The organism is Kaistella pullorum, assembly GCF_014837035.1.
Lineage (GTDB): Bacteria > Bacteroidota > Bacteroidia > Flavobacteriales > Weeksellaceae > Kaistella > Kaistella rhinocerotis.
The window spans coordinates 1-57,444 of the sequence record NZ_JACSPS010000003.1 but is presented as its reverse complement, the minus strand read 5'-3'; the positions used below and the strand labels follow the sequence as shown (position 1 = coordinate 57,444).

The following is a 57,444-nucleotide window of genomic DNA, read 5'->3' as shown; positions in this document are numbered from 1 at the left end:
AACCCAAAACTTTCTGGGCAAAACCGTTTAGCGCTTCACGTTCCGGAACACCGTTTTTCACATTTTGGTGCACCTCCAGCGCGCCACAGATGTTGGTGATCAGCTCGCCGGTAACATTCAACTCCTCCTCACTTACCCCACGCATTTCTGAAAAAGTTTCGAGCACTTCAAGTGTTTTCTCGAGGTTTTCAGCAGTTTGCGATTGGTAAAATTGTCTGATAATCGGTAATTTCATGTTACTTCAGTTCATTAAAAAGGTTAGTGAGATTCTCAGCCTGGTTGGTTTGAACCTGATTCAGCAATTCACCGTTTTTGAAGACCGCAAAAGTTGGCAGGTTGTCTACTTTGGCCAGTTTTCGGCTTTCTGGAAGTTTCTCAGCATCTACATAATAGAACGGAATATCATCGTTCTCGGCAGCTAATTTTTTAAATTTCGGCTTCATGATCCGGCAGTTACCGCACCAGGTAGCCCCATACTGTACCACAACTTTTTCATGGTCTGCAACGATCTGCTGCAATGTATCTTCTGCTAATTCTGTGTACATTTTTTCTTAATTTTAAAAATTAAACATTAAAGTCAAAAAACCCTGACTTTTCTTAGTTCTGAGACGCCAGATACTCAGCTGTAGATTTTCTGTCAGCTTTCATGGCTTCTTTGCCTTCTTCCCAGTTTGCCGGGCATACTTCACCGTTTTTCTGAACGTGAGTGTAAGCGTCGATCATTCTTAAGAATTCTTTCACGTTACGGCCAAGTGGCATGTCGTTTACAGACTCGTGGAAGATTTTTCCGGTCTCATCGATTAGGTAAGTGGCGCGGTAGGTCACATTTGAACCTGTGAAAAACTCATTTCCTTCTTCATCAAACTCGAAATCCTGATCCACAATTCCAAGTTGGTTAGCCAATTGACGGTGTGTGTCCGCAAGGATCGGATAAGTAATACCTTCGATTCCGCCGTTGTCTTTTGGTGTGTTCAGCCATGCGAAGTGTACTTCATTTGTATCGCAAGAAGCGCCAATTACCTTAGTGTTTCTTTTTTCAAACTCGCCCAAAGCATCCTGAAAAGCGTGAAGTTCCGTAGGGCAAACGAAAGTAAAGTCTTTCGGGTACCAGAACAAAAGCACTTTTTGTTGGTTTTCAGCTGCTTCCTGGAATACGTTGATCTTCAAATCATCACCCATTTCACTCATTGCATCGATCGCGATGTTTGGGAATTTCTTTCCTACTAATGACATATTATATTGTTTTAAATTTTCGTAGTGCAAAGATAACAAGTATTTGTCAATCGGAAAATAATTTTTGATTTATAAAATCTATTGAGGTGAATTTCGCGGTAGAGCATATTTATTATTAAATCCGTATTTTCACACAAAGTAAACCACCATGAAAGTTCTTGTAGCCATTTTGTTTTTCGGCATGATTTTGATTCAGTTTTTCCCAATTAATAAAGAAAACCCGAAGCCCACACCTGAGATGGATTTCCTGAATATTAAAAGCACGCCCTCCAAAACTGCAAATATCATTCGCGAAAGCTGCTACGGCTGTCACAGTAATGAAACCAACTATCCATGGTACTCGAACGTGCAGCCTATCGGCTGGTTTTTAAAAGATCATATCGATGAGGGCAGAATGAAACTCAATTTCTCCACCTTCGCTACGTACGAGCCTAAACGTCAGGCACATAAGTTGGCAGAATCACGCGAAATGGTTGAAAAACGTGAGATGCCGCTGAACTCCTTTGTTTTAGGACATCCTGAGGCAGAATTAACAGATGCGGAACGCGCTGAAATCATTAGATATTTCAAATTCATTGAAGATGATACGAGGCTTCTGAATGATCTTCCGCCGGAAAAATAAAATTTTAAATGACAGACCCGAACAAATATTATCTATTTTATGACGGAGACTGCGGTTTCTGCAACCATTGGGTGCAATGGATCCTTGAAAATGACAAACAGGAGCGTTTTCTTTTCGCTGCCCTGCAATCAGATTTTGGACAGCGTTTTCTGAATGAACGAAATCTACCAACTGCCGAACTTAGCACCGTTTATCTGTGGAAACCAGGTGGTTTTTATCTTACCAAATCGAAAGCTGCGTTTGCAATTGCTGGTCTGCTGGGCGGTAAATTTAAACTCTTAAGCTACCTGCGCTTTCTACCGTCTTTCATTACCGATTATTTTTACTCGATTGTTGCGAAATACCGCCAGGAACTCGCTTCACAAAAATGCTTTCTGCCCAGCCCCGAAGAACGCAAACGGTTTGTAGATCACTAATAGCGGCTTTTTATATTTAAATTTATGGAAGTCTGCATCACTTTGCTTGTTAGCTAGTGAGCGACAAATCGCGCGCATTATTCTGCCAAACTAATTCTTATATTTGCAGCCATGGAATACAACACCTCCCGACCCCAACTTCACATGCCGGAATACGGCCGTATCATTCAGCAACTCGTGGAGCGCTGCAAAGAGCTTTCTACGAAGGAAGAGCGAAATGAGATGGCAGTGGCGATCGTGGATTTTATGGGACAGCGGAACCCGCAACTTCGCGATGAAGAAAACTATAAACATAAGTTGTGGGATCACCTTTTCATTTTATCGAACTACGATCTGGATGTAGATTCGCCTTATCAGTTCCCAACAGTGGAGGAGATGCAGGTGAAGCCGAAACGTATGGAATATCCCAAACTGCAGGGTGATTTCAAGTTTTATGGTAAAAGTATACTGCAACTGATAGACAAAGCAATCGAACTTGAAGCCGGCGACGAGAAAGACGCGCTGATACAGGTGATCGCAAACAACATGAAGAAATCTTACAATGTTTACAATAAGGAACATGTACAGGATGAGGTTATCTTCAGGCATCTGAAAGACCTTTCGAATGACAGGCTTGATCTTACGTCACTTGATTCCCTCGAAAAAAACAAAATTTATTACGCAACCAACCGCAATAATAAATCAAACGGTAAGAACCAAAACCAGCAGCAAAACCACCAAAATAAAAAACGGAATTTTCAAAATAAAAACAGGAAGTAGGGTATGAGCGGAACATTCAAGATTAAGGGTGGGAAAAGATTACAGGGTGAGATAACGCCGCAGGGCGCGAAAAACGAGGCACTTCAGATATTGTGCGCGATTCTGCTCACAGATGAGGAGATACGAATAAAAAACATCCCTGATATACATGATGTAAACAGGTTAATCGAGATTCTTGGCGATTTTGGTGTGAAAATCACCAAAAACGGTCACGGAGACTATACGTTTAAGGCCGATGCGGTGAATTTTGGCTACGTAAAATCAGACGGTTTCCGGGAAGACGGGTCAAAACTTCGCGGATCCATCATGCTTTTAGGTCCAATGTTAGCGCGTTTCGGTGAGGCGTACATGCCCACACCGGGCGGCGACAAAATTGGACGCAGACGTTTAGACACGCATTTCCAGGGCTTTGTGGAGTTGGGTGCGGAATTCAATTATGACGATTCACATTACTTATATTCTTTAAAAGCAAAAGAACTTCAGGGTAAATTTATTCTGCTCGAGGAAGCATCGGTTACCGGAACGGCAAATATTGTGATGGCTGCAGTTTTGGCAAAAGGACGCACCAGTATTTACAATGCCGCTTGCGAGCCGTACCTGCAACAGCTTTGCAAGATGCTGAACCGAATGGGCGCACAAATTTCGGGCATTGGCTCAAACCTGCTCATAATAGACGGAGTGCAAAAACTCGGCGGTACAGAGCATACGATGTTGCCGGATATGGTCGAAATCGGCTCTTGGATTGGCCTTGCAGCTATGACGAAATCGGAAATTACAATCAAAAACGTCAACTGGGATGAGCTTGGCGTTATACCGAACACATTCCGCAAGCTCGGCATCATGCTTGAACGCCGGGGCGATGACATCTACATTCCCGCGCAGGACAATTACAAAATACAGAAGTTCATTGACGGTTCTATCCTCACGGTGTCAGACGCGCCGTGGCCGGGTTTCACACCGGATTTGCTGTCGATCATCCTCGTGGTTGCAACGCAGGCGCAGGGCACCGTTTTGGTTCATCAGAAAATGTTCGAATCCAGATTGTTTTTCGTAGATAAACTTATCGATATGGGAGCTCAGATAATACTTTGCGATCCGCACCGCGCCACAGTTGTCGGTCTCAATCATGAGTCGCCGCTGCGTGGAACCACGCTTGTGTCCCCGGATATCAGGGCCGGAAACGCTTTGTTGATCGCTGCACTTTCTGCGCAGGGCGATTCGTTGATTCACAATATCGAACAAATCGACCGTGGCTACGAAAATATCGATGGCAGGCTAAGGGCCATTGGAGCAGAAATCACGCGGGTCTAACTGTCAATAAATATTAAAAATAAAAGGCATTTCATTTCTGAGATGGCTTTTTTTATTTGTAGCAACAGTATTTTTGGCACTTCCGGAGACCCGTCCCGCTCTTCATTGCAATCCCGCCGCGGCGGGGATTTCCATTGCGATCGGGGCTAGAACCTCAGGCGGGTGCCCTTCCGAAAAAGAGCCGATCTGTGATGCAAATAGGATTATGGATTTCATAAAAAGAATAACATTTCGCTAACAAAATTGAAAACGCTACCTTTGCAAAAATTTTTGGGCTTCAATGGTTGGAGTAACCCATTAATAATTAAATTATTAAACAAAATTTGAATGAGCAATATTGTTGCAATCGTTGGGCGTCCCAACGTAGGAAAATCAACCCTTTTTAACCGGTTTCTGGAGCGGAGAGAAGCTATCGTAGATTCTACTTCAGGCGTTACGCGGGACCGTCATTACGGAAAATCTGACTGGAATGGTGTAGAATTCACGGTGATCGACACCGGAGGTTACGAAGTAAACACCGAAGATGTTTTCCAGGAAGAAATTTCAAAGCAGGTTCAGTTGGCTATCGATGAAGCCACTTCGATCATTTTCATGCTGAATGTGGAGGAAGGACTTACAGATACCGACCAGGAAATCTTTGAGATGCTCCGCAGATCAAACAAACCGGTTTATGTTACTGTAAACAAGGTAGATTCGGCCACAGAGGAGCTGGCTGCTACCGAATTTTACCAGCTTGGAATCGAAAAATACTATACTTTATCTTCTGCGACAGGTTCCGGAACAGGCGAGCTCCTCGATGATATCGTAAAAGAATTCCCAACTACAGATTACAAAGATCCTTTTGAAGGACTGCCTAAAATCACCATTGCAGGTCGTCCAAACGTGGGTAAATCTACCCTTACAAATGCGCTTCTCGACGTTGAAAGAAACATCGTCACCGATATCGCCGGAACAACGCGCGACTCGATTGAGACGCTGTATAATAAATTCGGGCACGAATTTGTGCTGGTAGATACCGCTGGTATGCGGCGGAAAGCCAAAGTGAAAGAAGACCTTGAATTTTATTCCGTGATGCGTTCTATCCGTTCAATTGAGTATTCAGACGTCGTAATCATCATGGTGGATGCTACTTTGGGTTGGGAATCGCAGGATATGAATATTTTCGGCCTTGCGCAGAAAAACCGCAAAGGAATCGTGATCGTGGTAAACAAATGGGACCTTGTAGAAAACAAACATACCAACACGACGCGTGATTTTGAAAATCAGATCAAAGAAAAGATTGGTCAGTTTACCGATATTCCAATTCTGTTTGTGTCAGCACTATCTAAACAGAGAATCCTGAAAACGGTGGAAGTGGCAATGGAAGTGTATGAAAACCGTGCGAAAAAAATCAAGACTTCAAAACTTAACGAGGTGATGCTGCCAATTTTCGAGCAAACGCCACCGCCGGCACTGAAAGGAAAGTATGTGAAAATCAAATATTGTGTGCAGTTGCCAACGCCGAGTCCGCAGTTTGTGTTTTTCTGTAATCTGCCGCAATATGTGAAGGAACCGTACAAAAGATTCACCGAGAATCAGCTCCGGAAACAGTTTGGCTTTACCGGTGTGCCGATTGAAGTGTATTTCAGACAGAAATAATACGTATTTAAGCCTTTCAGATTGTATTTGAAGGGCTTTTTTGTCACCTATAATTTAACGAACTTTGCACCCTAACTACCGACTATGACTAATGTTTTATCAACGCAGTTCTCACTCGTGAATACCTGGATCAACGAACTTCGTAATACCGAAATCCAGAATGACCGCATGCGTTTCCGCAGGAATATGGAGCGCATTGGTGAAATTGCCGCCTTTGAGATCAGCAAAGGTCTCGAGCAGAAAAAAATTGAGATTACCACGCCTTTAGCCAAAATTGAATCCCGTGAAATTGCCGTACAGCCGGTGATCACTACTATTTTACGTGCGGGTGTTCCCTTGTTCCAGGGACTTTTGAACTATCTTGACAAAGCAGACTGTGGTTTCGTAGCCGCATACCGAAAACACGATGCAAACGACTATTTTTCGATAAAACAGGATTACCTTACGTGCCCAAATATTGATGGCCGACCATTGATCGTTGCGGATCCTATGCTTGCAACAGGCGCAAGTCTCATTGAAGCAATCAAAGATTTACTGAATCACGGGAAACCGTCGCAGTTGCATATTGTGGCCGCCATCGCTTCAAAACAGGGCGTTGAAACCATTCAAAAGGAATATCCGGAAGCTATGATTTGGGTGGGTGTAATTGATGATGAACTTACGTCTAAAGGTTACATAACTCCAGGTTTAGGCGATGCCGGAGATTTAAGTTACGGTGAAAAACTTCAGCGGTAGAACTTTCAATTCTAATAATCTTCAGCCATCACAAGTACAGAAATCCGGTTATTGCCGGATTTTAGTATTTCCCATGCCACGGAACTCATGGTATTTCCAGTTGTAAAAACGTCATCGACGAGCAAAATGTGCTTATCAGTCACCTCATGCGTGCAGGTGAACAGCGAGTCGGTTTCAGCCCGGTGAACCCGGTCTTTTTTTGCCTGTGCACGTCTGTTGGCATTTCGCTTGAGCAGATTGTGGTCACACGGTATACCATAATGTTTACTTAATGTGTCAGCGAAAAGATGCAGTTGATTATACCCGCGTTTTCGGAGTTTCTTTGCGTGCAGCGGCACCGTGATAAAGAAGTCGGGAGGGTCATTGCCGAAATCTACGCGCTCTGTGACCCACTCGGCCAGTGTTTTCCCGATCTTTTCGCGGCGGCCGTACTTCAGTTGGTGCACAATTTCCCGGCTCAGACTTTCTTCTTCAAACTGCATCAGCGCATAAGCGTTTTCTACCGGAAACAGAAGCCGACATTTTTCTTTAAGCAGGTTGTTTGCGTTAAACAGATAATGTGTGAAATGAATCTGGTCAAAACACAATTCGCAGACAATCTCTTTAGAAGTGATAATCCGGTTGCAGCGCAGGCAGCGGTTCGGGAAAAGTAAATTTAAAATCACATCCGTGTTTTGTCATTTTAAAGTTACAAATTATGCGCGTGTCACATCTCTTTTTTGATCATCTGAATGGCTTTCTTCATATTTTCATTCAAAAGTTCTTTTTCCAGACGCAGCGCTGGCGCCTGCCTCACTTCGCAGTTTGGGATACTGCAAAATTCGCAGGTTACGCCTACATTCACAGTTCTTATTTGGTCACTTTTAGCGAAATTTATTTTCTTTAAAGAGTTTGAATTCAGCAGGATGCCGAGGCAATAACTCCTGTTAGTTCCGTCTGAGAACGGATTTTTTTGCGAGGTAGATATCACAAGATAGGTTAGACCACTGTCTTTGTAATGAGAAATCTGGGCTGCGGTTAACGTTTCGTTTTCCTGCAGATTCATCAGGTTTTTCACGGCAATCCATCTTCTGCAATAATGTTCGTTGGTGGCGTTGGCGTGCGGTGCCTGTTGGCGGTTCAGATGAAGTTCCTTTAAAATCTCAAGGTTGTCTGAAAATTTCTTCTTCGTAAAACACAGATAAAAAAGGTCCTTGATGCCGAATTCCTGCGGCAAAATGTTGGTCAGGCGATAGTAAAACGTTTCCGGTGAATTGGTAAATTCTTCGATGAGATTCTCAAAATTCTGTGGCTCCCACTCATTTGAACTAAAAAACGCCGATATTTTTTCGGTCAAAATTCCCTTGTGAATCAGCAGACAACCGGCGAAATAGGATGCGTAATAATTGCTGAGCAACTCCTCGAAACTGGTGAAATCAAGCCAGGAATACGTGTTCGGTCTGATGCGCAGATTCAGGACATTGAAACCTACTTCCTTTGCAAAAATGAAGGTTTTCTGGTCTTCATCGAGAAGTTCATTCAGTAAAAGCAGCTTCTTTTCCGGGATAAAAAGCGACCGAAGTTTTCCGGTGGCGCCATATTTTTCGAAATCCAGAGTTCTGATCTCGTAATTAAATTCTTCACGCAGAATTTTTTCTAATTCTACAGAATTAGGTTTATGAGGAATTTTATTTTGAAAAGAATAAGCGGTTGCCTTTTCCTCGATTTCCGGAAAATAATTATCGTAGAGCTCCTGAAAACTCCTGAGCACGGCAAAGTAGAACCGTTCCTTACTCAGATTGTAATTTTTTGAAATTTCTATCAGCGTGGTGATGAATGCTGTCACTTTTTTTGGAGCGTCACTTATAAGGCTGATGAGGTTGTTTTTATTAATCCCAAAAAGATCCAGCGGAATTTCCTTAAAAAAATCCGACTGAATAATTTCAACAATCGGCGAGAGACTTTTGTCGAGTTTCGTGGACACCAAATCATTATAAGTGCAGTGAAGAGCCGTGGCGAGCTGGCCGATTTTGTCGTGTTTCGGGTATTTTTTGCCGTTTTCAATCTCGTTAAGATATGATTTTGACAATCCGGTTTGATTTGAAAGTTCCTGCAGCGAAATGTTTCTTTTCTGGCGGAACTGTTTCATTTTCAGTCCGAATACGGTTTTGATGAATTCGCCGTCGTGCGTCATAAGTCGGTTTTAAATTTTTAATACTTGCAGATAATCCCGGAAGTCCGATGGACACAAAGTTAATTTAAAAAGAACTGTTTTTCGCATAATTATTATTTTTAAAAGTTAGCGAACGTTCGCTGGAAGTGAAAATATTTTTATAGTTTTGATGTATCACAATCTCAAAAATTTAATGAAATGGAAACGGCGACGAAATTTAAGGTCTTGGCAACCAGACCTTACCACGAGATTTTCTCTGCAGATATGATTGATTTTCTGACCGAACTTCACGTACGGTTCAATGCTAAACGACTGGAACTGATTCAGACAAGAAAAGCGCAACAAAACGAGTTCGATAAGGGAAACCTGCCCATTTTCCTGCCTGAAACGAAAGAAATCAGGGAAAGCAATTGGGTTTGCGGTGTACTGCCTGAGGATTTGCTCGACAGAAGAGTGGAAATTACCGGTCCGGTGGAACGCAAAATGATTATCAATGCCCTTAATTCGGGCGCTTCCACCTTCATGGCAGATTTTGAGGACAGCAATTCGCCGACCTGGGAAAACTGCATGGAAGGACAAATCAATCTTTCCGATGCTGTAAACTACATCATCAGCTTTGAAAATGAAAACGGCAAAACCTATCAACTCAATGATCAGACTGCGGTTCTGCTGGTTCGTCCTCGAGGTCTGCATTTGGAAGAAAAAAATATCGAGATAGACGGAGAAAAAGCTTCGGGTTCTTTAATTGATTTTGGAATCTACTTTTTCAGAAATGCAAAAAAACTGATCCAAAATGGTAGCGGACCATATTTTTATCTTCCAAAACTCGAACATTACAAGGAAGCCCGCTGGTGGAATGACGTTTTTAAATTTTCTCAGGATTATCTGCAAATTCCGCAGGGTACTATCAAAGCAACTGTTTTAATTGAAACCATTACGGCGGCCTTTCAGCTCGATGAGATTCTGTATGAATTGAAAGAGCACAGTTCCGGACTGAACTGCGGAAGATGGGATTATATTTTTTCCTATATCAAAAAGTTCAGGAACAGACCCGAATTTCTCGTGCCGGACAGAGACCAGGTGACCATGACTTCACCTTTTATGAGTGCCTATTCAAAACGCGTGATTCAGGTTTGCCACAAAAGAAATGTGCACGCGATGGGTGGAATGGCGGCGCAGATTCCTGTGAAAAATAACGAAGAGAAGAATGAAATAGCCTATGCAAAAGTGCGTGCAGATAAGGAACGAGAGGTGAAAAACGGACACGACGGGACCTGGGTTGCACATCCGGGATTGGTTCCTGTTGCGAAGAAAATCTTCGATGACCTGATGCCTGAAAAAAACCAGATTCACAAAAAATTCGAAGAATATCAGATTTCAGAAAGCGATTTACTCGAAATTCCAAAAGGGACAATCACTGAAAATGGCGTAAGAAAAAATATCAATGTCGGAATCCTTTACATCGAATCCTGGCTGATGGGTGTGGGGGCAGCGGCGCTTTACAATTTAATGGAAGATGCTGCGACCGCAGAAATTTCGCGCACGCAGGTCTGGCAATGGCTGAAAAATGAAGCCCAACTCGATGACGGCAGAATTTTAACCAATGAGATGGTGTTGAAATGGCAGGAAGAGGAACTTCAAAACATTAAAAATTATGTGGGCGAAGAACGTTACAAAAACGGAAAGTTTGCTTTAGCCACGGAGATTTTCGATGATCTGATTCTGAACGACCAATTTGAAGAATTCTTAACGCTGAAAGCTTACCAGTTTATTTAAATCCAATCATTAACCAAATCCAAAATACAATGAAAAACCAGGAACAAATTCGCCAGCTTGAACAGGACTGGCTCGAAAACCCAAGATGGAAAGGTGTAGAAAGACCATATTCCGCAGAAGAAGTATTGAAACTGAGAGGTTCTTACCAACTCGATTACACCATTGCAAAATTGATGTCTGAAAAATTATGGGAAAAACTCAACACTCAGGATTTTGTGGCCGGATTGGGCGCACTTACAGGAAATCAGGCCGTACAGGAAGTGGATGCCGGTTTGGAAGCCATTTATCTTTCCGGTTGGCAGGTTGCGGCAGATGCCAATCTTTCCGGAGAAATGTACCCTGACCAAAGTTTATATCCCGCGAATTCCGTTCCTTCAGTAGTGAAAAGAATCAATAACGCTTTATTAAGAGCGGATCAAATTCAAACAGTAAATAATATTGACGAAGAAAATCGTAAAGAATATCTAGTTCCAATTGTAGCCGATGCCGAAGCAGGTTTTGGTGGGAATTTAAATGCATTTGAGTTGATGAAACAAATGATAGAAGCCGGTGCAGCCGGAGTTCATTTCGAGGATCAATTGTCTTCCGCAAAAAAATGTGGACATTTAGGGGGAAAAGTTTTGGTTCCAACTCAGGAAGCAATCAATAAATTAATTGCAGCGCGTTTGGCAGCCGATGTTTGCGGAGTTCCAACAATTTTGCTTGCAAGAACAGATGCCGATGCGGCAGATCTATTAACTTCAGATATTGACGAAAGAGACCATAAATTCGTGACCGGAAAAAGAACTTCTGAAGGTTTTTACGAAGTGAAAAATGGAGTGGAGCAGGGAATCGACAGAGGTTTGGCTTATGCACCTTACGCCGATTTAATTTGGATGGAAACATCGAATCCTGATTTGGATTATGCGAGAAAGTTTGCGGAAGGAATCCATGCGAAATTCCCCGGAAAAATGTTGGCTTACAACTGTTCACCTTCGTTCAATTGGGCAGCAAAACTGTCTGTTGAGGAAATGGCAACTTTCCGCGAAGATTTGGCGGCGATGGGTTACAAATTCCAGTTCATTACCCTTGCAGGCTTCCACGCGCTGAATACATCGATGTTCGAATTGGCTTTGGCGTACAAAAAACGCGGCATGGCAGGTTACAGCGAGCTTCAGGAAAGGGAGTTCGCGCTGCAGAAAGAAGGTTTCCGCGCCGTGAAGCACCAGAATTTTGTAGGAACTTCTTATTTTGATGAAGTTCAAACCGTAGTAACCGATGGAAATTCATCCACAACCGCTTTGGCTGGCTCAACTGAAGCCAATCAGTTTCATTGAAAATCTTCTAAAAAGTAATTTGAAAAAAGTCTTTCTGCGTGAAAGACTTTTTTTTATGAAAGGTCATGAGATTTGCTGAAGCATAAATGTTCAGTTTCGCAATTTCCCCCAATGTCAGTGGATTTCCGCGTAGATTTTTCCTATTATTGCAAAAAAAAATGAAAATACTTTACAAACTGTTTTTTACCGGTCTTCTTTTAATGTCAATGGCGGTTTCCGCAATGCAAATTTTCGTTAAAGCGCCGGATGGTTACACGATTGCGTTAGAGGTAGAAGCCAATGACACGATTGAAAACTTAAAAGCGAAAATTTCTGACAAAATGGATATTCCTGTTGAAATAATTCAGTTATATTTTGGGCAGATATTTCTAGAAGAAGGAAGAACCCTCGCTGATTATAACATCCCGAAGGAAACTGTTCTGACCATGACTTATGCTACTCTCAACAGCACAGAAAATACGATCTCAACCATTAAAATTTATCCTAATCCAGCTACTGAAATACTCTATATTAACAGTCAGAAGCAAGATCAGTTTTATCTGTTCGACAGCAGCGGCCGAAAAATTATGGAAGGTAAACTTAAAACCGGTCAAAACAAAATTGACTTAGTAAAAGTGATGCGCGGAAATTATATCATTAAAACCAATCATTCTTCGCAAAAAGTTATCGTTCAATAGAATTCAAAATTCGACTTCAAAAATCTTAACTTTGCAACATGATACGCATCACCAAGATTTTCACTTTCGAAACCGCGCACGTACTTTATAATTACGATGGCAAGTGCAAAAATATGCACGGACATTCCTACAAACTTTTCGTAACGGTGAAGGGGACGCCAATCGATGATCTGGACCATCCAAAAAACGGTATGGTGGTAGATTTTGGCGATATCAAAAAGATTGTAAAATCTGAAATCATCGATGTCTGGGATCATGCGGTTTTGGTAAATGGAGCTTCGCCACATAAAGATTTAGGTTCAGATCTGGAAACGAAAGGCCATAAAGTGATTTTCTGTGATTATCAGCCGACGTGCGAAAACATGCTTTATGATATCGCCGAAAAAATTAAAAAAAGCCTTACGGGTGACGTGAGTTTGGCTTACTTAAAACTACACGAAACCGAAAACAGCTACGGTGAATGGTTTGCCGAAGATCAGGTAGGTTTCAGATAAGACAGCAGCCGCATGAAGATTAATTTACAGCCCGGAAAAAAAATCTATTTCGCTTCCGATCAGCACTTTGGCGCGCCCGATGCAAAGGCGAGCAAATTTCGCGAGGAGAAATTTATCCGCTGGCTCGACCAGATAAAAGGTGATGCGCAAGTCCTTTTCCTGATGGGCGACCTTTTCGATTTCTGGCATGAATGGAACCATGTAATTCCCAAAGGTTACGTGCGTGTTTTAGGTAAACTTGCGGAGCTTAAAGATGCCGGAATCGAACTTTTTATGTTTGTTGGCAACCACGATCTGTGGATGAAAAACTATTTTGAAGACGAGATTGGCTGCAAAGTTTTTTTTGAAAAGCAATATTTCGAAATCAATGGCCGAAACTTTCTTTTGGCGCACGGCGACGGTTTGGGACCCGGTGATAAAGGCTACAAAAGGATGAAAAAACTTTTCACGAATCCTTTGGCACAATGGGCTTTCCGCTGGCTGCATCCCGACATCGCGATGAAAGTCGCGATCTATTTCTCTACCAAAAACAAAATGATTTCGGGCGAGGAAGACAAAGAATTTTTGGGCGAAGACAAGGAATTTTTGATCATCTATTCGAAGGAGAAACTTAAGACAGAACAGATCGATTACTTCATTTACGGACACCGGCACCTGCCGATGGTTTTAGATTTAGAAGGCGGAAAGGCCAAATATATCAACCTTGGCGACTGGATTTCCTATTTTACCTTTGGGGTTTTTGATGGCATCGATTTTCTTTTGAATACTTTCGATAATAACCACCATGGTAAAAAGGATTTACACTAAGGCCACAATGATCGGTTATGAATGAAAATGAGATTTCGCGCGTAATATTTGATGCAGGTCTCAAAGTACACAGGATTTTAGGTCCCGGACTCCTGGAATCAGCGTATGAAGAATGCCTCTATTTTGAGCTTCTTAAATCTGGACTTTTTATTGAAAAACAGAAACCAATGCCGCTCATTTAGGAGGAAGTAAAGTTGGATGTAGGATACAGAGTAGACCTAATGGTTGAAAGAAAAGTGGTGATTGAAGTAAAATCTGTTGATGCGCTTAACGATATTCATTTAGCGCAGGTATTAACTTATCTGAAATTAAGCCATTGCAAATTAGGTTTGCTAATTAATTTTAACATGTTGTTGTTTAAAAACGGAATAAAACGGGTGATCAACGGAAATATATAGTTCATTGTGTACTTAGTTAAAATCATTGTGAACTTAGTGGTAAAAAGAGATGCAAGATATTTTTAACATACAAACCGAATCAGACTTTCAGCAAAGTTGTCTCGAAACCTTTCGCTATCAATACGAAAATGTGGAGGTTTACAGAAAGTTTGTAGCTTATCTGAACATTAATCCGGCGGAAATTAATGCGGTGGAAAAGATTCCGTTTCTGCCCATTGAGATGTTTAAGAATCACACGGTTTTAGACCAAAATAGCACTGCAGACCGCTATTTTCAGAGCTCCGGAACCACGCAAATGACGCGTTCGCGGCATTTTATCGCTGATTTTGGACTTTACGAACAAAGTATTTACAAAAGTTTCGCGCAATTCATCGGGAAACCTGAAGACTATATTTTCCTGGGTCTTCTGCCGAATTATTCCGAAAATCCGCATTCTTCTTTAATTTACATGGTCAATTTTCTGATGAAGCAATCAGCTAAGCCTGAAAACGGTTATTTCCTGTATAATCACCGCGAACTTTTTAGCTTGCTACAAACTTTACGGGACAAAAAGGTGCTTCTTTTCGGAGTTTCGTTTGCACTGCTGGATTTTCTTGATTATTTAAACGAGAATCAGCTGCAACTAAACTCTTCATCAAATCTCACTGTGATAGAAACTGGCGGAATGAAAGGCCGCAAGGAAGAAATGACTAAGGATCAGTTGCTTAAAACTGTGCAGCAAGGCTTCGGAACAGAGCAGATTTATTCAGAATATTCGATGACCGAATTGCTTTCGCAGGCATATTCATTAGGCCAGAATATTTATGAATGTCCGCCCTGGATGCGCGTGCTGATCCGCAATACTGAAGATCCGTTTTCTTACATTGAAGCCGGGCGAACCGGCGCGGTGAATATTATCGATCTGGCCAACCGACATTCGTGCAGTTTCATTGCGACGCAGGATCTGGGTAAAACCCTAAATGATGTTGAGATTGCTTCATGTGCTCCGGTTCTTCGCCGTGACAAATTCCAGATCTTGGGCAGGATTGACCATTCCGATATCCGCGGCTGCAGTCTTTTGGTTTCTTAAAGTGTTTTATTTAAATGATTAAAGTAGAAGAACTTACCTATAATTTCATTTCCCGATTCTGCGATTTCGAAAAAGATCTGGTGCTCACCAATCATTTCCATTCAGACTGGGAAGCCGATATTCTTGTGGTAAATACTGAAGGTTTCAGCCATGAGTTTGAGATTAAACTTTCGCGCAGCGACTTCAAAAACGACTTTAAAAAGAAATATCAAAACGCTAAAACGACCGAGAAATTCCTCAAACACGACAAAATTTCCTGCGGCGATTACATCTGCAACAAATTCAGTTTTTTACTGCCAATGGGTATGATAAAACCTGAGGAAATACCGCCACACTGCGGCATCGTAGAATTTGATCATAATCCTGACAACTGGCAAACGATTTTTCACGAGGTAAGAAAACCCGGCCTGGTCCACACTGAAAACTTCTGGAACCTGGTAGATAAAGATCTGATGCTGAAAACAATGGCGCGCAATTTCTACTATAAAAAACTCGAAGTAAAAGGTAAATTTGAGGAACTCATCCTTCCTCCGAAGTTTTCGGGCGGTAAATAGATCGCCTGGCTGAATCTTTTGCACTTATTTTGCTTAGAAATCGGGTGCGGCAACTTGAGGCCAATCCATCAGCCATGAAAATCAACAAATTAAAGGTCACGATCATTTCTGTTACGGCAGTTTTAGCCCTGTTTCTGGTGTTTTTATTTTATCAGATGGCTCAAAGTTCATCCACCAGTTCGCTCACCACACTTTTGATGTTGATCATCGGTCTTGCGCTGGGCGGTGCTATCGCTTTTTTGGCTACCAGAAACAGTAGTTCGGCGGCGCCTGTGGTAACGGAAAGTTCGCACACTATTGCTGAAAGCATGCGCAAAGTCTTCAAAATCGTTTCCGCAGAAGGCCATTTCAATGAAATTTATAACTACGAGGAAACCACGAAACTTCTCAAATTTTTTCCGTCTAAGAAGAAAGCGCTGGTCATTGTTCAGGCAAAAGTTTTGGTTGGCTATGATTTCGATAAGCTAAAATGGGAGCTCGACGAAGAAAACCGCCGTGTCCGCCTGCTGGAATTTCCGGCTCCTGAAATTCTTTCCACCGAAACCGATTACAAATATTATAACATCGAAGAACAATTCTTCAACCTTTTCAGTAAAGAAGACCTTGCTAAAATTCAGCAGAATGGCAAGAGACAGGTCATTGACGCTGCCCAAAAATCAAATCTCCCGAACATCGCCGCCGAACAGATGCGCACTTTGCTCACCGAACTTTTAGCAGGCCGCAACTTCTCGCTCGATAATCCTGTGAAAATTTCAGAAAGCAGATTGCTGCTTAATGATCACTACACAAAAAACTAAGATTTCTCCTCATTTTCAGCTGGCTCTTTCCTTTTTTAATGCTATTTTCCCCGCACTGAGTTATGCTTATAAAGTATTCATACGTAATGACGAATCTATTTAAGATTTAGTATTTTTACTGCTTAAATTAATTTTATATGAAATATTTTTATACGCTGCTTTTAGCGCTGCTAGTGCCTTATTTTGCGGTAGCGCAGCAGGTGATTTCCTATTCGGTGAACCCGCCGACATTTAACGAAACAGAATCTGTTACGGTTACTTTTAGTGTGAATGAGACCGCTTTTGATGTTGCGACGTCGCATGCGCTTTACCTCTGGGCATGGTCTTATGACTCAGATAATGTGCAGGCTGACAGTCCTACAAACGGGACCTGGACGGCCTCAAACCCTGCAAATAAGCTAACGTATGTGTCAAGTTCCGGAAGCACCGGCACTTATACGTTTACGATGAACACTGTGAAATCCTTCTACGGAAACCGTCCGAAACCGCTTTCAAAAATTGGATTTCTGGTAAAAACAGTGAACGGCTCTGTGCAGTCGCAGGACATTGTGCTTAATGTAGGTAAGTTCCAGTTTAACCTTACCAATCCGCTGCCCGGAAGCACCAATGTGGTAAATATAGGTTCTGTGATCAACATTACCGGCACATCTTCACTTGCCGCGAATTACACTATTAAAGCCAATGGAACCACGGTTTACGCGAGTTCGAGCGCTTCTACAGCTTTAAATTATGCGTACACGGTGACGCAGGATGCCACGATAGAGGTTACTGCGACAAGTCCGGGAGATGGTTCCAGTGTCACGAAGTTTTTCACGGTTTCGCTTGCGTTACCTGTAGATTCGGCACCCATGCCGGCCTATATGAGACAGGGTATCAACTACGATCCGGCTGACGCTACCAAAGTTGGCCTCGCGCTGTATGCGCCCGGCAAAGCGTATGTTCACGTGATTGGCAGTTTCAATAACTGGACGGTAAGCGGAAATTATTTAATGAAGCGAGATACCACAAATTCTAATCTTTACTGGATTGAGATTACCGGCCTCACGCCACAGCAGATCTATACCTTCCAGTACAGAACGGCAGACGGAATAAAAGTTGCGGATCCTTATTCGCCCTTGGTTTTATCACCGTATGATGATCCTTATATCAACCAGAATGCAACGGTTTATCCTGATCTTCCGCAATATCCGGCAGGTCAGGATTTTGAAGTTTCGGTGATCCAAACTGCAAAACCTGCCTATCCGTGGGCAGTAAACAACTTTGTTAAACCGGCGAAGGAAAATTTAATTGTTTATGAATTGCTCGTAAGAGATTTTACGCCTGAAAAAACCTGGCAGTCTCTTATTGACAAAATTTCATATTTAAAATCTTTGAAAATCAATGCGATTGAGTTGATGCCTGTGATGGAATTTGACGGAAATAATTCCTGGGGATACAACACCGCTTTCCATTATGCACTTGACAAAGCGTACGGAACGCCCGAGAAGTTCAAAGAATTCATAGACTTATGTCACCAAAACGGGATTGCGGTTATCCTGGATGTAGCGTTCAACCATGCTACCGGCCGAAATCCTCTTGAAAGAATGTGGATGATCGATCCTGATGGTGACGGATTCGGAGATCCGGCGGCAGATAATCCTTATTTCAATCAGATTGCGAGACATTCTTACAGTGTCTTTAATGATTTCAATCACTCAAAACCGGAAACCAAATATTACGTACAGCGCGTTTTGGAACAGTGGATCAAAGAATACAAGATCGATGGTTTCCGTTGGGACCTTACCAAAGGATTTACACAAAACTGTACTGCCGGTGATGATGCCTGTACAAACCAATATCAGCAGGATCGTGTGAACATCCTTCGCGCGTATGCAGACAACCAATGGTCTTATGATCCTTCGTCATATATCATTTTCGAGCACCTTGGAACCGATTCTGAGGAAGCGCAGTGGGCCAACTACCGCGTGGGTGAAGGCAAAGGAATAATGATGTGGGACAAGCAGACCAATCCGTACAACCAAAACACGATGGGCTTTGCCGCCAACAGTAACTTCAGTCGGGTAGATTATGAGGCGCACGGTTTTGCAGAGCGCCGCGCAATGAGCTACGGAGAAAGTCATGATGAAGAAAGACTGATGTACAAAAATATCACTTTCGGTGCAACTAGTCCGGAATACAGCACGCGCACACTTGCTAACGCGCTGCAGCGTCAAAAGGCTTACGGAGCGGTATTTCTCACCGTTCCGGGACCTAAGATGATCTGGCAGTTTGCAGAACTTGGTTTTGATAAGAGTATCTACACGTGTGAAGACGGCGTGACTGTAAATACAGAAGGTGATGCGTTGCCGGGCGACTGTAAACTCAGTCCGAAACCTACCGCTTTTGGTCTTGGATACGACTCTGACGCGGCGAGAAAATCTGTGTATGATACGTGGGCTAAAATATTGGAACTGCGGTTGACAAATGCCGTTTTCAATACCAAAACTTTCAATGTAGAATCGGGCAATCTGATGCCGAGAATTTATATTTACGACAACAATTTGCCTTCGTCTTCACTGAAGAATGTGGTGATTCTTGCAAACTTTACACTCACTGCTCAAAATATTGTTCCGAACTTCCCATACGCGGGCAACTGGGTGAATCTGATGGATGAAACGTCTTTTGGTGTGACAGACACGGCCGCGCCAATCACCATAGAACCGGGCGGATTCAGGATTTTCGGGAACGCATCCGGCCTTGCTACAGATGAAAGTGCTTCAAACAAAAACACGGTTTCGCTGCGCCTTGCTCAAAACCCTGTGAGCAACGGAAATGCAGTATTGAACTATACAAATGCGAAAAACGGTGCGGTTTATATTTATGATCTCTCTGGATCACTTGTAAAGACCGCTAAGCTTAGCAAAACAAATGGCATTGAGAATATTTCGGTGTCCGGTCTGAAAACTGGTTTATATTTAATTCAATTAAAATCAGATCAGGGAACTGCGGTTGCCAAAATGATTGTGAAGTAGATTTCTTTAATTACTTAAAAAAACCGGTTTAGAATTTTCTAAGCCGGTTTTTTTTATTCGATATTTTAGATTTCAATTAAATGATTGCCAACTCAACCGCTTTGCGAATCAGATCACGCGAGTTGCGTACCTGCATCTTGTCAATGATGTTTTTGCGGTGACTTTTTACGGTATGCTCGGAAATATGAAGCATTTTCGCGATTTCAACAGCCGAGTGCCCATGAGCGATATGAAGCAGAATCTCAGTTTCACGGGCCGTAAGTTTACAATAATCGGGCGCGGATTCATGTTGGATCGCTTTATACTGTAACTGGTGAAAATCTGTGCGGCCGCCAACGCCGGTAATCAAGACTGTATACGGATTCTTACCGGTAATGTGCTGAATGTTTGTATGGATATTCACTGCCTGCAAAATGCTGCCGTCATCAGACTGCAAGGTGTGGATCGCCTGGTGGTGGAATAATTCATATGTATCTTTTCCTGTCCGCATTCGGAAACAATAGCTGGTCTTTAAATTCAGCACATGTGAAAGTCCGATTTCCCGCACTTTCTGGTACGACATCTTTTCTGCTTCCACCACAAACTGTAGATCATCGGGATGAATCAGGTCAATGATTTCTGAAAGCGTCTGCGGCAACTCTTCTAATCCATGCATATCAAGAATGTTTTTATGATGGTGAGAGAGCGTACTGCCTGGCAGGCTTAGCACATAATAATAGTAAGGCCCGAGCGAGAAATAATCGGCAAAAACACTTTCCAGAGGAGGTTCAGTCTGGGCAACAGGCACATCCAGATCAAAAAGTTCGGGTTCACTTTTCCAGACTTTCGTAAGTACATGAACATCGGCACTTATGTTATTTTTAGCCATTCGATAACTATTTGGTTTAAAATTAGCAATTTTAATGTTAAAAATACCACAAAAGGGGGATATGATTGCTAAGAATTTATTACCATCTTTGTCCAACTAATAACCATGGGAGCTTTATCCCATAAAACACACAATGATGAAAAAACCTTCCAGAATCCGGAAGGTTTTGTCATGTTTCAGCGAAAAATGTTTTTTTTAGAGACTGGCTGAGTGAACCAAAAGGTCAGCTAACTTGTTTGAGTAGCCCATTTCGTTATCATACCATGAAACCAGTTTCACGAAAGTTGGTGAAAGCATGATCCCTGCGTCTTTATCGAAAACTGAAGTCCTCTTCTCACCTACGAAGTCCTGAGATACTACTGCGTCTTCTGTATAGCCTAAGATTCCTTTCAGTTCGCCTTCAGAAGCTGCTTTCATTGCTGCGCAGATTTCTTCGTATGAAGTTGGTTTTTCAAGTCTTACTGTAAGGTCAACAACAGAAACGTCTGCGGTAGGAACGCGGAAAGACATCCCTGTAAGTTTACCGTTCAGCGCAGGAATTACTTTCCCTACCGCTTTTGCTGCACCTGTAGAAGAAGGGATGATGTTGTTCAAAGCCGAACGTCCGCCTCTCCAGTCTTTCATTGATGGACCGTCAACAGTTTTCTGCGTTGCAGTAGTTGCATGAACAGTTGTCATAAGACCTTCTACAATCCCGAAATTATCGTGAACAACCTTTGCTAACGGTGCCAGACAGTTCGTGGTACAGGACGCGTTTGAGAAAATTTTGATATCGTCGGTCAAATCTTTGTGGTTAACACCCATTACGAACATCGGTGTATCATCCTTTGACGGAGCAGAAAGAATCACTTTTTTAGCACCTGCGTTGATGTGCGCCTGCGCAGCTTCTTTGCTGAGAAACAAACCGGTAGACTCTACGATGTATTCTGCGCCTACTTCGTTCCATTTCAGATTGTTCGGGTCTTTCTCAGCGGTTACGCGAATTTTCTTTCCGTTTACGATGAGGTCATTACCTTCTACGGAAACTTCGCCTGTAAACTGGCCGTGAACTGAATCATATTTCAGCATGTACGCCATATATTTAGCATCGATAAGGTCGTTGATTCCCACCACCTCGATGTTTTCTCTCTCGGTCATGGCTCTGAAAACCAAACGGCCAATTCTACCAAATCCGTTGATTCCTACTTTGATTGTTGACATATTATTTTATTTATTAATGATTAAAAAGAATTTGAAGAAAAATTAAATAGCAAGGATCTCTGAGATCTTCAGCAGTCCCGGGTCAATCTCGTTATGCTTTTTGATGGCTTCTTCAATTGGCGTATACACGATTTGATTAGATTTTAATCCGGCCATTACATTTGTCCGGCCTTCCATCAGTCCAACCACAGCTGCATAACCCAGCTGACTTGCCAAGACTCTGTCCGCACAGCTTGGCGAACCACCGCGCTGGATGTGTCCAAGTACCGCCACGCGAATATCATAATCCGGGAAGCCGGCTTTTGTAGCTTTTGCCAAATCGTAAATGCTGCCCAGCTTTTCACCTTCTGCCACAACCACGATACTCGAAGCTTTTCCTGCCTTTTCTGCTCTTTCAAATGTTCTGAAAAGGTCTTCAATGCTGTCTTTTTGCTCTGGAATAAGGATGTCTATCGCACCTGTAGCCAGACCACTGTTCAGTGCGATAAATCCTGCATCACGGCCCATCACTTCCACAAAAAATACGCGGTTGTGTGAAGTGGCTGTATCCCGAATTTTATCGATCGCTTCCATGGCGGTGTTCAGTGCCGTATCGTACCCGATCGTATTGTCTGTGCCGAAAATGTCGTTGTCAATGGTGCCGGGAACGCCGATGACTTTAATTCCGAACTCTTCATTAAAAATGTTGGCCCCGCGGAAAGTACCGTCACCACCGATGCATACCAGTGCATCGATACCGAGTTTCTTACAGTTTTCGTAAGCAGCCTGGCGGCCTTCCTTGGTTTTAAACTCTAGCGATCGCGCTGATTTTAAGATCGTACCGCCTTCGGTAATGATGTTTTTCACCGACCGCGGACCCATGCGGGTAAAATCGTTATTGATGAGACCATTGTAGCCTTCACGAACGCCGTAACATTCCAGATTATAATGGTTCGCCGTACGTACCACAGCACGCAGTGCAGCGTTCATTCCGGGTGCGTCACCTCCTGAGGTGAAAACGGCAATTTTCTTTACAGCACTTTCAATCATACAGAAAAATTTTCAGCACAAATTTACGAAATCTACTTCAGATTCCGAAGGTTTTGATCCGTTAAGATTGGTCTGTAAGCGCAGAGTCCTGCCGCCCCGCTCGCGGATTTTCTCCGAAAAAATCACTATCTTCGCGCTATGTTTAGGGCCAGGAAAATAAAGATGGGTTTGTCAACTCTGTTTTTAGGAGTTTACCTCTTCGTTGCCCTTGCTTCTCAAAGTTTTCATCACCACACAGGTTCGTTTCCGCGCTATCAGGAAGGGGATTCAAGCGAAAAAAATATTTCGGGTCACATTTTTGCTTCTGAAAATTCGGGGTGTTTATCGTGTCACTTTTTGCACAGTGGACATACTTTTATTCCCGAAACTTTCTCTTTCGAACTTCAAAAATTAGAATTTAATCCCGCCCAAATTTTCACGTATGCTGATATTGAGGCTGATTTTAATCATATCTGCCGCTACCTGCGCGGACCGCCTACTGACATTGTTTAAAGCTTATTTAAATTAATGTCAAACCGCACGGAAATCATTCACTCTTTTGTCTAAAGGAGCGATTTCTGTTTACAATTACTTTTTTAATGAAATTTATATTTAAAATGGTGTTTTTCCTCCTGGGAATTACATACGTTGGCGCGCAGCAAAGCTTTTCGGTAACCGGGACGGTTCGCGATTTTCACGATAAAACGGTTCTAAAACAGGCTAAAATCCAGTTGGGAACACGCGCTTCAGTTTCAGATGCTAAAGGTAGATTTACTTTTAAAAATATACCGGCGGGTACGCATCTACTCACAGTTTCTCATCCGGAATGTGCTCCTTTTTCCCAGGTTTTGGATGTTACTAAAGATATCGATCTGATAATTCATCTCGAACATCACACGGGTGACATCGAAGCTGTGACCTTACATGGAAATCATCGGAAGATGGGTTCGGTTGTGATCCAAACCCTTTCACAGCAAGATATTTCGAGGAATTCGACTGAAAATCTGGGGAATTTGCTTAGCAGTATTTCCGGTGTGACGGCGCTTAAAACCGGCAATAATATCTCGAAACCAGTCATTCACGGATTATACGGAACCCGGGTTTCAATTATAAATAACGGTGTGAAGATGGCCGAGCAGGAATGGGGCGTGGAGCACGCACCGAATGTGGATATCAATCAGTTTGAACATATTGATGTTGTGAAAGGTGTAGCAGCACTGAAATATGGCAACGAAAGTGTAGGTGGCGTAGTGGTCTTGGAACCGGCGGTTATCGCCCGCAAAGATACCGTGCAGGGAAGCGTGAAATTTTCGGGCATATCGAACGGTCGCGGTGGCGAAGTTGGGGCAGACGCGGCCAAAACCTGGGATAACCAGTGGTTTGTAAAAGCCGGTGGCGCGTATAAAAAGCTCGGTGACCAGTACGTTCCGGGGCACACTTTGCAGAATACTGGCGCGGAGGTGAGTTCATTTAATTTTTCAGCGGGTAGACAGGCTTTTGCGGAAGGTTTCAATGTGTCCTACAGCGTTATTCAGCAGAATTTCGGGATTTTTAGGGGTGCGCATTTGGGTGGTGCTGAAGATTATTATTTAGCCACAAATTTTGGGCAGCCTTTTTATCTGGATAATTTCAGTTACGATATCCTGAACCCGCGTCAGGATGTGCGTCATCATATTGCTAAGATTGCCGCGTACAAAAGGTTCTCGGAGATCGGCAAGCTGTCTTTTCAGTATAGTTTTCAGCTCAACGATCGGAAAGAATTTGACGTAAGGCGCGGCGAACTGAATGAACTTCCCTCGATGGATATGCGTCTTATTACACAAAGCGCAACTTTAAATCATCTACTGGAGCGTGCAAACTGGTCTTTGGAAAGTGGAGTTTCCGGTTCAATTCAGGATAATTCCCCGGATCCGGCTACGAAAGCGAGGCGCTTGATACCGGATTATTACCGTTATGACGCGGGTGTTTTTTCTGTCTTTAAATACAGATTGAACCCAAAACTCAGCACGGAAGCCGGCGCGCGTTACGATTTCAGCAGATTCGATTCCTATAAATATTATGACGGATCTGAATGGGATGAAAAGTATGCCGCGCTGTTTGCGAAGTTTTTTATAAGTGAGAATGACAGCCGCGTTCTGGCGAGACCCGTCCTTGATTATCACAATTTTTCTGCAAATCTTGGACTGAATTATAAGCCAGTAAACAATCTGGACATTAAATTTAATCTTTCCCGAACAGAGCGTGCCCCGAATGCGGCCGAACTTTTTGCCGATGGGCTTCATCATTCTGCCGCGATCATCGAAAAAGGTGATTTACGTATCAACAAAGAAGAAATCTTCAGCCTGAATCTTTCAGCGCTTTGGAAAGCTGATGTGCTGGGCGGTTTCACTTTGGAGGCAAATCCGTATCTGCTGTACTCGGACTCGTTTATAAATCAGGTTCCGACCGGATTTCAGGATTCCAACCGTGGTGGAGCGTTCAGCGTTTGGACTTTTCAGCAGGTGAAAGCCAGGATTTTTGGGATTGATGCAGACGCGCAGCTTTCTTTTTCAGATCAGTTAAAATTGATTTCTTCTTTCAGCGCTCTGCGTGGCGACGATCTTTCGACAAATGAGCCATTGATTTTGATGATGCCCGCCAACTGGCGAAATTCAATTGAGTATAATTTCAAAGGTAAATCCGGATTTTATCTAAGGCTTGAAAACGAAAGTGTTTTCCGGCAAAAACGATTCCCTGTGCGAAATGTCAATGTGACATTCATCGAAAACGGAAATGTGGTGACGAAAGAAGTAGATTACAGCACGCCGCCACCTTTGTACACGGTTTTTAATGCGGCTCTGGGTGTTGATTTATTCAAAAACATCAATTTCAATTTCAGGATAAATAATATTTTCAATGCCGAGTACCGCGAGTACCTGAACCGCCTGCGGTTTTTTATGCCTGAGCCGGGCCGGAACTTTGTGGCTACAATCCAATTCAAATTTTAGACTTAAAACAACAAAATATTTAAAAATGAAAAATCCATTCAAAACCATATTCGCTTTAATCACCGTTCTGACGCTCTTTTCATGCCGGAATAATGAGATTCCGGAAGATATTCACGAGCACAATGAAATCGAAAAACTTACCGTGAAACTCATCAATATAGAGAACCTGGCGGATGAACAGATAATCAGCTATATCAGCGGGAAAGCCGATAAAAATCTAAATCTTGAACTGGGAAAAACCTATCTCGTGGATCTTGATTTTGAGGTGAAACACGATGACCATTACCACAGCGTGAATGATGATATCATTGATGAAAAGGACGAACATTACATCACTTTTGCGTTTTCCGGTGCTGCCGTGAAAGTAAAAAGGTCAAATGATGATACGGTGAGAACCGACGGGAAAAAAGTTGGTCTAAAGACTGAATGGACAGTGACATCAGCCGGACACGGAACCGTGAACATCAAACTTATCCATCAGCCGGCGAGCATCGAGGAAAATTATCCCTCAGCAGACGATCAGCAGGGGAAAACCACCGGCGGCGAGGCGGACGTGAATGCGAGCATTGGTTTTAATTAGGTAAAACTTTGCAATACATTGCGGCAAAGCACCATTTGTTCGGTTCCATTGCTTTAATTTGTGGCTTTTAAACATTTTAATTTAATAAAAATTGCTATTTTTGCAAACTAAATTTTCAATACATAACAATGAACGTTACAGCGACCAATCATGATGAAGTAAGTGCGTTACTTACAGTTACTTTAGATAAATCAGATTACAAGGATAAGGTTGAAAAACAACTGATCAACTATGCTAAAAATGCACAGGTTCCAGGTTTCAGAAAAGGAAAAGTGCCGCTCAGCATGGTGCGCAAGCAGTATGAATCCGGGATTGCTTTTGAGGAAATCAACAAGCAGGTTTCTGAGGCGCTGAACAACTACATAAACGATAACAAACTGCGTCTTGTGGGCCAGCCGGTTCCACAGCCAGTAGAAGATCTGAACCTGAACGCAGAGCAACTTTCAGTAGCTTTCGAAGTAGGTTACGAACCTGAATTCTCAATCGATCTTTCTAAATATGAAGCGCCACACTTCCAGGTAGAGGCGTCGGAAAAAGAAATCGGGCAAAGCATCGAGAACATGCAGAAGCGTTTCGCAGAGCAGGTTCCACAGGAGGCAATTTCGGAAGATTCTCACATCGCGCTTGAGATCAGCCAGGTTGTAGAAGAAGATGCAGAAGGAGCGCACAACCACCCGCCAAAAAGCACGGTGGTAAACGCGGAGAAAAAAGCAGCTTTCGAACTTGTGAAAGGTCTTAAAATGGATGAATCTGTAAAAGTTTCGAAAGAAGAACTTCAGAATAACGAAGATCTTGCTACAGAACTTGGATTCAGCAAAGAAGAAACTGCACATCTTCACCACGACCAAATCGAGGTGAAAGTGAAAGATTTTTACGGTCTGAATCTAGCAGAGCTTGACCAGGAACTTTTCGATAAAGTGTATGGTGAAGGAAACATCAAGACTGAAGAGGAGCTTAAGGAAAAAGTAAAGACCGAACTTGATGAGTACTTCCAGCAGAATGCTGATGTACACTTCGTAAACAAGGTTTTGGAACAGATCAATGAGAAAGAGGAAGTGAAGCTTCCGGAAACTTTCCTTATCAAATGGTTAATGTTCAGCAACGAAAATATCAAGGACGAAAACCAGGCGCGTGAAATCCTCGAAGCGGAAAGAAACCAGCTTAAATATCAGATCCTGGAAGGTAAACTGATGAACGACAACGAAATCAAGTTGGAGTACGCTGACGTATTGAGCCAGGCTGAGCAACTTGTCCGCAACCAGTTGGCTATCTACGGAATTCACCATTTGGGTGACGAAGAGATCCAGAAATACGCTGTTGAAATGCTTAAAGACCAGGAGCAGGTTCGCCAGATCTCTTCAGAAGTTGGAATGGCTAAACTGAAGGATGTAATCCTTGAAAAAGCTAAGAAAGTTTCTACAAAGATTTCGCACGACGAGTTTCTTGAAGAAATAAAGAAATAATCAATCACTTCTGTAAAATAAAAAAATCTGCTTCGGATCCGGAGCAGATTTTTTTTGTCTTAATGTTTAGCTTTAAAGACTAAAATAGGTGATATCTTCATTTGAAAGGAGGAATGTCTCCAGTGCGTCAATCTGTTTTTCGGTGATGCGAAGCTCCATGGTAAGAAGCATTCTGTGTTGACTGTTTTCAAGTGAAACTTCTGAAACACGGTTTACGGTTTTCTTTATTTCTTCAATGATGACAGCTTTTTTTTGAGCATTTCCGTTGGCTATTTCCAGTTTCAGAATTTTGCTGAGGTGCAGTGGCATCAGGTATTTCATGATGAAAGTGGAAGAATTGATGACTACCAGCGATGCGATGAGAAAAACGAAAGCCATATTCACTTCGCCAAAGCCAATCGCCATTCCCACGGCGGCCGCAATCCAAATCACACCGGCTGTGGTAAGTCCGTACACGCTGAAGCCTTCTTTGAAGATTACACCGGCGCCCAGAAACCCGATACCGCTCACAATATAAGACGCAATCCGTGTTGGGTCGCCTTCGCCCGCAAGTTTGTACGAAATGATTGAAAATAGGGTGGAACCGAGGCAAATGATCGTAATTGTCTTCAAGCCTGCGGATTTGTCTTTCATTTCACGTTCAAAACCGAGTATAAGACCCGCAATCATGGAGATTACGGCTTTATAAACATCAAGAAGTTCAAAATGGTCCGACATCTTTTTTTATTTAAAGATAGTTTATTTAGAGCGAATTGAACTCGCGGTTCCATTCCAGCGCGGCATCGCTCAGCGTTTCATAGAATTCTTCGCCATATTTTCGGATCAGCGGTGTTTTCAGGAATTTATAAACCGGCACCTGAAGTTCTTTGCCAAGCGTACAGGCGGGCGCGCAGATTTCCCATTCATGATAATTGAGCGCGGTAAAAGTGGAATATTCGGTGACGCGGATAGGGTAGAGATGGCAGGAAATCGGTTTTTGCCAGTCTACGGCGCCATCTTCATAGGCTTTTTCTATTCCGCATTTTGTGATGCCTTTTTCGTCAAAAATTACATAGGCGCACTCCTCGTCGTTTACAAGCGGTGTCACATAATCGCCGTCCAGCGGGTCAATTGTCCATTTTCCCTGAGCTTCGAGCGCTAATGCACCTTCAGGACGCAGATAGGGTTTCACTTTGTCGAAAATTTTGTCGAGAATTTCCGTTTCGTATTTTTCTAGCGGAGCGCCCACGTCACCGGCGACACAACAAGCGCCTTTGCATTTGGTGAGGTTGCACACGAATTCCTCAGAAAATATCTCTTCGGAAATTAATTTATCTTCAATCTGAATCATATTATAATTTAATATTTAAAGGAATAAAATCGCCAATTTTAAATATAACCAGCGAGAGAATGATCAGCCAAAAGGTAGCTTCCTGCAGCCACGGCTTGCGCAGAAAACGCATAAGCCGGCTTAAGATGATTGACGCGGGTAATATCAGAAGAAGCAGATATTCAAAATTTGCACCCATATACAGCCAGATGGTGATGACTTGTGCGGCTGAAAATACGAGTACAAAAGTGTATTTAAATTTACTCACCGGACTCTTTCTGTTAAAATTCCGGAAGTGATCCCAAACTGCGACGATGAGAAGCAGCGCGACCGGAATAAGAAAAATCAAATCCTTTAGATATACCGACTGCGAAAATTTGCCAAAAGGGAAGTAAGCCGGATCCCAGGCGTTCATTCCAAGGAAAAAAGCAAGCCCAAAGTAGGAGAGGGCTACAAGCAGCATCCCGAAGAACAGGCGGAAAAAGTGAAGCCCGATCCTGTCTGAGGTGCCGATGATATGAAAGATTACAAAAAGCGACATCGGCCATGTGGTGGGCAGAAAGATGAAATTCAAAGCTAAAATAGCGCCTACCAAGACGTAGGAATTCTTCCGTATGATCATATCCACATTCGTCAAAACCAACAGTATAATCGAATTCGTGAAAAGTGCGATTGCGATACCGATATCCAGATCACCCGGATACAAAGCAAAAACAAATGCAGTGTACAGAAAAAGCGGCAAATGCGTGTCGTACGTCAGCCCAAGTGTATTAAAACAAAAATATCCGAGTGCAATACCTGCAAAGGTAATTGCCGCCGAAACCAGGTTGAGATGAGTAAAATCAAGGATGTTGAAGGAGATCACTATTACGAGGAGAACGCCGATGTAAACTGGTACCGAAAAAATATTGCTTTCCTTTGAAAGTAATCGGAACATTTTTATTATTTTTGTGCAAAGTTAATTTAAAAAAGGAAAAAAAATGACGTCTTTCTTTCTGTTCCTAAGTGATGTTTTCAAATGGTCTTTCGGCCTGTTTACCTTTGCGGGGAATGTGGTGAACTGGATTCTCTTCATCGTTGCCAGTGCACTGTTTACCTATTGGTGCTGGGTGCTTGTGAGCAAGCTGGGGAACAATAAAGACAAAGAATATTTTTCTCCTACTGCGGGTAAACGCATGTATTATGATCCACAAATCCATAAGAAAGACTAAATAATTGAGTTAGTACATTCTGAAAATCCCGGAAATCTTCTGATCTCCGGGATTTTTATTTTCTTAATTAAATATTTATTGGTGAATCGGAATTACAAGCACCGGAATTTGGCTTCGGCGCGTAAGCTCTTTTGTGAGACTGCCCACGAAAACATCGTAGATTCCGCTTCTGCCGTGCGAACCCATCACGATGTAGCCCGCATTTTTTTCACGCGCATATTCCAGGATGATATCGCCGGCCACGCCCTGTTTCAACAGATGTTCGCAATCTATGTTTTCCGCCAGAATGCGTTGCTGGAGTCTGTTCAGTTGCAGAAGCTCTTCTTTTATTTCATTCTGTTCCACCTCCGGGAAATACTGGAAGCCCATGTCGCCAATCGCGAAGCCGATATCAGCCGGCGCTACATGGATCAGACAGATTGTACCATTGGTTTCTTTTGCGAATTTTACAGCGCCGTCGATCAGCCGATCGGTAGATTCTCCGAAGTCTACAGGTAATACAATATTAATCATAGCGTAGTTTTTCTCCCTTAAAGTTACATAAAAAACGCTGAATCAGCAATATTTTGCTACTGTATCCTTACGTGAAGCACTTTTTTATCTTCCAGAAAACCTTCCAGAATATCATTTTCCACCACTTTACCTACACCCGCCGGAGTGCCGGTGAAAATCAGGTCGCCGGCCTTCAGTGTAAAATACTGCGATACAAACGCAATAATCTTTTCCGCTGAAAATATCATCAGTGAGGTGTCGCCATCCTGCACTTTCGCGCTGTTTTTATTTAATGAAAATTGAAGTTTGCTTAGATCGTAATTTTCTTTGCTGAAAAATTCTGACAGGACTGCGGAACCGTCAAAACCTTTGGCAAGCTCCCATGGTAAACCTTTTGCTTTCAGGCTGCTCTGCAGGTCGCGCGCGGTGAAATCGATTCCTAGACCTATTTCGTTGAAATAACCCGCTGCATTTTCTTCCTGAATGTATTTTCCGCCTTTTGACATTTTCAAAACCACTTCAAGTTCGTAATGAACGTCATCAGAAAATTCGGGAATATAAAAATCGGTGCCTTTTTTCAAGATGGCAGTGTCAGGCTTCATGAAGATGACCGGGTTTTCCGGCACTTCATTGCCGAGTTCTTTGGCGTGTTCAGCGTAGTTTCGGCCAATGCAGATGATTTTCATTTAATATTTTTTAAATTTTTATTTAAATGTTTTAAAACCGTGATTTAAGCTGAATCGCAGTCAAAACTTTCTTTGTGTACAGCGGAAAATCTGCATTCTGGATCCATCCAAAATAGCCTAAATCCTTCTGAAAAACATCTTTCACGCGCTGGCCTTTATATTTTCCGAATGCGAAAACCTCTTTTTCATCATCATCAAAACGAATCATTCCAGCCAGATCTGCAAACTTATGATATGTTGAAAACTCGCTAAGCGCGGCAACCTCGTTCGGCAGTTCATCATAATGGGCAACCTGCGCATCCAATACCTCAAAAGTTGCCAATACATCAGCTTCCGCCGAATGCGCATCTGTAAGTGTCTTCTTGCAGTAAAAATTGTACGCTGCTGTCAGGTTTCGCGGTTCCATTTTGTGGTAAATCGTCTGAACATCGACAAGCTTGAATTTATTTAGGTCAAAATCAATTCCCGCACGCAGCATTTCTTCAGCCAAAAGCGGCACGTCAAAACGGTTCGAATTGAAGCCCGCAAGGTCTGTTCCGGTGATCATTTCCATTACTTTGGGCGCGATTTCTCTGAATGTTGGCGCGTTTTTCACGTCGTCATCTGAAATGCCGTGAATTTCTGTAGATTCCCGCGGGATGTACATTTCGGGGTTCACGAGCCAGGTTTTGCTTTCGCGCGAACCGTCCGGGTTTACTTTCAGGATGCTGATTTCCACGATGCGGTCTTTCGCGACGTTAGTGCCGGTGGTTTCCAGATCGAATGTACAAAGTGGTTTATAGAGTTTAAGGTTCATATTTAATTTTAAGAAATGGTCAGTCGCCGAATGAAGTTTTAAAGTATTTAATTATACTAACTGCTTCCTGAAAAGGACCGAAATGATGATGTAATAAATGATCACGAGCGGAATCCCGACGGTTTTAAATATAATTAAAATCAAAATCGCTCCGATTGCGAGCGCAATTTTGGGGTAATTATCTTTTATTTGTTTTGACTTAAATTTCATCGCGATCATACGTATCGGCGCGATTAAAATCCACGACGAGATTGCGGTGAGAATCAGCAACAGCAACTGGTTTTCAAATAAAAAACTGAAAGCTTCCGTTTCAAGGAATGCATAATAAAGCCCGAAAATCAGGATGGTGTTTGAGGGTGTGTTGAGGCCTTTGAAATAGTAGGTTTGCTCTTCATCCAGATTAAAGATGGCCAATCTCAGGCATGAAAACAGCGTGATGAAAAGTCCGAGATATTTAAGTTCAAATGGAAGTTCTGCACCCAAAAACTGCGCGCCGAAAGGATCAAGTGCTTTGTACATTGTAATTCCGGGCAGAACGCCGAAGCTCACCATGTCAGCCAGCGAGTCTAGCTGCGCACCGAGATTTGAGTTCGATTTCATCGCGCGTGCTATAAAACCATCGAAAAAATCGAGGATCAGCGAAATGATGATGCAAAGTGCCGTTATCTGATAATTTCCTGTAATTAAATTGATTACGCCGATGGTTCCCGACAGCAAATTGGCCAGCGTAAAAGCATTTGCCAGATTGTTTTTGATGAAATTCATACCCAAAATCCCTAAATAGTTAGCTACGCAAAAATAGCGTTTAAATACGAAGTCGTGGTCTCTAAAGCGAATTTAATGTAAATTTGGGGCCCAATATTTAAGCTAAATGAAGGAAATCAGACTTCGCGAAATCGGCGTTTTATTTTACAGAATATTTCTGGCATTTGTGTTCTATCAGTTTGCACGCCTGCTTTTCTGGATTTTCAATAAAGATCTGATTAAAATCGATTCCATTTCAGAATATCTGCGCCTTGCATACCACGGAACTGCCTTTGATACTACTGCAATTCTCTACGTGAATGCGCTTTTCATTCTCGCAAGTTTGCTTCCGTTGCTGCTCAACACGTCAAAAGGTTACCAGACATTTTTGTTTTGGCTCTATTTTATCACCAACGGGATTGCATATTCACTCAATTTTGGCGATTTCATCTATTACAAATTCTCTCAGGCACGGCTCACGATGGCTGCGATGTCGGTTGCGCAGAACGAAAGCAATCTCGTGAAGGTTTTTCTAATCTCCGTTTTGGAACATCCGTTTGTGATCATTTGGTTTGTGGCGCTGATGGCGCTTTGGATTTTTCTTTATCAAAGAATTAAAATTTTACCACGTAAAGCACAGGTCAAATGGATATATTTTGTGTCAACAATCATTACATTAAGCCTGGTCGCAACACTGGTTGTGGGTGGGATCCGCGGCGATTTCAAACATTCTACGCGTCCGATCAATCTTGTGGATGCAAACAGACACATTAAAAATCCGCTGCAGGCTAACGTGGTACTTAATAGTGTTTTTTCGTTTTTCAGAACTTTGACGACCAATAATTTTAAGGAAGTTCATTTTGTGGATGACGCATTTATTGAAAAACATATCAGGCCCTACAAATTCTACCCACGTGAAGCTCCCGCTGAGAAGCCGAATGTGGTGATTTTCATCCTTGAAAGTTTCTCGAAAGAATATTCCGGCGCGTTCAATAAGAATAATAAGATTGAAAATTTCGTCTCGTACACGCCGTTTTTAGACAGTCTCGCGCAGCACAGCCTTATAGCCACAAATGCTTACGCGAACGGCCGGCAGTCGATTCACGGTATGAGTTCTGTGCTTGCGGGCATCCCTGCGCTGAAAGATGCTTTCACAGGTTCTCCGTACGCCAATCAGAAAATCCAGTCGATTGTCTCGGTGAGTAACGAAATGGGTTACGACACTTCCTTTTTTCACGGCGCGCCAAACGGTTCGATGGGCTTTTTAGGATTCGGGAATATTTTAGGTTTTAAGAATTATTACGGAAAGAACGAATATAATAATGACGCAGATTTCGATGGGATTTGGGGTATTTGGGATGAGCCGTTCTTTCAGTATTTCGCAAATACCATTTCTGCGAAGAAATCACCGTTTATGGCCACGATGTTTTCGGTTTCTTCACATCATCCGTTCAAAATTCCGGCAAAATATGAAGGTAAATTTCCGAAAGGAACGCTGGAAATTCATGCGCCGATTGGTTACACCGATTTTGCTTTAAAGCGCTTTTTCGAAACTGCGAAAACAAAACAATGGTTCCGGAATACCATTTTCGTGGTGGTTGCAGATCATACCAATCAGGTCGCCTATCCCGAATATGAAAAAGCGATGAACCGGGCAGCTGTTCCCATCTTGTTCTATTCGCCAAATCCAGAGTACAACCTTCACGGTGAAATAGCCGAACCCGCGCAGCAAATGGATATATATCCTACATTGGCTGATCTGATGGGTTACAATAAGAGAATCCGCAGTTGGGGACGAAGTCTCGTTTCAGCTCAGAAGGAAGAGTACTTTATAGTAACATCAACGGGAATTGAGCAGTTCATTATCGGGAATTATATCTATCTGTTTAATGGCCAAGACGTCACCGGGATCTATGCAAAAGAAGATCTAGCACTCGAAAAAAATCTGCTTGGAAAGATTAATTCTACCGAGACCAAACTCGGAACTCTGAAAGCCCGCGCGTGGTGCCAGGATTATATGGACCGTGTCATCAACCGCAAACTTCATTAGCACCGGATTTCATATTCGGAACGTGTTTTAAAATATCCTTGCGGATTGATTAATTATTTGGTGTTTAACTTTTTTTAATTACATTTATCAAAATAAAAATTTAACAAACTTTTAAAATGAAAAAAATAATTTTCGCTTTCGTTGCCTTGTTTTTCGCCACCTTCTCTTATGCCCAGATCGAAGGGAAATGGAAAACCATTGATGATGCCACAGGACAGCCTAAATCTATCGTGGAAATCTTTAAAAAATCTGACGGAAAGTATTACGGCAAAGTTGTACAGTTGCTCATCAAACCTGCAAATGCAAACTGTGTAGACTGTAAAGACGACCGCAAGAACAAGCCAATTCTAGGTATGGAAGTGATCCGTGGGATGCAGAAAGACGGAGCTACATTTACCGGTGGAACAATCACCGATCCGAAAACAGGTAAAACTTACAAGTGTAACATAGAGCGTGAAGGTGATAAACTGAATGTACGTGGATACGTTGGTTTCTCGCTTATCGGCCGCAGCCAGACCTGGCATAAAGTGAAATAACTGAAATCTCAATTACGATATACAAGCAACCCACAGGGTTGCTTTTTCTGTTGCCGCCGGCCTCAGGTTTGGGAAAAAATCTTTACTTTTGTACATTAATTTTTTTAAAGAATCATGAAGGAATATACTTTTCGGGAGGTTATTGCACAGGCAATGAGCGAGGAAATGCGCAAAGACCAATCCATCTATCTGATGGGTGAGGAAGTAGCGGAATATAATGGTGCCTATAAAGCTTCGAAAGGCATGCTGGATGAGTTTGGGCCGAAGCGTATCATAGACACACCGATTGCTGAGCTTGGCTTCACCGGGATCGCAGTAGGCTCCGCAATGAACGGAAACCGACCGATCGTAGAATACATGACCTTCAATTTTGCCCTTGTAGGTATTGACCAAATTATAAATAACGCTGCCAAGATCCGCCAAATGAGCGGTGGACAGTGGAACTGTCCGATTGTTTTCCGTGGTCCGACGGCTTCTGCAGGTCAGCTGGGTGCTACACACTCTCAAGCTTTTGAAAATTGGTTCGCTAACACGCCGGGCCTTAAAGTTGTGGTTCCTTCAAACCCTTACGATGCGAAAGGTTTGCTGAAAAGCGCCATCCAGGATAATGATCCGGTAATATTCATGGAATCTGAGCAGATGTATGGCGACAAGATGGAAATTCCGGACGAAGAATATTACATCCCAATTGGTAAAGCTGATATCAAGAAAGAAGGTAAAGATGTAACGCTGGTTTCTTTTGGAAAGATCATGAAGCTTGCGATGCAAGCGGCGGAAGATTTGGCTAAGGAAGGTATCTCGGTAGAGGTGATCGATCTTAGAACAGTACGTCCGCTTGACTTTGATACAATCATTGAATCTGTAAAGAAAACTAACCGTTTGGTAGTTCTGGAAGAAGCCTGGCCAATGGCTTCGCTCTCATCAGAAATTGCGTATATGGTTCAGCAGAAAGCATTTGATTATCTGGATGCACCAATCAAGAGAATCACGACACCGGATGCGCCAGCACCCTATTCAGCGGCGTTGTTTGCTGAATGGTTCCCGAAGCTTGAAAAAGTAAAAGAGGAAATTAAGAAAGCGATGTATATCAAAGCTTGATAATGAATGAAACTCCCGCCAGGGAGTTTTTTTATGCCCACCAAACATTACAACACTATTCGCATTTGCGAAAACGTTTTTTATTCTACATTTGCGCATTAAAATCTTGTTGAGAAATGTCCAAAGGAGTTGAAGGCAATCATTTTGACACGAAGAAGCTTACGGCGCTTGGCGTTTTAGTTTCCCTCGGAATTGTATTTGGAGACATCGGTACCTCACCGCTTTACGTAATGAAAGCCATCGTGAATGCGCGCAGCGTGGGCAGTACAATGCCGTTCGACGAATATATCGAAGGCGCGCTTTCATGTATAATCTGGACGTTAACACTTCAGACGACATTCAAATATGTCATTATCGCCCTGCGTGCCGACAACAAGGGTGAGGGTGGTATTCTTTCGCTGTATTCCCTGGTGAAGCGGCTTAAAAAGAAATGGCTCTATGTCGTAGCAATTATCGGGGCCGCTACGCTCGTGGCAGATAGTGTCATAACGCCGTCACTTACGGTAATGTCCGCGGTTGAAGGTCTTAAGATTTACAGTCCGCACACGCCGGTCGTGGGTATTACGATTATTATTTTAGCAATTGTTTTCATCGTGCAGCAGTTTGGAACAGCTTCAATCGGGAAGTTATTTGGGCCGGTGATGGTCTTATGGTTCCTTGTGCTTGGCATTTCCGGCTCCATGCACATTTTCGATCATGTTGAAATATTAAAATCGTTCAATCCTTATTACGCTTACAACCTGATCACCCATTCGCCAAGTGCGATCATCATTATGGGTGCGGTTTTTCTTTGTACGACAGGCGCGGAAGCGCTTTATTCTGATTTGGGACATTGTGGCAAAAGAAATATTCGCGTAAGTTGGATTTTTGTTAAACTGATGCTGATTCTCAATTATTTGGGTCAGGGTGCGTGGCTTCTTGATAATTACGGGCAGGTTGCAGAAGGAATCAACCCTATTTTCGGCATCATGCCCGCGTGGGCCATTTTGCCGGGAGTAATCTTAGCGACTGCGGCAGCAATTATTGCGAGCCAGTCCGTGATCACAGGATCATTTACCATGTTTTCTGAAGCCATGTCTATTTCGTTCTGGCCAAATCAGCAGATTGATTATCCTTCGGGTGTTAAAGGTCAGATGTATATTCCGAAGATCAACTGGGGCTTGATGGTGCTGTGTTTCATCGTCGTGATTTATTTTAAAGAATCTGAAGCGATGGAGGCGGCCTATGGACTCACCATTACGATCACCATGCTGATGACAACCACGCTGCTTTTCTTCTGGCTGCGCCGAACGCAGGTGGTGAAAGTTTTTGCATTTGGTTTTCTGGCCGTATATCTCTGCATAGAACTCGGTTTCTTTTACGCGAATGTCATCAAATTTTTCGATGGCGGCTGGCTCACGATGGTACTTGGCGGTTTCATCGCGGTTTGTATGTACGCATGGTACAACGGAAGGCTGATCAAAGCTAAATTCATCAAATTTGTCAAACTCGATAAATATGTTTCTGTCATTAAAGACTTAAAACTCGACGAAACCATCCCGAAATATTCTACAAACCTCGCTTTCCTCAGCCGAGCAAAGAAAGAGGACGAGATCGAAGCTAAGATCATTTATTCTATTTTGCGAAAACAGCCGAAGCGCGCCGACCATTATTTCATCCTGAACATCGTGAACCAGGAGGATCCGTTTACTTTTAAATATACGGTGGATGAGATCATGCCCGGCACCATTTACAAGATCAATTTCCTCCTGGGTTTCAAGGTTGACCGCCGTATAAATGATTATTTCGATCAGGTTCTTGCCGATATGATGGCGGAAGAAAGCATTCCGTCGCGAAGTAGTCATCCATCGCTGCGCGCGCACAATATACCGCCCGATCTGCGGTATGTAATCATTGACAATACTTATATCAATGATACCTTGCTGACGGTGAAAGAAAAAATCACGCTGAACATCTACAATTTTGTGAAATATATCGGCAGTGATGATTTCAAAGCGTGGGGAGTTTCGCCTCACAACGTAGTGGTAGAGTCAACGCCGCTGCTTGATCAGCAGGTAGTAACCGACAGGATTCAGCAGGTAGCCTTCAAACATTATAACTCTTAAGCGTTCTGACGTTTGTTTTAATCGTTTCAGTCTATCGCGAGGGCGAATTCATTAATAATAAAATCGATAAATTTGTACTTTAATTTATTTGATGGAAGCGACACAGAAAGAACTGAATTTAGTCACGATAAAAGAGGTTCTGAGACAATATTTACTACAGAAAGGATTCCGCAATACGCCGGAACGCTATACGATACTCGAGGAAATTTACATGATGGACCACCATTTCAATGTAGATGACCTTTACCTTTTGATGATGCAGAAGAAGTATCACGTATCCAAAGCCACTATTTACAACACCATTGAGATCTTCCTTGATGCCGGACTCATCCGCAAGCACCAGTTTGGCGAGAAGACCCTCACATCATCATCGTATGAGAAATCTTATTTCGATAAGCAGCATGATCATCTTGTGATTTACAAGGAAGGTTCAGACAAAGAGATTGAGGAAATCATTGAGTTTTGCGATCCGCGTATCCAAGGCATCAAAGAATCCATTGAAAAGGCTTTCGGGGTAAATATAGACTCACATTCACTCTACTTTTACGGCACCAAGAACAACGGATGAGCAGACTTCTTGTTTTATTTCTCTTCGTTTCCGCCAATTTTTTCGGGCAGATTACGATGCGTCCCGCAGATCCTTTGGTTAAAGATCCCTTTTTCAATTCGAATAAGCAATCGCCACAGGGCGAAAAAGTACGTCTCATCCACTCAGATTTCTTCCAGAAAACACCGGACAGATACAATGGAAATCCCTTTTTCAAGGGCAATGTTCAGTTCGAGCAGCAGGGTTCCGTGCTGTTTGCAGATGAAGTGATATTCTACGAGAAAGAAAACTTCGTGAAGGCCATTGGCAGTGTCAAATTGCAGAATGCAGACGGATCGGTGATTACGGCTGGCGAAATGGAGTACGACGGTAATACCCAAAAAGGCATCGCTAAGAAAAATGTAGTGTTAACAGACCCACGCCAGACCATAAAGACCGAAACCTTGTATTATGACCGTCTCGCGAATGTCGCCTATTTCAATACCGGCGGCACCATCTCCGATGCCACAAACGTGATGTACACGCGTTCCGCAACCTACGATTTGGCCACGCGAATGATCGATTTTACCGGAAACGTGAAGATCAACAACCCTGATTATACCGTAGAAGGCAGCAACATCAAGCAAAACCAGAACACGAATACCGCAGATTTCTTCGGTCCAACCACCATTACAAACAAGAAGAACCCGTCGAACCTTATCTACACCGAGCGCGGTTCGTACAATATGAATTCCAAGGAAGTCTATTTAAAGAAGAATTCACGTATTAACTATAACGGAAAGATCCTCACAGGAGACGACATGTACTTCAACCAGATCACCGGATTTGGGACGGCTAAAGGCAACGTCACACTTCGCGATCCGGCCGAAAACCGCTATATGAAAGGCGGCTACGGCGAGATTTACGAGAAAAAAGACTCCGCTATGATGACCGAAAGACCTTATGCGGTGAAGATTCTCGAAAAAGATTCAATGTATTTCTCTGCGCAGCGGCTTTTGGCTTATCAGAAGGTTGATAACAACGATCCGCTCAAAAAGAAAAGTTTCCTCCGCGCGTTTCGCAAGGCGCGCATGTATAAATCTAACATACAGGTTCGTGCAGATTCTTTAAGTTTCAATGAAACCGATGGCATCATGCATCTTTTCGGTGCACCAATAGCCTGGAGTGGCGAGAAACAGGTGACCGGCGATAAGATAGAAGCCTACTTTGATACTGAGAATGAATTTATAGATTCGCTGAAAGTCGTCGGCAACGCTTTCGCCATCAGCAAGGCAGATTCGCTCAATTTAAAAGACGAGTTCAATCAGGTAAAAGGCAAGCTGATGACGGTTTATTATAAGGACAACAAGGTAAATCTTGCCAAAGTCATCGGTAACGCACAGGCGATCACCTATGCAGACGATCAGAATGAGAAAACCAAAGAGGTCGAAAGAATCGGTGTTGCCCTCTCAACCTGCGGAACCATCGAGGCCGAATTTGAAGACAATACGGTGCAGATTATCTCCTGCAACGTAGGTGCGAACTCAGATATCTATCCGATGAGCAAAATCTCGCGGGAGAAGCGCTTCTTCCCGGACTTCAATTGGAACACGAAAGACCGCCTGAAACGCTGGGAAGACATCTTTCTCGATTCGCCGGGCTACGAGGAAACCGTATATGAATCCGCGGACACACTGTACAATGAAGCACAGAAAGCTATCGACGAGGCCAAGGCTAAGGAAGAAGCGAAGAAGCCGAAACGGGTAAGGAAGTAAGCGCATCCTGCCATTTATACAGCAAAGAAGCACCGCGTGCCGGTGCTTTATAATGAAATTCTACGGCAGAACGGGCTAGCCTTTCTTGTGAAATTCCGCCACTTTCAGGGCGTCTCTTATCATTTTTCCCGGGCGGAAGATGGTGCGCACACTTCTGATCGAAGCAGCTGTCACTTCCTGAGGGGAGTCTGCGGGCGCACTGGAGCCACCAGCCTGCAGGGTGAAATATTCACCTACATATACTATTTTGCCATCCGCTACGTCTTCAGCGATCTGGGTGAACGTGCTTTCCAGCACAGCCAGTATGTCTGCTTTAGACACCGTGGACGTTGCTGCGGCATGCTTTGCCAGGTCAGCCAATGTAGTTTTGCCTTCTCCCACAATGTTAGCGTAGTACTTGGGGGCGGCGGTTGGCTTCTGCGGATTCTTTCTTTGTACTACTGTAAATGTAATAGCCATCGTTTGTGTTTTTTATGATTAATAAGCGTAAAGTTAACATCAAAAGTATCAATAGGAAAAGGTGGTTTCACCCTATTTTGCTGGGTGTCAATAGCTTAGCATGGGGTGCCATTGGGTTTTGTGAGGAAGGTCCGTATGTTCTGTTGAGAACGTCCGTATGTTTTAATGAAAACGTCCGTATGTTTTATTAGAAACGTCCGTATGTTTTGTACAAGACGGCCTGGTCTTTTGATACAGACGTACAGGTCTTTTCAGACATACTTCAATTGTTTGTAAAGGATCTTCTTTGTACTTTATAAACAGGGAACTAGAGCAGTGTCCGAAAGGAAACAATATAATATGATAGGGCATCAAAATTTTTCCGTGGCAAGACTATCTTCTTTACATTTGCACAAAAAATACAATGCAGCAGGACTTCTTTAAATACCAAGCCCAAACCACCCAGTTCGCCGCCGGCTTTGAGGTTGAAAAAGCTGAAGGCAGCTATATCTACGGCAAAGACGGCCGCAAATACCTTGATTTTGTAGCCGGCGTCTCTGCAAACACTTTAGGGCATTCACATCCCAAAATTGTGGAAGCCATAAAAACACAGGCCGAAAAATACCTCCACGTGATGGTGTACGGCGAGTATGCGCAGGAAATGCCCGTGAAACTTTGCAGGCTGCTTGCGCAAGCCACACCGGAGCCTTTGGAAGTAACTTACCTTGTAAATTCTGGCGCAGAAGCCATTGACGGCAGTTTGAAACTTGCAAAAAGGTACACGGGAAGAGAAGAAATTGTGTCCTTTAAGAACGCCTATCACGGCAATACGCATGGTGCGCTTTCGGTTTCCGGTAATGAATATCACAAACGTGAGTTCAGGCCCTTGCTGCCAATGGTAAGTTTTATCGAGTTTAATTCACTGCCGGATCTTGAAAAGATTACGGATAAGACGGCGGGCGTCATCCTCGAAACCATACAGGGCGCTGCAGGTTTTCTGTTGCCTGAAAAAGGTTATCTTAAAAAACTGAAGGCGCGTTGTGAAGAAGTCGGCGCACTGTTGATTCTGGATGAAATTCAGCCCGGCTTCGGACGTACGGGAAAACTTTTCGCGTTCGAGCATTACGGCATCGTGCCAGACATTCTGGTGATGGGTAAAGGCATGGGCGGAGGCGTGCCGGTAGGCGCTTTTATGAGTTCGCACGCGGTAATGCAATCGCTTTCTCATTCGCCTAAATTGGGTCATATCACTACGTTTGGCGGTAATCCGCTTATTGCGGCCGCGAGTCATGCTACTTTGAAAGAAGTTCTGGAAAGCAATCTGATGGAAGAAGTGAGCGCAAAAGAAGAACTGTTCCGCGAGTTGCTGGTGCATCCTAAAATAAAGAACATCAACGGAAGAGGTTTGATGTTGGCCGTGAATCTCGGCTCGCCCGAATTTACGTTAAAGGTTGCGGCGCGCTGTATGCAGCTTGGTCTTGTGGTTTTCTGGCAGCTTTACCGCAATGAATATCTTAGAATTTCGCCACCTTTGACCTTGTCTTTAGATGAAATCCGCGAGGGCTGTGCGATAATTCTGCAAGCGTTGGATGAAACAGCAGAATGACCTTTCGAAAGGGAAAATGCCTGAGTTTATAGCCCCGATTGAAGCATCTGTCTGAGCTCTCCCGCGGCCTGGCAAGGCTGCTGGAAGCGAGTGCGGAGAGCGGGTACAAATGCTGTTAAATATCATGCTTTTCGTGCTCCTCAAAATGGTGTTTTTTACGCTGTTTTGTTGCTGGTAATCAAGAATAAATTTATATATTGCGCCACAATAAAAAACAGGCAGCGATATGGCGAAAACTAAGGTGCAATATGAATTTCCAATGCACTGTCAGTCGGAGATTTTATATGAGTATATGGCAAGTGCAGAGGGACTTTCTGAGTGGTTTGCTGATGAGGTGCTGGAAAAAGGCGACGATTTTTACTTCAGCTGGAACGGTGGTCCTGCCGAAAAAGCTACGCTGATTCGCTATAAACCCGAGAGTTTCGTTCGTTTCCGTTGGGAAGAAGACGAGGGAACCAAGAATTTCTTCGAAATGACAATCATGATCGATGATATTACTGAAGATCTTTCACTGAACGTAACCGATTTCTGCGATCCGGGTGATGAAGACGAAAACCAGCTCTACTGGGAGAACCTTATTGAGAATCTGAAAATAAAGCTCGGCGCATCTTAAAGATTTTAACGATAACAAATATGATGAACGGAATTTTCGTTCATTATTTTTTTAATACCACCTACCGATGGATTTTGCTTTTTATAGCGGCACACCGGCGATTGCTAACCGCGCTTTTCTGCACGGTGATGCCGTGAAAGTCTCCTTTTACGTGCGCAACTCAGAAGTTGTCATGGCAGAAGAATGCTATTTTTATCTGATGGCCAGCATGCGCAAAATGCGGATGCGCATACCGCTGGAGTATACGCTTGATTATTTCCAAAGTCTACTGGCTGAAAATGTGCTTGCAAAAGGTATTTCAGACGCTGTAGTGACGCTGATGATGTATCGCAATCAGGACGGTGAAGCACTTGAGAAAGCTGCCGTGTCTTATTACGGAACCTTAACCGAAGCGCAGGACATCACCGCTGTGCGCGGCTCACTGGAACTGGATGTGATACGGGAAATTCATGTAAACACACATCTTCTAAGCAACATTCGCGTGCATTGTCCGGAAAACATTTATGCTGAGATTTACGCCAAAGAAAACGGACTTGATGACCTCATTCTACTCAATCCATCGAAACGCATTGCGCGCAGTATCTATGGAAATCTACTGTTTCTGGAAGGAGACGAAATTAAGATTCCGAAACACAGTGAAGGCGCGTATATCTCGCCATTGCTCGAGAATTTTGTTACTTTTCTGCACAAGCAGAATCTTGCTGTGATACGTGAAGTGGAAATGGCGGCATTCGAATCTCAAAAAGCAGAGGAAGTGCTGATGATCTCCGACGAAAAGGGAATCTTTGCCGTTGAAAAAATCCGGAACAAGACTTTTGCAAAAGATAGGTTCGCCGGATTTGTTTCTCTGTGGCAAGCGGGTTTAAATTCTTTGTCTAATTAATTCATTGATACATCTTCAGGCGCGTTTGCCCAAAGAAGATATTCGCCGCCAAGGTTCTGCATGATTTTTTTCCAGAGGCTGTGGTCGTTGGCCAGTGTATAATCCAAGTTAAATACATCTACGATCGTCCATGATTTTCGCTGAATTTCAGCCTCGAGCTGGCCGCCAGCCCAACCGGAATAGCCGGAAAACACTTTGATGTCTGATACGGAAAGGCGCTGTTCTATGATTGCAGAAACCACACTCTCAATATCTTCTGTGAGATAGAAACCATCATTGATTACGGTGAAATCTGGCGAAACTTCCTGACCTTTGGTGATGAAGAATATCTTGTCATTTTCCACCGGTCCGCCCTCATACACATCTACATTAAAACCGAATATCTTGAGCAGCCGGGCGCTCATGCCGTGGTTTTTTTTATTTAGGATCAGGCCAAATGCGCCTTCTTCATTATGATCAATTATCAGCACTACTGACCTTGAAAAGATGTCGCCGGCAATATCGGGAGTGGAAATTAATATTTTACCTTTGTAAGAGTAGTTCATAGCGTGGTTCGCTTTAGTTGAAAAAAAGAGTGAACTGCTTTTCAAAAGTAAAAAAAAACCAATGGAAAATCTTCATGATAAAAGAAAAGTTTACGAAAAAGCTGAGTTGCTGGAACGCCAGATAAAGGAAAATCCTATGGAGCAGTTCCGGAGCTGGTACCTGGAAGCGCAGGAAAATCCTTTTATCAATGAAGCCAACGCTATGGCAGTATCTACCGTGGAAGATGATGGTTGTCCGCGCACGAGGATGGTTTTGCTCAAATCTTACACCTGGGAAGGATTTATATTTTATACCAATTACAACAGCCGGAAGGGTAGAGCGCTACAGCGTTCGCCAAAAGCCTGCCTGCATTTTTTCTGGCCCAATCTTGAGCGCCAAATCATCATCAAAGCTGAAATTGAAAAGATTGCGCCCAACCTGAGCGACGGCTATTTTGAGTCGCGGCCGCGCGGCAGCCAGCTTGGGGCGCTGGTTTCGCCACAGAGCGAAGTAATCCCGAACCGTGCATATCTTGAGGAAAAACTGAAGGAACTTGAAAGTGAATTCGAGGGAAAAAACGTTCCGCGTCCGGAATTTTGGGGCGGATTTATCGCAAAACCCTACGAGATCGAGTTCTGGCAAGGACGCCCAAACCGTCTGCACGACAGGATTTTGTATTCGCTGCAGGACAATTTCGAATGGAAGATCAGCAGACTCGCACCATGAAATAACCGATAAAAAAGCCTCATCCGCAGATGAGGCTTGATTTTTTTATCCGGAGCAGATTATTTTTTCTTACCACCCATCACTGAGTTAGATAATTCAGCACCTGCTTTGAACTTAGCAACAGTTTTAGCAGCAATCTTGATTGGTTTTTTAGTCGCCGGGTTGATGCCCTGTCTAGCAGCTCTTTCAGCTACAGAAAAAGTCCCAAAACCTACTAGAGAAACCTTACCGTCTTTTTTAGACAAAGTTTCAGTTACGTTTGAGATGAATGATTCCAGTGCCGCTTTAGCAGCAACTTTAGTAATGCCGGCATCGTTTGCCATAGCGTCGATAAGTTCAGACTTGTTCATAATAATTATTGTTAAGTTAAATTTGTATTAAGGCAAATATAAAACAATTTTAAAATTGCGCAAATTTTTTAATCATATTTAAAAAAGACTTGATATAAATCACCGTTTTGCCACAAACTTACTAAAATGACATTTTTCGGTTCATCGTGGTTCGCGCGTATTGGTTTTCCGTTTAAGCCTTTTGTCATCGCAATTTAGATAATTTTTTAATACCAAAAACTATTTTGCGAATAATTTAAATTTAGCCTGCCGAAAAGTATGGATTCCAAATGCCGAAAATGCACTTTTTTAAAGTTAGGTTTGATTTAAATCTTTAAATTTGCGCCATGTTAATTGAAGTTTTTAAGTCCAAGATTCACCGCGTGCGCGTCACTGAGTCTGACCTGAATTATATAGGCAGTATCACCATCGACGAAGATTTGCTTGAGGCTTCAGGTATCATCGTTGGCGAACGGGTTTTCATTGTAAATGTGAACAACGGCCAACGCTTTGATACCTACGCGATCAAAGGCAAGAGAAAATCTGGCGAAATCTGTCTGAACGGCCCTGCAGCGCGTCTTGTACAAAAAGGAGACATCATCATCATCATGTCTTACGCACAGATGACGCCGGAAGAAGCACAGCATTTCCAGCCTAAGATCATCTTCCCGGATGAAGTGACCAACCTGCTCAACTAATATCTGCAAAAAACCCTTGTTTTGAGCGAACCGAAAAGCCCTAATCCTTTAAAAACCTTTGTTACAATCGCGATCTCAATTGTGGTGGCTGCCGTTTTCATGTGGTTTGCACTGCGCGGGATGGAGTTCGAAAAAATTGCGGGCTATTTTGCTGAAGCCAACTATTTTTGGGTTTTAGTTGCCTCTGTATTTGGAATTCTGGCCTATTGGTTCAGGGCCGTACGTTGGAATTTACTTTTAGAGCCGCTCGGGTATTCTATAAGCAACTCCAATTCTTTCTGGACGATTTCATTCGGCTATCTGATGAATCTCACAATTCCGCGAAGCGGCGAAGTTGCGCGTTCCACAGCGCTCTACAGTGTTGAGAAAGTACCGGTGAATAAGTCTTTCGGGACCATTATCCTCGAACGTGTGGTAGACCTGATGTGCATGGGTGTATTTCTGCTCTTTACACTTATTTTTAAGTACGATGCCATTTTGGCTTTCTACCGCTATGTCACGCAGCAAAAGGGAGAAAGTGAATCCGACGGTTTACTTTATTACTTTTTATCAGCCGCGGTCTTGTTGGCTGTCTTCACTTATATATTTCGAAAAAGGCTCACACAAATTGTGTTGTTTCAGAAAGTTTTAGACTTCGGCAAAGGGATTTTTCACGGCTTGATGTCTATTTTCAAACTTAAAAAGAAGTTTACCTTCATTATTTACTCGTTGGCCATCTGGATCTGCTATTACCTTGCGGCTTATCTGGTATGTTTTGCGTTGCCCGAAACGTCCGCTTTCACACCCGCTGACGGCTTTTTCATTATTGTAGTGGGTACGTTGGGTATGATGATTCCGGCTTCCGGAGGAATCGGAGCCTTTCATCTTGCACTGAAGTTTGGCATCATGGCGCTGTATCTTTCGTTAGGTAAAAACCCGGAACAGGGGGGTGAAGTAGGTCTTTCGTACGCTTTCATTTCTCATACCATGCAATTGGCCATTATGCTTGTGATGGGACTTATTTCGGTGCCAGTTCTTGCAAAAGCCCGAAGTGCTGCAGCTTTAAAGTAGCTAAGGTTAATGCATCTGCACCTGCGCGATTATTTATATTATCATCTTCACTTTTGAAGATGATTTTTTTGCATTTAGATTAAGTTCAAGCATTTGAAAATTTTAAATATTTAAAAATATAGAAAGGAAGCTCAAAATACTGCCGAATTCTCAAAGCATTCAGTAAAAATTTCGCTAAGCTAATCTTTATTAAAAAAATATTTCAATAAAGTGTTGCGGTATTCGTAAATATTTTAACTTTACAATACAAATAAAACATTTTATCATGAAAACAAAATTACTTTCTTTGGTGGCCCTGGTGCCACTTTTTGCGTTCTCCCAATACAATAACGGAGGATTGAGTACCGGTCCAACTGCCAAAAACGGAACTGCATCACCCGCGGGTTACACTTGGTCTGAGGTGCAGAACAACACCGGAAACACGACAGAATCCAATACCACGGCAGGTTACACAGCAGCACTCTTCGGTACTGCAAATTTCTTCCTCGCTGATGATTTCATTATTCCTGCCGGACAGTCGTGGCAGATCTCAACCATAGAGGGGTTTGCATATCAGACGGGATTTACTGGCAGCACATCACCATTTAACGTTTTAAGGCTGAGTATTCTGAACGGGAATCCTTCCGTGTCAGGTAGTTCCGTCGTCTTTGGTGATGATACCACAAACCGAATGAGCGGATCAGCGGACGGGTTGATGTACCGTATTTTCAATACGATGGTTCCAACCCCAGCTGCAACTACCACTACACGAAAAATCTGGAAACTTACCGCAAACGCGCCGGTTACCCTGACTGCCGGTACATATTGGATGAAATACCAGATCCAAAGCGCGGTGACAACAAACGGAGGTTTTACGCCGCCGGTTACAATCGTGGGTTCACGTGGTCTGTCAACTTTCAATGCAATGCAGTATGACGGCACAAATGCAGTCTGGAATGCACTTGTAGATGATGGCAACCCGACAACCGCACCCGATTATACGATGGATTTGCCGTTCATTGTGAATTATACTGTTTTAGGAACCAATGAAAACGTGCAGTTTGACAACAGAGTAGTGGTTTATCCAAATCCTGTAAAAGATGTTTTCAAGCTTAATCTGCCGGCTGAAAGTCAACGCGTGGGAACTACGGTTTCTGTCTATGACATGTCCGGAAAACTTGTAAAAACAATGCCTTATGATGAATCTTACAATGTTGCTGAACTGGCCAAAGGCAGCTACATGCTGAAAGTGAACGACGGTTCGAACAAGAAAGTCGTGAAGATGATTAAGCAGTAAAATATTTAGTACAAATTCAAAAACAATCAGATGGGACGTTTATCTCATCTGATTTTTTTTTAAATCTGTTGGTCACCAAAGGCGCGTTTGAGCAAACTTTCAATTTTTGGCTCGCTGCCGCGGAAAGACTTATACAATTCCATCGGATCAACCGTGCCGCCGGACGACAACAGTTTCTTAAATTTTTGCGCGATATCCGGATTGAAGATTCCGTTTTCCTTGAAATATTGAAACGCGTCCGCATCCAATACTTCCGCCCATTTGTACGAATAATAACCTGCAGAATAGCCGCCCTGGAAAATGTGTGAGAAACTCGGGCTCAAAGCTGTTTCCGGATTGGCAGGATAGAGATTTGTGGCTTCGGTTTCCTGGGTTTCAAATGTTTTGATATCATCTACATTGGCCGCTTTTGTGTGATACGCCAAATCGAGCAAACCAAAACCAAGCTGGCGCATGGTCTGGTAGCCTTCCATAAAGTTTTTGGAACTGGAAATCTTTTCAATTTTTTCATCGGATAAAACTTCACCTGTCTGATAATGTACCGCGAAAGATTTCAAAAAATCAGGTTCGTAGCAGTAATTTTCCATAAACTGGGAAGGCAACTCGACAAAATCCCATTTCACAGACGTTCCCGACAGGTTTGGGTAGGTGGTATCTGCCAGAATTCCGTGGAGTGCGTGCCCGAATTCATGGAAAAGTGTGGTGACTTCCTGAAAGGTGAGCAGACTTGGCATATCGCCCATTGGTTTAGAAAAATTGCAAACCACCGAAATGTGTGGGCAGTGATCAGCTCCGTGTTTCTTAAACTGGCTTCTGTAGCTCGTCATCCAGGCGCCTGCGCGTTTTCCGGCACGCGGGAAATAGTCGGTGTAGAGTAAGGCCTTGAACGCATCATCCTCGAAAATCTCGTACGTTTTCACCTCCGGATGATACTTTTGAATGTCCGTTGTTTCCACAAATTTTAGCCCGAAAAGCCGCTTGGCCAAACCAAAAACTGCGTCCTGCACTTTATCAAGCTGGAAGTAAGGCTTCAGTTCCTCATCATCAATATCGAATTTCTGTTTGCGGAGTTTTTCTGCGTAAAAAGCATGGTCGTAGCTCTGCAATTCGTCAATTCCGTCTTTTGTTGCAAGTTCTTTAAGTGTTTCAATTTCTTTTTCAGCGTATGGCTGCGCTTTAGCCAAAAGTTCCTGCAGGAATGTTTCCACTTTTTCCGGCGCTTTAGCCATCCTTTCTTCCAACACAAACTGTGCATAATTCGTATAGCCTAAGATCTTTGCCTTTTCATCTTTCAGCTGCACGATTTCACGGATGAGTTTCTGATTATCGAACTCGTTGTTTTTAAATGATTTCTGGCCGTTTGCAATCGAAATTTCACGGCGAAGTTCACGGTTTTCGGCATATTTCATCAGCGGCACAAAACTCGGAAACTGCAGTGTAACGACATATCCATCAAGGTTCCGCTCTTTGGCTTCAGCCTCATATTGGGCAAGAATAGCCTCTGGCACGCCGGCCAATTCTTCGCGGTTTGTGATATGACGGAAATAGGCGTTGGTTTCCGCCAGGACATTTTGACCGAACTGAAGTGATTTTTTAGACAACTCGATGTTGATGTCTTTAAGCGTGTTTTTTTCGTCCTCGCCAAGCAATGCTCCGCTTCGCACGAATCCTTTGTACGTTTCATTTAGCAACATTTGTTGTTCACCGTTTAGATTTTCGCTCGGAGTATTGTCGTATACCGCCTTTACTTTGCGAAAGAGTTCTTCATTCTGTGAAATTTTTGAAGAGAATTCGGTCAGTAGAGGCGATACTTCCTGCGCTATCTTTTGAATCTCATCATTGGTTTCCGCTGAATTTAAATTGAAGAATATGCCGGAAACAATGTCGAGTTGAGAACCTGAATAGGCCAACGCTTCGATCACGTTTTCAAAAGTCGGTGCCTCCGGATTTTCAACTATCGCGTCAATTTCAGCTTCTGCCTGCCGGACCAGTTCTTCAAACGCAGGCTGAAAGTGCTCTTCTTTAATAAAATCAAACGGAGCCGAATTATATTTGGTCTGAAATGTTTCTAACAGTGGATTTTTCATCTTCTTTACTATTTTTAAAGGGGTTTCCTATACTTTTTCGAAAGGTGCAAATTTACTTATTTAAGTTTTATATTTGTTTTACTGATCTGTTGAAGAACTATTCTTACGAAGATCAGGAACTCAAAATACCTGCTATGTCCCATCATCTTTTACTGATACTTCATCTGTTGGGCTCAGCCATCTGGGTCGGCGGCCATTTGATATTATCATTCATCATCCTGCCGGAAGTTCTATGCAAAAAAGATCCTGAAATTCTTTTAAAATTTGAGAAGAAATACGAGCGTATCGGCCTTCCTGCGCTGCTCGTGATGGTCATCACAGGAATCTGGATGGCTTATCAGCTGGGCGTGAATGCCGGCCGATGGTTTCATTTCGCTGATCCGGTTGAAACGGTGGTGTCACTGAAACTTTCATTACTTTTCATCACCGTGTTGTTCGCGCTGAGCGCCAATATTTTCGTTTTGCCCAAACTTCGCCCGCAGAGCCTTTCGGTAATGGCATTTCATATCTGGTCTGTCACACTGCTCGGTGCTGCGATGATGGTCGTCGGCAGCTTCGTTCGTTTTGGTGGGATAAACCTTCAATGACAAAGCCGTTAAAAACTTATAATATTTAAAAAGGTCACAAATAAAAACTTAAATTTGCGCCTCATGGCCAGATTCAGCCAATCTGGGGTCCATTTTATTTAATTTTTTCGAAAACCAATTTAATGAAAAACCTTACAGCAATCGCCCTGATTGCGTTCACGTTATCTTCCTGTTCAAAAGAAACCAAAACAGTTACCAAAGTTGACCCCGAAACGGGTGAAACTATCACGGTGGAAGTTCCTGCAGAAGATTCTGCACAAACGGCCGCAAATGCAGTGGCAGATCCAGCCATAAAAGAAATAGACGGCGTGTATACGCAGCGTTTTAAGTTAGAAGTTGGCAAATCTTATCCGCTCACTACTTACCAGAAAGACCAGCAGACCATGACGGCGCCGGACGGGAAAACCCAGAGCGGAACCAGCGAAAGCCGCGATGAGATGTCCTTTAAGGTAAATAAGTTCGAGAACGGTGTTTACGACATCACAATAGATCTTTTGGCTAAAAAGAACACGCAGGCCGCGAACGGAAAAAGCATTTCGGTAGATACGCGCCAGGCCGAACCAAAAGATGAGCAGCTGAAAATGATGTACAAAGTGAATAAGGCGCTCGTTGGTAATAAACTCAACCTGAAAATGAAGGAAAACGGGGAAGTGGTTTCAATTAACGGCTTTGACCCAATTTATACAAAGGTTACAGCTGCCGTAAGTACTTTGCTTAAAGATGCCAAACAAAAAACGGCATTTACGCAGGGTTTCAAAGAATCTTTCAATGAAATAATCCTAAAAGACCAGTTCACTAAAAACTTGCTTTTATTGCCTGCAAAAGGTGCTAAAATAGGTGACAAATGGTCGGTGAGTGAAAATGCAACGCCAGACGGAAAAATAAAACTCACCACTACATATACCTTACAGAAAGTGGGTGACGGAGTTGCTGAGATTTCGGTTGTGGGTGGAATTCCGAAAAAAAGCGACAAGAAAACGCAGGAAGGAATCACGCGTAGCATGAGTTCAGAACTTTCCCAGAACGGTAAGATTATCCTGGACCAAAATTCAGGTTGGATCAAAAACCAGTCGATTACGGTAAAGACTTCGCAAAGCGAGACGCTTTCAGACGGGAAGCAATCTCAGACGATGAAAAGTACATCCAACTCACTTGTACAGGTGAATCCGGCCAGATAACACTGTTTTCTCACAAAACCTTCTAAATAACCGATTGAAAATGAAGTATTTATTAGAAATAATTCTCACGGTAATTATAATTTTTTTCCTGTGGAATATTTTGAAAAGGCTTTTCTTTGTCTCGTTTTATAAATTCCCAGCGTCACCGGGAAATAAAAATCAGACGACATCAAAATCTAAGAAAAAACTGGATTCAAAACTCAACTGGGACGCAGAGACCGTGGAGTACGAAGAAATAAACGATAAGAACAAATAATAGCTTAACCCTTTTTAATTATTTAATTTTAAAGGGTTTTTATTAATTAAAACATGGCAAAGAATAAGAAATTAGTGGTCATTCTCGTGAGTATTGTCGCGTTCGCAGTGCTTGCTTTGCTTTATGCAAATCCTGTCTTGCTCGGCAAACAACTTTACCAGCACGATATTGTGCAGTATAAAGGTGGCGCGAAAGAACTTTTAGATTACCGCGCCCAAAATGGTTCTGAAACCTACTGGAGCGACTCTATGTTTGGCGGGATGCCGACTTACCAGATGGGCGCGCAGTTTCGCGGTGACGTCATTAAAAAAATTGACGATGCGTTAAATTTTCTGCCAAAACCTGCTAATTATATCTTTCTGCTGTTTGCGGGATTTTTCCTTTTAGGTTTGGTTGCGGTAAGAAACTGGAAATACGCTGCACTTGGTGCCACGTTTTTTGGGCTTTCCACATACTTTTATATCGCGCTGGCGGCGGGTCACAATGGAAAGATACACACTGTTGCCTATTTCGCGCCGCTGCTGGCGGGCATCCTGCTAGTTTACATCCGGAGAAAGTATATTCTTGGTTTCATCGTGACTGCGCTGTTCATGGGACTTCAAATTGCTGCGAATCACCCGCAGATGACGTACTATCTCTTCATTGCGCTCGCATTTTTGTTTATCAGTGAACTGGTTCGGGCCTTTCAGCATAAAACTACGTGGCGGCATTTCGGGATTTCGTCCGGAGTCTTAGCGCTTGCTTTTGTGTTCGGTGTGGCGATGAATGCTCAGCGACTTTTGGCCAATTCAGAATATGTTACAGAAACCGTTCGGGGCAAGCAGATTTTAGATAATGAAACGCATACTTCCGGAAAATCCGGTATGGATAAGGAGAGTATGCTGATGTGGAGTTATGGAAAGCTTGAAACATTAAATCTTTTCATTCCACGTTTGATGGGCGGTGCCAGCGACGAAGACGGTGCTGATGAGATGATGGCGCAAGTTCAGGCGATGGTGCAGCAGAATGTTTCGTCGCAGGAGGAAATGGACCAGATTTCGAAGGGCTTCAACTCACTAACTTACTGGGGCGAGCAGCCCGGCACTTCCGGGCCGGCTTACCAGGGAGCGGTGGTGGTATTTTTGGCCATCCTCGGATTCTTTTTTGCCTGGAAAAAGTACAGATACTGGATTTTAGGTGCTTCGATCCTTACCATTTTGCTGGCTTGGGGAAGTAATTTTATAATTGTTTCCGATTTATTTATTGATTTCGTGCCGCTTTATAATAAGTTCCGCGCGCCGAGCTCGATATTGGTCGTGGTGGAACTGCTTTTCCCGTTTATCGCGATCCTTGGGCTTTACCGTTTCTTCAATTCGAATGAAAGTACTGAAATCAATCCTGAAAATATACTGACAGACGAATACAAAAAGAAAATTCTGCTGTATGTGAGTGGCGGGGTCTTAGGTTTTATTTTATTATTAATTGTTTTCGGAAAGTCGGTCCTCGGGTTTCATACCGCCACCGAAAAAACATATCTTCCTCCATATCTGCTCGATTATCTTATCGATGAGCGGTATAAAATGTTCCGGATTGATGCCGTTAAAGCCATTCTTTATGTCGCAATCACCGCAGGCGCACTTTATTTGGGTCTAAAGAAAACGCTGACGCAGAATGTGGTGCTGATCATCATCGGCGCGGTAAGTCTTTTCGATCTTTGGAGTGTGAACAAACGTTACCTGAACAACGAAAACTTCATTGACAGCACGTTCACCGAAAATCCATTCCAGACCGAAAGTTCTGACCTGCTGATCCAAAAGGTTGGTGAAAACCAAAATCTACAGGGACTTTTGGCTAATGCTACGATCAACAAAACCCTCGAAACGATCGCGGAGAAAGACAAAACGCACTACCGCATTTTCAATCAGGTTTTGGGGCCGTTCAGCGAGACCAATACCTCTTATTTTAAACCGTCGGTTGGCGGTTACCACGCGGTGAAACTACGTCGCTATGACGATCTCATCAACGAATATTTCGGAAAGATGGATACCGCTAAGGTGCCGCGCATCCTGAATATGCTCAACACCAAGTACATGGTTTTCGGCTCGAAAGAGGAGCCGCAAGTAGTGCCAAACCCGATGGCGAACGGCAACGCATGGTTTGTTTCCGAGGTTCAGTTCGTGGATTCGCCTAATGACGAACTTGCGCAGATCGGTGTTTTGGATACCAAAAGAGTTGCTGTAGTAGCGGCTTCCGACAAAAAATATTTCGACGGCAAAAAGTTCGCACCGGATGATGCGGCATCGTTGCAGTTAACTTCATATCAGCCTAATGAACTTGAATTCAAAACCAGTTCAGCAACGCCTCAGCTCGCTGTAATTTCGGAGATTTATTATCCTAAAGGTTGGAAAATGTTCCTTGACGGAACAGAAGTTCCGTACATAAAAGCCAATTATCTGCTGCGCGCAGTACATGTACCGGCCGGAAAACACGTATTAAGGATGGTGTTTGAACCTGAAGTAATCCAAACCGGAAAAGTGATCTCACTCAGCGCATTCATACTTTTTGTTTTGCTCAGCGCGGGTGGTATTTGGTACCTGTTCCGTTCGCGCAAAAGCGATGTTGTGGCGTAAACTTTTGTATTTAAAATAAAGTTCTTTCGGATTAAATAAATGTCAGCGAAGAAAATTTTAATTATCACCTACTACTGGCCGCCTGCAGGTGGACCGGGCGTGCAGCGGTGGTTAAAATTTGTGAAATATCTGCCCGATTTTGGCTGGAAGCCTGCTGTTTTCATTCCGGAAAATCCAAGCTATCCGATTGTTGATGAAACGCTGAAAAAAGATGTGGCTGAAGACCTCGAAATCATCAAAAACAGGATTTGGGAACCTTATCAGATTGCGGAATTTTTCGGGAAGGAAAACAAAAAATTCAAAGCCGGACAGTTTGATGTCGGCGCGAACCAAAGCTGGAAATCCAAACTTTCGGTTTGGGTGCGCGGCAACTTTTTCATTCCGGATGCGCGCGTTTTTTGGGTCAGGCCTTCGGTTAAAATTTTAAAAAAATATCTGGCGGAAAATCATTTTGATGCCGTGGTGACAACGGGTCCGCCACACTCTGTGCATCTCATTGGGCTGAAACTCAAAAGAGAATTTCCGGATCTAAAATGGATTGCAGATTTTCGGGATCCATGGACGGAAATTTCGTACTACAAACATTTAAAACTCACAAAAGCTGCTGATTCAAAGCACCGAAATCTCGAACAGCAGGTTTTTCAGAATGCCGACATTACGCTAGCCACAAGCTACGTCGACGCTGAAAATTTCCGCAAAAAGGGCGCGAATGCCTTTTGCATAACAAACGGTTTTGACCACTTTGAAACTGCTGAAAAAGTAAAAAGCAACAAGTTTACACTAAGTTATGTAGGCGTTCTCGAACAACTTAGGAATCCGGAAGTTCTTTGGAAGGTTTTGAATGATATTTTATTGGAAAACAGCGACTTCCGAAGTGATTTTGAACTGAAATCCGTCGGCAGAATCGATGATAAGATCCTTGAAAAGATTACGGACTCGCCGCTTAGAAATTCGCTTCGCAATCTGGGCTATCTTTCGCATTCGGAGGCCAACCGTGAGATGCAGAATTCGGACTTGCTGCTGATTACTAATTTTCCAGATGAAAGCTCAAAAGGCATTATTCCGGGAAAGATATTCGAATACCTTGCGAGCGGAAACCAAATCCTGTCATTCGGACCGAAAGACAGCGATGTGAAAAAAATCCTGGATGAAACTGGTGCCGGCCGCCATTTTATTTACGACGACATCGATGGGTTGAAAACATTCATTCTTCAGCAATATCACTTATGGAAATCGGCGGATGCGCAACCCGAAACACAGAATATCGAACGCTTCTCGCGCAGAAACCTCACCAAAAGACTGGCTGAAATTCTGGACGTTGACACTGCGTGAGGGCGAAGGCGGAAATCCTTTTACCGGTCGCGGGGGGGGGGGGGGGGGGGGG

Annotated in this window: 57 protein-coding genes and 1 pseudogene (1 of these 58 only partly in view); 39 read left to right on the top strand and 19 right to left on the bottom strand. The window is 43.1% G+C overall.

Features of this window, described 5'->3' with window-relative positions:
* The 3 genes in view from H9628_RS08840 to H9628_RS08830 are tightly spaced (at most 52 nt apart) and all read right to left on the bottom strand, a layout consistent with a single transcriptional unit that may run on beyond the window.
* Window positions 1-235 carry the 5' portion of a DUF6952 family protein gene (locus H9628_RS08840; protein ID WP_251833782.1) on the bottom strand. It extends 14 nt beyond the left edge of the window, so 235 of the gene's 249 nt are visible here — the first part of the coding sequence; it begins with the start codon at window positions 233-235; its stop codon lies off the left edge, out of view.
* Between the two features lies 1 nt (window position 236).
* Complete coding sequence (locus tag H9628_RS08835; RefSeq protein WP_251833781.1) at window positions 237-545, bottom strand: thioredoxin family protein; 309 nt, start codon at window positions 543-545, stop codon at window positions 237-239.
* A gap of 52 nt (window positions 546-597) precedes the next feature.
* Window positions 598-1,233, bottom strand: a complete 636-nt coding sequence (locus H9628_RS08830) for a peroxiredoxin (protein WP_251833780.1) — start codon at window positions 1,231-1,233, stop codon at window positions 598-600.
* 148 nt (window positions 1,234-1,381) lie between these two features.
* On the opposite strand from H9628_RS08830, the gene H9628_RS08825 reads away from it, so the two are divergent.
* The 6 genes from H9628_RS08825 (at window position 1,382) to upp (ending at window position 6,714) form a co-directional block, all read left to right on the top strand.
* A complete protein-coding gene (locus H9628_RS08825; protein WP_251833779.1) occupies window positions 1,382-1,855 on the top strand; it encodes a heme-binding domain-containing protein in 474 nt (157 codons plus the stop codon).
* A gap of 8 nt (window positions 1,856-1,863) precedes the next feature.
* Window positions 1,864-2,271, top strand: a complete 408-nt coding sequence (locus H9628_RS08820) for a thiol-disulfide oxidoreductase DCC family protein (protein WP_251833778.1) — start codon at window positions 1,864-1,866, stop codon at window positions 2,269-2,271.
* 111 nt (window positions 2,272-2,382) lie between these two features.
* Window positions 2,383-3,030, top strand: a complete 648-nt coding sequence (locus H9628_RS08815) for a DUF4290 domain-containing protein (protein ID WP_251833777.1) — start codon at window positions 2,383-2,385, stop codon at window positions 3,028-3,030.
* 3 nt (window positions 3,031-3,033) lie between these two features.
* Entirely contained in the window at window positions 3,034-4,341 is a 1,308-nt protein-coding gene (gene murA / locus H9628_RS08810; protein ID WP_251833776.1) for a UDP-N-acetylglucosamine 1-carboxyvinyltransferase, read from the top strand.
* Window positions 4,342-4,668: 327 nt separating this feature from the next.
* Window positions 4,669-5,979: a ribosome biogenesis GTPase Der gene (der, locus tag H9628_RS08805; protein ID WP_251833775.1), complete on the top strand. Its 1,311-nt coding sequence runs from the start codon at window positions 4,669-4,671 to the stop codon at window positions 5,977-5,979.
* Window positions 5,980-6,063: 84 nt separating this feature from the next.
* Window positions 6,064-6,714 (top strand): uracil phosphoribosyltransferase, encoded by a 651-nt coding sequence (upp, locus tag H9628_RS08800; protein WP_251833774.1) that lies wholly within the window; start codon window positions 6,064-6,066, stop codon window positions 6,712-6,714.
* Window positions 6,715-6,725: 11 nt separating this feature from the next.
* Here upp and H9628_RS08795 read toward each other — a convergent pair whose 3' ends face one another.
* Together H9628_RS08795 and H9628_RS08790 are read right to left on the bottom strand one after the other, a co-directional pair.
* Entirely contained in the window at window positions 6,726-7,379 is a 654-nt protein-coding gene (locus tag H9628_RS08795) for a ComF family protein (protein ID WP_251833773.1), read from the bottom strand.
* Between the two features lie 41 nt (window positions 7,380-7,420).
* Window positions 7,421-8,887 carry a helix-turn-helix transcriptional regulator gene (locus tag H9628_RS08790; protein WP_251833772.1) on the bottom strand — a complete coding sequence of 489 codons (1,467 nt, stop codon included), beginning with the start codon at window positions 8,885-8,887 and terminating at the stop codon, window positions 7,421-7,423.
* A 177-nt stretch (window positions 8,888-9,064) separates the two neighbouring features.
* On the opposite strand from H9628_RS08790, the gene aceB reads away from it, so the two are divergent.
* The 10 genes and pseudogenes from aceB to H9628_RS08740 all read left to right on the top strand — a co-directional run bounded on the left by aceB (window position 9,065) and on the right by H9628_RS08740 (window position 19,765).
* Entirely contained in the window at window positions 9,065-10,642 is a 1,578-nt protein-coding gene (aceB, locus tag H9628_RS08785; protein WP_251833771.1) for a malate synthase A, read from the top strand.
* A gap of 29 nt (window positions 10,643-10,671) precedes the next feature.
* Window positions 10,672-11,958 carry an isocitrate lyase gene (gene aceA, locus H9628_RS08780; protein ID WP_251833770.1) on the top strand — a complete coding sequence of 429 codons (1,287 nt, stop codon included), beginning with the start codon at window positions 10,672-10,674 and terminating at the stop codon, window positions 11,956-11,958.
* A 158-nt stretch (window positions 11,959-12,116) separates the two neighbouring features.
* Entirely contained in the window at window positions 12,117-12,635 is a 519-nt protein-coding gene (locus H9628_RS08775; RefSeq protein ID WP_251833769.1) for a ubiquitin-like protein, read from the top strand.
* 38 nt (window positions 12,636-12,673) lie between these two features.
* Window positions 12,674-13,129, top strand: coding sequence for a 6-pyruvoyl trahydropterin synthase family protein (locus H9628_RS08770; protein WP_251833768.1), 456 nt, complete (start codon window positions 12,674-12,676; stop codon window positions 13,127-13,129).
* A gap of 12 nt (window positions 13,130-13,141) precedes the next feature.
* Window positions 13,142-13,936: a UDP-2,3-diacylglucosamine diphosphatase gene (locus H9628_RS08765; RefSeq protein ID WP_251833767.1), complete on the top strand. Its 795-nt coding sequence runs from the start codon at window positions 13,142-13,144 to the stop codon at window positions 13,934-13,936.
* Window positions 13,937-13,953: 17 nt separating this feature from the next.
* Window positions 13,954-14,334, top strand: a pseudogene (locus H9628_RS08760) (GxxExxY protein).
* A gap of 49 nt (window positions 14,335-14,383) precedes the next feature.
* Window positions 14,384-15,403, top strand: coding sequence for a LuxE/PaaK family acyltransferase (locus H9628_RS08755; RefSeq protein WP_251833766.1), 1,020 nt, complete (start codon window positions 14,384-14,386; stop codon window positions 15,401-15,403).
* 14 nt (window positions 15,404-15,417) lie between these two features.
* Entirely contained in the window at window positions 15,418-15,957 is a 540-nt protein-coding gene (locus tag H9628_RS08750) for a hypothetical protein (protein WP_251833765.1), read from the top strand.
* 74 nt (window positions 15,958-16,031) lie between these two features.
* Window positions 16,032-16,754, top strand: coding sequence for a DUF4230 domain-containing protein (locus H9628_RS08745; RefSeq protein WP_251833764.1), 723 nt, complete (start codon window positions 16,032-16,034; stop codon window positions 16,752-16,754).
* A 137-nt stretch (window positions 16,755-16,891) separates the two neighbouring features.
* Complete coding sequence (locus tag H9628_RS08740) at window positions 16,892-19,765, top strand: alpha-amylase family glycosyl hydrolase (protein WP_251833763.1); 2,874 nt, start codon at window positions 16,892-16,894, stop codon at window positions 19,763-19,765.
* 76 nt (window positions 19,766-19,841) lie between these two features.
* Here the strand turns inward: H9628_RS08740 and H9628_RS08735 are convergent, their stop codons facing one another.
* The 3 genes from H9628_RS08735 to pfkA all read right to left on the bottom strand — a co-directional run bounded on the left by H9628_RS08735 (window position 19,842) and on the right by pfkA (window position 22,862).
* Window positions 19,842-20,633 carry a response regulator transcription factor gene (locus tag H9628_RS08735; RefSeq protein WP_251833762.1) on the bottom strand — a complete coding sequence of 264 codons (792 nt, stop codon included), beginning with the start codon at window positions 20,631-20,633 and terminating at the stop codon, window positions 19,842-19,844.
* Window positions 20,634-20,828: 195 nt separating this feature from the next.
* Window positions 20,829-21,833, bottom strand: coding sequence for a type I glyceraldehyde-3-phosphate dehydrogenase (gap, locus tag H9628_RS08730; protein ID WP_251833761.1), 1,005 nt, complete (start codon window positions 21,831-21,833; stop codon window positions 20,829-20,831).
* A gap of 42 nt (window positions 21,834-21,875) precedes the next feature.
* A complete protein-coding gene (gene pfkA / locus H9628_RS08725; protein ID WP_251833760.1) occupies window positions 21,876-22,862 on the bottom strand; it encodes a 6-phosphofructokinase in 987 nt (328 codons plus the stop codon).
* Window positions 22,863-23,030: 168 nt separating this feature from the next.
* Here pfkA and H9628_RS08720 point away from each other — a divergent pair, with 168 nt between their 5' ends.
* The 4 genes from H9628_RS08720 (at window position 23,031) to H9628_RS08705 (ending at window position 27,871) form a co-directional block, all read left to right on the top strand.
* Entirely contained in the window at window positions 23,031-23,354 is a 324-nt protein-coding gene (locus H9628_RS08720; RefSeq protein WP_251833759.1) for a hypothetical protein, read from the top strand.
* Window positions 23,355-23,440: 86 nt separating this feature from the next.
* The gene (locus H9628_RS08715) at window positions 23,441-25,828 is read left to right on the top strand and encodes a TonB-dependent receptor (protein ID WP_251833758.1); all 2,388 of its coding nucleotides are present in this window, start codon (window positions 23,441-23,443) and stop codon (window positions 25,826-25,828) included.
* A 25-nt stretch (window positions 25,829-25,853) separates the two neighbouring features.
* Window positions 25,854-26,408, top strand: a complete 555-nt coding sequence (locus H9628_RS08710) for a hypothetical protein (protein ID WP_251833757.1) — start codon at window positions 25,854-25,856, stop codon at window positions 26,406-26,408.
* 128 nt (window positions 26,409-26,536) lie between these two features.
* Window positions 26,537-27,871: a trigger factor gene (locus H9628_RS08705; protein ID WP_251833756.1), complete on the top strand. Its 1,335-nt coding sequence runs from the start codon at window positions 26,537-26,539 to the stop codon at window positions 27,869-27,871.
* Between the two features lie 72 nt (window positions 27,872-27,943).
* Here H9628_RS08705 and H9628_RS08700 read toward each other — a convergent pair whose 3' ends face one another.
* The 3 genes from H9628_RS08700 to H9628_RS08690 are packed head-to-tail and all read right to left on the bottom strand — an operon-like array spanning window position 27,944 to window position 30,117.
* Complete coding sequence (locus tag H9628_RS08700) at window positions 27,944-28,588, bottom strand: MgtC/SapB family protein (RefSeq protein WP_251833755.1); 645 nt, start codon at window positions 28,586-28,588, stop codon at window positions 27,944-27,946.
* Window positions 28,589-28,613: 25 nt separating this feature from the next.
* Window positions 28,614-29,201, bottom strand: coding sequence for a DUF3109 family protein (locus H9628_RS08695; RefSeq protein ID WP_251833754.1), 588 nt, complete (start codon window positions 29,199-29,201; stop codon window positions 28,614-28,616).
* 1 nt (window position 29,202) lies between these two features.
* Window positions 29,203-30,117 (bottom strand): DUF6427 family protein, encoded by a 915-nt coding sequence (locus H9628_RS08690; RefSeq protein WP_251833753.1) that lies wholly within the window; start codon window positions 30,115-30,117, stop codon window positions 29,203-29,205.
* 43 nt (window positions 30,118-30,160) lie between these two features.
* On the opposite strand from H9628_RS08690, the gene H9628_RS08685 reads away from it, so the two are divergent.
* A complete protein-coding gene (locus H9628_RS08685; protein WP_251833752.1) occupies window positions 30,161-30,391 on the top strand; it encodes a DUF6341 family protein in 231 nt (76 codons plus the stop codon).
* 75 nt (window positions 30,392-30,466) lie between these two features.
* On the opposite strand, the gene H9628_RS08680 is transcribed toward H9628_RS08685, so the two are convergent.
* The 4 genes from H9628_RS08680 to H9628_RS08665 are packed head-to-tail and all read right to left on the bottom strand — an operon-like array spanning window position 30,467 to window position 33,130.
* Entirely contained in the window at window positions 30,467-30,904 is a 438-nt protein-coding gene (locus H9628_RS08680) for a universal stress protein (RefSeq protein WP_251833751.1), read from the bottom strand.
* Between the two features lie 56 nt (window positions 30,905-30,960).
* A complete protein-coding gene (locus tag H9628_RS08675) occupies window positions 30,961-31,569 on the bottom strand; it encodes a fumarylacetoacetate hydrolase family protein (protein WP_251833750.1) in 609 nt (202 codons plus the stop codon).
* 31 nt (window positions 31,570-31,600) lie between these two features.
* Window positions 31,601-32,365 (bottom strand): 3'-5' exonuclease, encoded by a 765-nt coding sequence (locus H9628_RS08670; protein WP_251833749.1) that lies wholly within the window; start codon window positions 32,363-32,365, stop codon window positions 31,601-31,603.
* Between the two features lie 51 nt (window positions 32,366-32,416).
* Window positions 32,417-33,130: a CDP-alcohol phosphatidyltransferase family protein gene (locus tag H9628_RS08665; RefSeq protein WP_251833748.1), complete on the bottom strand. Its 714-nt coding sequence runs from the start codon at window positions 33,128-33,130 to the stop codon at window positions 32,417-32,419.
* A gap of 106 nt (window positions 33,131-33,236) precedes the next feature.
* Here H9628_RS08665 and H9628_RS08660 point away from each other — a divergent pair, with 106 nt between their 5' ends.
* From H9628_RS08660 to H9628_RS08635, 6 genes are all read left to right on the top strand, one after another.
* Window positions 33,237-35,159 (top strand): LTA synthase family protein, encoded by a 1,923-nt coding sequence (locus H9628_RS08660; protein WP_251833747.1) that lies wholly within the window; start codon window positions 33,237-33,239, stop codon window positions 35,157-35,159.
* Between the two features lie 116 nt (window positions 35,160-35,275).
* Window positions 35,276-35,695 carry a DUF2147 domain-containing protein gene (locus H9628_RS08655; protein ID WP_251833746.1) on the top strand — a complete coding sequence of 140 codons (420 nt, stop codon included), beginning with the start codon at window positions 35,276-35,278 and terminating at the stop codon, window positions 35,693-35,695.
* Between the two features lie 114 nt (window positions 35,696-35,809).
* Entirely contained in the window at window positions 35,810-36,793 is a 984-nt protein-coding gene (locus tag H9628_RS08650; protein WP_251833745.1) for a pyruvate dehydrogenase complex E1 component subunit beta, read from the top strand.
* 116 nt (window positions 36,794-36,909) lie between these two features.
* Window positions 36,910-38,898, top strand: a complete 1,989-nt coding sequence (locus H9628_RS08645) for a KUP/HAK/KT family potassium transporter (RefSeq protein WP_251833744.1) — start codon at window positions 36,910-36,912, stop codon at window positions 38,896-38,898.
* A gap of 91 nt (window positions 38,899-38,989) precedes the next feature.
* The gene (locus H9628_RS08640; RefSeq protein WP_251833743.1) at window positions 38,990-39,466 is read left to right on the top strand and encodes a Fur family transcriptional regulator; all 477 of its coding nucleotides are present in this window, start codon (window positions 38,990-38,992) and stop codon (window positions 39,464-39,466) included.
* Window positions 39,463-41,199 (top strand): OstA-like protein, encoded by a 1,737-nt coding sequence (locus H9628_RS08635; protein WP_251833742.1) that lies wholly within the window; start codon window positions 39,463-39,465, stop codon window positions 41,197-41,199. Before H9628_RS08640 ends, H9628_RS08635 begins: the two co-directional genes overlap by 4 nt.
* A 75-nt stretch (window positions 41,200-41,274) precedes the next feature.
* On the opposite strand, the gene H9628_RS08630 is transcribed toward H9628_RS08635, so the two are convergent.
* On the bottom strand, window positions 41,275-41,658 hold the full coding sequence (locus H9628_RS08630; protein WP_251833741.1) for an HU family DNA-binding protein: 384 nt from the start codon (window positions 41,656-41,658) through the stop codon (window positions 41,275-41,277).
* 403 nt (window positions 41,659-42,061) lie between these two features.
* On the opposite strand from H9628_RS08630, the gene H9628_RS08625 reads away from it, so the two are divergent.
* From H9628_RS08625 to H9628_RS08615, 3 genes are all read left to right on the top strand, one after another.
* Entirely contained in the window at window positions 42,062-43,243 is a 1,182-nt protein-coding gene (locus H9628_RS08625) for an aspartate aminotransferase family protein (RefSeq protein WP_251833740.1), read from the top strand.
* A 226-nt stretch (window positions 43,244-43,469) separates the two neighbouring features.
* On the top strand, window positions 43,470-43,856 hold the full coding sequence (locus H9628_RS08620) for an START-like domain-containing protein (RefSeq protein WP_251833739.1): 387 nt from the start codon (window positions 43,470-43,472) through the stop codon (window positions 43,854-43,856).
* A gap of 67 nt (window positions 43,857-43,923) precedes the next feature.
* Window positions 43,924-44,739 (top strand): aminotransferase class IV, encoded by an 816-nt coding sequence (locus H9628_RS08615; RefSeq protein ID WP_251833738.1) that lies wholly within the window; start codon window positions 43,924-43,926, stop codon window positions 44,737-44,739.
* Here the strand turns inward: H9628_RS08615 and H9628_RS08610 are convergent.
* A complete protein-coding gene (locus H9628_RS08610) occupies window positions 44,736-45,284 on the bottom strand; it encodes a YqgE/AlgH family protein (RefSeq protein ID WP_251833737.1) in 549 nt (182 codons plus the stop codon). The genes H9628_RS08615 and H9628_RS08610 overlap by 4 nt on opposite strands.
* A gap of 61 nt (window positions 45,285-45,345) precedes the next feature.
* On the opposite strand from H9628_RS08610, the gene pdxH reads away from it, so the two are divergent.
* Window positions 45,346-45,990, top strand: coding sequence for a pyridoxamine 5'-phosphate oxidase (pdxH, locus tag H9628_RS08605; RefSeq protein WP_251833736.1), 645 nt, complete (start codon window positions 45,346-45,348; stop codon window positions 45,988-45,990).
* A 59-nt stretch (window positions 45,991-46,049) separates the two neighbouring features.
* Here pdxH and H9628_RS08600 read toward each other — a convergent pair whose 3' ends face one another.
* Window positions 46,050-46,340, bottom strand: coding sequence for an HU family DNA-binding protein (locus H9628_RS08600; protein WP_251833735.1), 291 nt, complete (start codon window positions 46,338-46,340; stop codon window positions 46,050-46,052).
* A 326-nt stretch (window positions 46,341-46,666) separates the two neighbouring features.
* Between H9628_RS08600 and panD the strand changes: the two genes are divergently transcribed.
* The 3 genes from panD (at window position 46,667) to H9628_RS08585 (ending at window position 49,343) form a co-directional block, all read left to right on the top strand.
* A complete protein-coding gene (gene panD, locus H9628_RS08595) occupies window positions 46,667-47,017 on the top strand; it encodes an aspartate 1-decarboxylase (RefSeq protein WP_251833734.1) in 351 nt (116 codons plus the stop codon).
* 21 nt (window positions 47,018-47,038) lie between these two features.
* On the top strand, window positions 47,039-48,067 hold the full coding sequence (locus H9628_RS08590; RefSeq protein ID WP_251833733.1) for a lysylphosphatidylglycerol synthase transmembrane domain-containing protein: 1,029 nt from the start codon (window positions 47,039-47,041) through the stop codon (window positions 48,065-48,067).
* A gap of 265 nt (window positions 48,068-48,332) precedes the next feature.
* Window positions 48,333-49,343, top strand: coding sequence for a T9SS type A sorting domain-containing protein (locus tag H9628_RS08585; protein WP_251833732.1), 1,011 nt, complete (start codon window positions 48,333-48,335; stop codon window positions 49,341-49,343).
* Between the two features lie 59 nt (window positions 49,344-49,402).
* On the opposite strand, the gene H9628_RS08580 is transcribed toward H9628_RS08585, so the two are convergent.
* Window positions 49,403-51,430 carry a M3 family metallopeptidase gene (locus H9628_RS08580; RefSeq protein WP_251833731.1) on the bottom strand — a complete coding sequence of 676 codons (2,028 nt, stop codon included), beginning with the start codon at window positions 51,428-51,430 and terminating at the stop codon, window positions 49,403-49,405.
* 134 nt (window positions 51,431-51,564) lie between these two features.
* Here H9628_RS08580 and H9628_RS08575 point away from each other — a divergent pair, with 134 nt between their 5' ends.
* The 5 genes from H9628_RS08575 to H9628_RS08555 all read left to right on the top strand — a co-directional run bounded on the left by H9628_RS08575 (window position 51,565) and on the right by H9628_RS08555 (window position 57,392).
* Window positions 51,565-52,017 carry a copper resistance protein CopD gene (locus tag H9628_RS08575; RefSeq protein WP_251833730.1) on the top strand — a complete coding sequence of 151 codons (453 nt, stop codon included), beginning with the start codon at window positions 51,565-51,567 and terminating at the stop codon, window positions 52,015-52,017.
* Between the two features lie 122 nt (window positions 52,018-52,139).
* On the top strand, window positions 52,140-53,195 hold the full coding sequence (locus tag H9628_RS08570) for a DUF6263 family protein (RefSeq protein WP_251833729.1): 1,056 nt from the start codon (window positions 52,140-52,142) through the stop codon (window positions 53,193-53,195).
* Between the two features lie 40 nt (window positions 53,196-53,235).
* Window positions 53,236-53,451: a hypothetical protein gene (locus H9628_RS08565; RefSeq protein WP_251833728.1), complete on the top strand. Its 216-nt coding sequence runs from the start codon at window positions 53,236-53,238 to the stop codon at window positions 53,449-53,451.
* Between the two features lie 53 nt (window positions 53,452-53,504).
* On the top strand, window positions 53,505-56,060 hold the full coding sequence (locus tag H9628_RS08560; protein WP_251833727.1) for a YfhO family protein: 2,556 nt from the start codon (window positions 53,505-53,507) through the stop codon (window positions 56,058-56,060).
* Between the two features lie 39 nt (window positions 56,061-56,099).
* On the top strand, window positions 56,100-57,392 hold the full coding sequence (locus H9628_RS08555; RefSeq protein ID WP_251833726.1) for a glycosyltransferase family protein: 1,293 nt from the start codon (window positions 56,100-56,102) through the stop codon (window positions 57,390-57,392).
* Window positions 57,393-57,444: the final 52 nt, after the last annotated feature.

Coding starts and splice junctions, on each gene's coding strand:
- H9628_RS08835 (WP_251833781.1), bottom strand. CDS start 545: ATGTACACAGAATTAGCAGAAGATACATTGCAGCAGATCGTTGCAGAC.
- H9628_RS08830 (WP_251833780.1), bottom strand. CDS start 1,233: ATGTCATTAGTAGGAAAGAAATTCCCAAACATCGCGATCGATGCAATG.
- H9628_RS08825 (WP_251833779.1), top strand. CDS start 1,382: ATGAAAGTTCTTGTAGCCATTTTGTTTTTCGGCATGATTTTGATTCAG.
- H9628_RS08820 (WP_251833778.1), top strand. CDS start 1,864: ATGACAGACCCGAACAAATATTATCTATTTTATGACGGAGACTGCGGT.
- H9628_RS08815 (WP_251833777.1), top strand. CDS start 2,383: ATGGAATACAACACCTCCCGACCCCAACTTCACATGCCGGAATACGGC.
- murA (WP_251833776.1), top strand. CDS start 3,034: ATGAGCGGAACATTCAAGATTAAGGGTGGGAAAAGATTACAGGGTGAG.
- der (WP_251833775.1), top strand. CDS start 4,669: ATGAGCAATATTGTTGCAATCGTTGGGCGTCCCAACGTAGGAAAATCA.
- upp (WP_251833774.1), top strand. CDS start 6,064: ATGACTAATGTTTTATCAACGCAGTTCTCACTCGTGAATACCTGGATC.
- H9628_RS08790 (WP_251833772.1), bottom strand. CDS start 8,887: ATGACGCACGACGGCGAATTCATCAAAACCGTATTCGGACTGAAAATG.
- aceB (WP_251833771.1), top strand. CDS start 9,065: ATGGAAACGGCGACGAAATTTAAGGTCTTGGCAACCAGACCTTACCAC.
- aceA (WP_251833770.1), top strand. CDS start 10,672: ATGAAAAACCAGGAACAAATTCGCCAGCTTGAACAGGACTGGCTCGAA.
- H9628_RS08775 (WP_251833769.1), top strand. CDS start 12,117: ATGAAAATACTTTACAAACTGTTTTTTACCGGTCTTCTTTTAATGTCA.
- H9628_RS08770 (WP_251833768.1), top strand. CDS start 12,674: ATGATACGCATCACCAAGATTTTCACTTTCGAAACCGCGCACGTACTT.
- H9628_RS08765 (WP_251833767.1), top strand. CDS start 13,142: ATGAAGATTAATTTACAGCCCGGAAAAAAAATCTATTTCGCTTCCGAT.
- H9628_RS08755 (WP_251833766.1), top strand. CDS start 14,384: ATGCAAGATATTTTTAACATACAAACCGAATCAGACTTTCAGCAAAGT.
- H9628_RS08750 (WP_251833765.1), top strand. CDS start 15,418: ATGATTAAAGTAGAAGAACTTACCTATAATTTCATTTCCCGATTCTGC.
- H9628_RS08745 (WP_251833764.1), top strand. CDS start 16,032: ATGAAAATCAACAAATTAAAGGTCACGATCATTTCTGTTACGGCAGTT.
- H9628_RS08740 (WP_251833763.1), top strand. CDS start 16,892: ATGAAATATTTTTATACGCTGCTTTTAGCGCTGCTAGTGCCTTATTTT.
- H9628_RS08735 (WP_251833762.1), bottom strand. CDS start 20,633: ATGGCTAAAAATAACATAAGTGCCGATGTTCATGTACTTACGAAAGTC.
- gap (WP_251833761.1), bottom strand. CDS start 21,833: ATGTCAACAATCAAAGTAGGAATCAACGGATTTGGTAGAATTGGCCGT.
- pfkA (WP_251833760.1), bottom strand. CDS start 22,862: ATGATTGAAAGTGCTGTAAAGAAAATTGCCGTTTTCACCTCAGGAGGT.
- H9628_RS08715 (WP_251833758.1), top strand. CDS start 23,441: ATGAAATTTATATTTAAAATGGTGTTTTTCCTCCTGGGAATTACATAC.
- H9628_RS08710 (WP_251833757.1), top strand. CDS start 25,854: ATGAAAAATCCATTCAAAACCATATTCGCTTTAATCACCGTTCTGACG.
- H9628_RS08705 (WP_251833756.1), top strand. CDS start 26,537: ATGAACGTTACAGCGACCAATCATGATGAAGTAAGTGCGTTACTTACA.
- H9628_RS08700 (WP_251833755.1), bottom strand. CDS start 28,588: ATGTCGGACCATTTTGAACTTCTTGATGTTTATAAAGCCGTAATCTCC.
- H9628_RS08695 (WP_251833754.1), bottom strand. CDS start 29,201: ATGATTCAGATTGAAGATAAATTAATTTCCGAAGAGATATTTTCTGAG.
- H9628_RS08690 (WP_251833753.1), bottom strand. CDS start 30,117: ATGTTCCGATTACTTTCAAAGGAAAGCAATATTTTTTCGGTACCAGTT.
- H9628_RS08685 (WP_251833752.1), top strand. CDS start 30,161: ATGACGTCTTTCTTTCTGTTCCTAAGTGATGTTTTCAAATGGTCTTTC.
- H9628_RS08680 (WP_251833751.1), bottom strand. CDS start 30,904: ATGATTAATATTGTATTACCTGTAGACTTCGGAGAATCTACCGATCGG.
- H9628_RS08675 (WP_251833750.1), bottom strand. CDS start 31,569: ATGAAAATCATCTGCATTGGCCGAAACTACGCTGAACACGCCAAAGAA.
- H9628_RS08670 (WP_251833749.1), bottom strand. CDS start 32,365: ATGAACCTTAAACTCTATAAACCACTTTGTACATTCGATCTGGAAACC.
- H9628_RS08665 (WP_251833748.1), bottom strand. CDS start 33,130: ATGAATTTCATCAAAAACAATCTGGCAAATGCTTTTACGCTGGCCAAT.
- H9628_RS08660 (WP_251833747.1), top strand. CDS start 33,237: ATGAAGGAAATCAGACTTCGCGAAATCGGCGTTTTATTTTACAGAATA.
- H9628_RS08655 (WP_251833746.1), top strand. CDS start 35,276: ATGAAAAAAATAATTTTCGCTTTCGTTGCCTTGTTTTTCGCCACCTTC.
- H9628_RS08650 (WP_251833745.1), top strand. CDS start 35,810: ATGAAGGAATATACTTTTCGGGAGGTTATTGCACAGGCAATGAGCGAG.
- H9628_RS08645 (WP_251833744.1), top strand. CDS start 36,910: ATGTCCAAAGGAGTTGAAGGCAATCATTTTGACACGAAGAAGCTTACG.
- H9628_RS08640 (WP_251833743.1), top strand. CDS start 38,990: ATGGAAGCGACACAGAAAGAACTGAATTTAGTCACGATAAAAGAGGTT.
- H9628_RS08635 (WP_251833742.1), top strand. CDS start 39,463: ATGAGCAGACTTCTTGTTTTATTTCTCTTCGTTTCCGCCAATTTTTTC.
- H9628_RS08630 (WP_251833741.1), bottom strand. CDS start 41,658: ATGGCTATTACATTTACAGTAGTACAAAGAAAGAATCCGCAGAAGCCA.
- H9628_RS08625 (WP_251833740.1), top strand. CDS start 42,062: ATGCAGCAGGACTTCTTTAAATACCAAGCCCAAACCACCCAGTTCGCC.
- H9628_RS08620 (WP_251833739.1), top strand. CDS start 43,470: ATGGCGAAAACTAAGGTGCAATATGAATTTCCAATGCACTGTCAGTCG.
- H9628_RS08615 (WP_251833738.1), top strand. CDS start 43,924: ATGGATTTTGCTTTTTATAGCGGCACACCGGCGATTGCTAACCGCGCT.
- H9628_RS08610 (WP_251833737.1), bottom strand. CDS start 45,284: ATGAACTACTCTTACAAAGGTAAAATATTAATTTCCACTCCCGATATT.
- pdxH (WP_251833736.1), top strand. CDS start 45,346: ATGGAAAATCTTCATGATAAAAGAAAAGTTTACGAAAAAGCTGAGTTG.
- H9628_RS08600 (WP_251833735.1), bottom strand. CDS start 46,340: ATGAACAAGTCTGAACTTATCGACGCTATGGCAAACGATGCCGGCATT.
- panD (WP_251833734.1), top strand. CDS start 46,667: ATGTTAATTGAAGTTTTTAAGTCCAAGATTCACCGCGTGCGCGTCACT.
- H9628_RS08585 (WP_251833732.1), top strand. CDS start 48,333: ATGAAAACAAAATTACTTTCTTTGGTGGCCCTGGTGCCACTTTTTGCG.
- H9628_RS08580 (WP_251833731.1), bottom strand. CDS start 51,430: ATGAAAAATCCACTGTTAGAAACATTTCAGACCAAATATAATTCGGCT.
- H9628_RS08575 (WP_251833730.1), top strand. CDS start 51,565: ATGTCCCATCATCTTTTACTGATACTTCATCTGTTGGGCTCAGCCATC.
- H9628_RS08570 (WP_251833729.1), top strand. CDS start 52,140: ATGAAAAACCTTACAGCAATCGCCCTGATTGCGTTCACGTTATCTTCC.
- H9628_RS08565 (WP_251833728.1), top strand. CDS start 53,236: ATGAAGTATTTATTAGAAATAATTCTCACGGTAATTATAATTTTTTTC.
- H9628_RS08560 (WP_251833727.1), top strand. CDS start 53,505: ATGGCAAAGAATAAGAAATTAGTGGTCATTCTCGTGAGTATTGTCGCG.
- H9628_RS08555 (WP_251833726.1), top strand. CDS start 56,100: ATGTCAGCGAAGAAAATTTTAATTATCACCTACTACTGGCCGCCTGCA.